General features: G+C 49.4%; 53 protein-coding genes (1 of these 53 only partly in view). 18 read left to right on the top strand and 35 right to left on the bottom strand.

Features of this window, described 5'->3' with window-relative positions; translation table 11 throughout:
* Positions 1 to 210: 210 nt before the first annotated feature.
* Positions 211 to 858: an IS21 family transposase gene (istA, locus tag KF839_RS07440; RefSeq protein WP_292917213.1), complete on the bottom strand. Its 648-nt coding sequence runs from the start codon at positions 856 to 858 to the stop codon at positions 211 to 213.
* A gap of 308 nt (positions 859 to 1,166) precedes the next feature.
* Between istA and KF839_RS07435 the strand changes: the two genes are divergently transcribed.
* Positions 1,167 to 2,807 carry a GGDEF domain-containing protein gene (locus tag KF839_RS07435; protein ID WP_292917212.1) on the top strand — a complete coding sequence of 547 codons (1,641 nt, stop codon included), beginning with the start codon at positions 1,167 to 1,169 and terminating at the stop codon, positions 2,805 to 2,807.
* A gap of 45 nt (positions 2,808 to 2,852) precedes the next feature.
* On the opposite strand, the gene hpnA is transcribed toward KF839_RS07435, so the two are convergent.
* From hpnA to tsaE, 10 genes are all read right to left on the bottom strand, one after another.
* Positions 2,853 to 3,842 (bottom strand): hopanoid-associated sugar epimerase, encoded by a 990-nt coding sequence (gene hpnA, locus KF839_RS07430; protein WP_292917211.1) that lies wholly within the window; start codon positions 3,840 to 3,842, stop codon positions 2,853 to 2,855.
* 58 nt (positions 3,843 to 3,900) lie between these two features.
* A complete protein-coding gene (locus tag KF839_RS07425) occupies positions 3,901 to 4,959 on the bottom strand; it encodes a phytoene/squalene synthase family protein (RefSeq protein WP_292917210.1) in 1,059 nt (352 codons plus the stop codon).
* A gap of 67 nt (positions 4,960 to 5,026) precedes the next feature.
* Positions 5,027 to 6,283: a diaminopimelate decarboxylase gene (gene lysA / locus KF839_RS07420; RefSeq protein WP_292917209.1), complete on the bottom strand. Its 1,257-nt coding sequence runs from the start codon at positions 6,281 to 6,283 to the stop codon at positions 5,027 to 5,029.
* Positions 6,280 to 6,411: an LPS translocon maturation chaperone LptM gene (gene lptM / locus KF839_RS07415; RefSeq protein WP_292917208.1), complete on the bottom strand. Its 132-nt coding sequence runs from the start codon at positions 6,409 to 6,411 to the stop codon at positions 6,280 to 6,282. Before lptM ends, lysA begins: the two co-directional genes overlap by 4 nt.
* A 95-nt stretch (positions 6,412 to 6,506) precedes the next feature.
* On the bottom strand, positions 6,507 to 7,142 hold the full coding sequence (locus KF839_RS07410) for an ABC-type transport auxiliary lipoprotein family protein (RefSeq protein ID WP_292917207.1): 636 nt from the start codon (positions 7,140 to 7,142) through the stop codon (positions 6,507 to 6,509).
* Complete coding sequence (locus KF839_RS07405; RefSeq protein ID WP_292917206.1) at positions 7,139 to 8,038, bottom strand: MlaD family protein; 900 nt, start codon at positions 8,036 to 8,038, stop codon at positions 7,139 to 7,141. Before KF839_RS07405 ends, KF839_RS07410 begins: the two co-directional genes overlap by 4 nt.
* Positions 8,011 to 8,820 carry an ABC transporter ATP-binding protein gene (locus tag KF839_RS07400; RefSeq protein WP_292917205.1) on the bottom strand — a complete coding sequence of 270 codons (810 nt, stop codon included), beginning with the start codon at positions 8,818 to 8,820 and terminating at the stop codon, positions 8,011 to 8,013. The genes KF839_RS07405 and KF839_RS07400 overlap by 28 nt, the downstream gene beginning before the upstream one ends.
* A 4-nt stretch (positions 8,821 to 8,824) precedes the next feature.
* On the bottom strand, positions 8,825 to 9,964 hold the full coding sequence (locus tag KF839_RS07395) for an MlaE family ABC transporter permease (RefSeq protein ID WP_292917204.1): 1,140 nt from the start codon (positions 9,962 to 9,964) through the stop codon (positions 8,825 to 8,827).
* 172 nt (positions 9,965 to 10,136) lie between these two features.
* Positions 10,137 to 11,594 carry an N-acetylmuramoyl-L-alanine amidase gene (locus KF839_RS07390; protein WP_292917203.1) on the bottom strand — a complete coding sequence of 486 codons (1,458 nt, stop codon included), beginning with the start codon at positions 11,592 to 11,594 and terminating at the stop codon, positions 10,137 to 10,139.
* On the bottom strand, positions 11,561 to 12,022 hold the full coding sequence (gene tsaE, locus KF839_RS07385; protein WP_292917202.1) for a tRNA (adenosine(37)-N6)-threonylcarbamoyltransferase complex ATPase subunit type 1 TsaE: 462 nt from the start codon (positions 12,020 to 12,022) through the stop codon (positions 11,561 to 11,563). Before tsaE ends, KF839_RS07390 begins: the two co-directional genes overlap by 34 nt.
* A gap of 36 nt (positions 12,023 to 12,058) precedes the next feature.
* Between tsaE and queG the strand changes: the two genes are divergently transcribed.
* The 5 genes from queG to KF839_RS07360 all read left to right on the top strand — a co-directional run bounded on the left by queG (position 12,059) and on the right by KF839_RS07360 (position 16,664).
* Positions 12,059 to 13,159: a tRNA epoxyqueuosine(34) reductase QueG gene (gene queG, locus KF839_RS07380; protein WP_292917201.1), complete on the top strand. Its 1,101-nt coding sequence runs from the start codon at positions 12,059 to 12,061 to the stop codon at positions 13,157 to 13,159.
* Positions 13,160 to 13,170: 11 nt separating this feature from the next.
* Entirely contained in the window at positions 13,171 to 14,382 is a 1,212-nt protein-coding gene (gene purT, locus KF839_RS07375; RefSeq protein ID WP_292917200.1) for a formate-dependent phosphoribosylglycinamide formyltransferase, read from the top strand.
* Between the two features lie 29 nt (positions 14,383 to 14,411).
* Positions 14,412 to 15,320 (top strand): D-hexose-6-phosphate mutarotase, encoded by a 909-nt coding sequence (locus tag KF839_RS07370; protein ID WP_292917199.1) that lies wholly within the window; start codon positions 14,412 to 14,414, stop codon positions 15,318 to 15,320.
* Positions 15,321 to 15,466: 146 nt separating this feature from the next.
* A complete protein-coding gene (locus KF839_RS07365; RefSeq protein WP_292917198.1) occupies positions 15,467 to 16,015 on the top strand; it encodes a hypothetical protein in 549 nt (182 codons plus the stop codon).
* Positions 16,016 to 16,028: 13 nt separating this feature from the next.
* The gene (locus tag KF839_RS07360) at positions 16,029 to 16,664 is read left to right on the top strand and encodes an HAD family hydrolase (RefSeq protein WP_292917197.1); all 636 of its coding nucleotides are present in this window, start codon (positions 16,029 to 16,031) and stop codon (positions 16,662 to 16,664) included.
* Positions 16,665 to 16,724: 60 nt separating this feature from the next.
* Here the strand turns inward: KF839_RS07360 and KF839_RS07355 are convergent, their stop codons facing one another.
* The 3 genes from KF839_RS07355 to ampD all read right to left on the bottom strand — a co-directional run bounded on the left by KF839_RS07355 (position 16,725) and on the right by ampD (position 17,936).
* Positions 16,725 to 17,009 carry a BrnA antitoxin family protein gene (locus KF839_RS07355; RefSeq protein ID WP_292917196.1) on the bottom strand — a complete coding sequence of 95 codons (285 nt, stop codon included), beginning with the start codon at positions 17,007 to 17,009 and terminating at the stop codon, positions 16,725 to 16,727.
* Complete coding sequence (locus KF839_RS07350; RefSeq protein ID WP_292917240.1) at positions 16,993 to 17,256, bottom strand: BrnT family toxin; 264 nt, start codon at positions 17,254 to 17,256, stop codon at positions 16,993 to 16,995. The genes KF839_RS07355 and KF839_RS07350 overlap by 17 nt, the downstream gene beginning before the upstream one ends.
* A gap of 89 nt (positions 17,257 to 17,345) precedes the next feature.
* The gene (gene ampD / locus KF839_RS07345) at positions 17,346 to 17,936 is read right to left on the bottom strand and encodes a 1,6-anhydro-N-acetylmuramyl-L-alanine amidase AmpD (RefSeq protein WP_292917239.1); all 591 of its coding nucleotides are present in this window, start codon (positions 17,934 to 17,936) and stop codon (positions 17,346 to 17,348) included.
* Positions 17,937 to 18,006: 70 nt separating this feature from the next.
* Between ampD and tmk the strand changes: the two genes are divergently transcribed.
* Entirely contained in the window at positions 18,007 to 18,633 is a 627-nt protein-coding gene (gene tmk, locus KF839_RS07340) for a dTMP kinase (protein WP_292917195.1), read from the top strand.
* Positions 18,626 to 19,666, top strand: a complete 1,041-nt coding sequence (holB, locus tag KF839_RS07335) for a DNA polymerase III subunit delta' (protein WP_292917194.1) — start codon at positions 18,626 to 18,628, stop codon at positions 19,664 to 19,666. The genes tmk and holB overlap by 8 nt, the downstream gene beginning before the upstream one ends.
* Here holB and KF839_RS07330 read toward each other — a convergent pair whose 3' ends face one another.
* Positions 19,667 to 20,188, bottom strand: coding sequence for a GlcG/HbpS family heme-binding protein (locus tag KF839_RS07330; RefSeq protein ID WP_292917193.1), 522 nt, complete (start codon positions 20,186 to 20,188; stop codon positions 19,667 to 19,669).
* A gap of 82 nt (positions 20,189 to 20,270) precedes the next feature.
* On the opposite strand from KF839_RS07330, the gene KF839_RS07325 reads away from it, so the two are divergent.
* On the top strand, positions 20,271 to 20,984 hold the full coding sequence (locus tag KF839_RS07325) for a dienelactone hydrolase family protein (RefSeq protein ID WP_292917192.1): 714 nt from the start codon (positions 20,271 to 20,273) through the stop codon (positions 20,982 to 20,984).
* A 41-nt stretch (positions 20,985 to 21,025) separates the two neighbouring features.
* Here KF839_RS07325 and KF839_RS07320 read toward each other — a convergent pair whose 3' ends face one another.
* From KF839_RS07320 to KF839_RS07310, 3 genes are all read right to left on the bottom strand, one after another.
* Positions 21,026 to 21,760: a PEP-CTERM sorting domain-containing protein gene (locus tag KF839_RS07320; RefSeq protein ID WP_292917191.1), complete on the bottom strand. Its 735-nt coding sequence runs from the start codon at positions 21,758 to 21,760 to the stop codon at positions 21,026 to 21,028.
* Positions 21,761 to 21,997: 237 nt separating this feature from the next.
* Positions 21,998 to 23,449, bottom strand: a complete 1,452-nt coding sequence (locus tag KF839_RS07315; protein WP_292917190.1) for a catalase — start codon at positions 23,447 to 23,449, stop codon at positions 21,998 to 22,000.
* Positions 23,450 to 23,803: 354 nt separating this feature from the next.
* Positions 23,804 to 24,436, bottom strand: coding sequence for an FxDxF family PEP-CTERM protein (locus tag KF839_RS07310; protein ID WP_292917189.1), 633 nt, complete (start codon positions 24,434 to 24,436; stop codon positions 23,804 to 23,806).
* 334 nt (positions 24,437 to 24,770) lie between these two features.
* Here KF839_RS07310 and metH point away from each other — a divergent pair, with 334 nt between their 5' ends.
* A complete protein-coding gene (metH, locus tag KF839_RS07305) occupies positions 24,771 to 28,481 on the top strand; it encodes a methionine synthase (protein WP_292917188.1) in 3,711 nt (1,236 codons plus the stop codon).
* 438 nt (positions 28,482 to 28,919) lie between these two features.
* Positions 28,920 to 29,714 carry an FxDxF family PEP-CTERM protein gene (locus KF839_RS07300; protein ID WP_323802053.1) on the top strand — a complete coding sequence of 265 codons (795 nt, stop codon included), beginning with the start codon at positions 28,920 to 28,922 and terminating at the stop codon, positions 29,712 to 29,714.
* Positions 29,715 to 29,794: 80 nt separating this feature from the next.
* Here KF839_RS07300 and glgA read toward each other — a convergent pair whose 3' ends face one another.
* From glgA to glgC, 5 genes are all read right to left on the bottom strand, one after another.
* Complete coding sequence (gene glgA / locus KF839_RS07295; RefSeq protein WP_292917187.1) at positions 29,795 to 31,261, bottom strand: glycogen synthase GlgA; 1,467 nt, start codon at positions 31,259 to 31,261, stop codon at positions 29,795 to 29,797.
* 8 nt (positions 31,262 to 31,269) lie between these two features.
* Complete coding sequence (gene pgi / locus KF839_RS07290) at positions 31,270 to 32,904, bottom strand: glucose-6-phosphate isomerase (protein WP_292917186.1); 1,635 nt, start codon at positions 32,902 to 32,904, stop codon at positions 31,270 to 31,272.
* Positions 32,905 to 32,958: 54 nt separating this feature from the next.
* Positions 32,959 to 34,974 (bottom strand): alpha-amylase/4-alpha-glucanotransferase domain-containing protein, encoded by a 2,016-nt coding sequence (locus KF839_RS07285; RefSeq protein ID WP_292917185.1) that lies wholly within the window; start codon positions 34,972 to 34,974, stop codon positions 32,959 to 32,961.
* 223 nt (positions 34,975 to 35,197) lie between these two features.
* Complete coding sequence (locus KF839_RS07280; protein ID WP_292917184.1) at positions 35,198 to 36,901, bottom strand: glycoside hydrolase family 57 protein; 1,704 nt, start codon at positions 36,899 to 36,901, stop codon at positions 35,198 to 35,200.
* Between the two features lie 117 nt (positions 36,902 to 37,018).
* A complete protein-coding gene (glgC, locus tag KF839_RS07275; RefSeq protein WP_292917183.1) occupies positions 37,019 to 38,332 on the bottom strand; it encodes a glucose-1-phosphate adenylyltransferase in 1,314 nt (437 codons plus the stop codon).
* A gap of 137 nt (positions 38,333 to 38,469) precedes the next feature.
* Here glgC and glgB point away from each other — a divergent pair, with 137 nt between their 5' ends.
* Genes glgB through KF839_RS07260 form a run of 3 tightly spaced genes read left to right on the top strand, consistent with a single transcriptional unit; the run spans position 38,470 to position 43,147 of the window.
* Positions 38,470 to 40,668, top strand: coding sequence for a 1,4-alpha-glucan branching protein GlgB (gene glgB / locus KF839_RS07270; RefSeq protein ID WP_292917182.1), 2,199 nt, complete (start codon positions 38,470 to 38,472; stop codon positions 40,666 to 40,668).
* Between the two features lie 4 nt (positions 40,669 to 40,672).
* Complete coding sequence (locus KF839_RS07265; RefSeq protein WP_292917181.1) at positions 40,673 to 41,251, top strand: hypothetical protein; 579 nt, start codon at positions 40,673 to 40,675, stop codon at positions 41,249 to 41,251.
* Between the two features lie 9 nt (positions 41,252 to 41,260).
* Entirely contained in the window at positions 41,261 to 43,147 is a 1,887-nt protein-coding gene (locus KF839_RS07260; protein WP_292917180.1) for a tetratricopeptide repeat protein, read from the top strand.
* Positions 43,148 to 43,217: 70 nt separating this feature from the next.
* On the opposite strand, the gene KF839_RS07255 is transcribed toward KF839_RS07260, so the two are convergent.
* The 3 genes from KF839_RS07255 to ahr form a co-directional block, all read right to left on the bottom strand.
* A complete protein-coding gene (locus KF839_RS07255; protein ID WP_292917179.1) occupies positions 43,218 to 44,111 on the bottom strand; it encodes an ROK family protein in 894 nt (297 codons plus the stop codon).
* Between the two features lie 78 nt (positions 44,112 to 44,189).
* The gene (locus KF839_RS07250; RefSeq protein ID WP_292917178.1) at positions 44,190 to 45,590 is read right to left on the bottom strand and encodes an OmpP1/FadL family transporter; all 1,401 of its coding nucleotides are present in this window, start codon (positions 45,588 to 45,590) and stop codon (positions 44,190 to 44,192) included.
* 313 nt (positions 45,591 to 45,903) lie between these two features.
* Positions 45,904 to 46,905, bottom strand: a complete 1,002-nt coding sequence (gene ahr, locus KF839_RS07245; RefSeq protein WP_292917177.1) for an NADPH-dependent aldehyde reductase Ahr — start codon at positions 46,903 to 46,905, stop codon at positions 45,904 to 45,906.
* Positions 46,906 to 47,087: 182 nt separating this feature from the next.
* On the opposite strand from ahr, the gene KF839_RS07240 reads away from it, so the two are divergent.
* A complete protein-coding gene (locus KF839_RS07240; RefSeq protein ID WP_292917176.1) occupies positions 47,088 to 47,360 on the top strand; it encodes a TMEM165/GDT1 family protein in 273 nt (90 codons plus the stop codon).
* Positions 47,361 to 47,401: 41 nt separating this feature from the next.
* On the opposite strand, the gene KF839_RS07235 is transcribed toward KF839_RS07240, so the two are convergent.
* The 9 genes from KF839_RS07235 to rplU all read right to left on the bottom strand — a co-directional run bounded on the left by KF839_RS07235 (position 47,402) and on the right by rplU (position 54,459).
* Positions 47,402 to 48,742 (bottom strand): ATP-binding protein, encoded by a 1,341-nt coding sequence (locus tag KF839_RS07235; protein ID WP_292917237.1) that lies wholly within the window; start codon positions 48,740 to 48,742, stop codon positions 47,402 to 47,404.
* On the bottom strand, positions 48,742 to 49,425 hold the full coding sequence (locus KF839_RS07230) for a response regulator transcription factor (protein ID WP_292917175.1): 684 nt from the start codon (positions 49,423 to 49,425) through the stop codon (positions 48,742 to 48,744). Before KF839_RS07230 ends, KF839_RS07235 begins: the two co-directional genes overlap by 1 nt.
* A 71-nt stretch (positions 49,426 to 49,496) precedes the next feature.
* Complete coding sequence (locus KF839_RS07225) at positions 49,497 to 49,748, bottom strand: PepSY domain-containing protein (RefSeq protein ID WP_292917174.1); 252 nt, start codon at positions 49,746 to 49,748, stop codon at positions 49,497 to 49,499.
* Positions 49,749 to 49,863: 115 nt separating this feature from the next.
* On the bottom strand, positions 49,864 to 50,193 hold the full coding sequence (locus KF839_RS07220; protein ID WP_292917173.1) for a hypothetical protein: 330 nt from the start codon (positions 50,191 to 50,193) through the stop codon (positions 49,864 to 49,866).
* A gap of 279 nt (positions 50,194 to 50,472) precedes the next feature.
* The gene (locus tag KF839_RS07215) at positions 50,473 to 51,585 is read right to left on the bottom strand and encodes an acetyltransferase domain-containing protein (RefSeq protein ID WP_292917172.1); all 1,113 of its coding nucleotides are present in this window, start codon (positions 51,583 to 51,585) and stop codon (positions 50,473 to 50,475) included.
* Positions 51,586 to 51,601: 16 nt separating this feature from the next.
* A complete protein-coding gene (gene proB, locus KF839_RS07210; protein WP_292917171.1) occupies positions 51,602 to 52,711 on the bottom strand; it encodes a glutamate 5-kinase in 1,110 nt (369 codons plus the stop codon).
* Positions 52,705 to 53,778 carry an Obg family GTPase CgtA gene (cgtA, locus tag KF839_RS07205; protein WP_292917170.1) on the bottom strand — a complete coding sequence of 358 codons (1,074 nt, stop codon included), beginning with the start codon at positions 53,776 to 53,778 and terminating at the stop codon, positions 52,705 to 52,707. The genes proB and cgtA overlap by 7 nt, the downstream gene beginning before the upstream one ends.
* Before the next feature lie 100 nt (positions 53,779 to 53,878).
* Entirely contained in the window at positions 53,879 to 54,136 is a 258-nt protein-coding gene (gene rpmA / locus KF839_RS07200) for a 50S ribosomal protein L27 (protein ID WP_292917169.1), read from the bottom strand.
* Positions 54,137 to 54,147: 11 nt separating this feature from the next.
* Complete coding sequence (gene rplU / locus KF839_RS07195; protein WP_292917168.1) at positions 54,148 to 54,459, bottom strand: 50S ribosomal protein L21; 312 nt, start codon at positions 54,457 to 54,459, stop codon at positions 54,148 to 54,150.
* Between the two features lie 144 nt (positions 54,460 to 54,603).
* On the opposite strand from rplU, the gene ispB reads away from it, so the two are divergent.
* The 3 genes from ispB to KF839_RS07180 form a co-directional block, all read left to right on the top strand.
* The gene (gene ispB, locus KF839_RS07190; protein ID WP_292917167.1) at positions 54,604 to 55,572 is read left to right on the top strand and encodes an octaprenyl diphosphate synthase; all 969 of its coding nucleotides are present in this window, start codon (positions 54,604 to 54,606) and stop codon (positions 55,570 to 55,572) included.
* Positions 55,573 to 56,228: 656 nt separating this feature from the next.
* The gene (locus tag KF839_RS07185) at positions 56,229 to 56,456 is read left to right on the top strand and encodes a PP0621 family protein (protein ID WP_292917166.1); all 228 of its coding nucleotides are present in this window, start codon (positions 56,229 to 56,231) and stop codon (positions 56,454 to 56,456) included.
* A gap of 52 nt (positions 56,457 to 56,508) precedes the next feature.
* Positions 56,509 to 57,671: the 5' portion of a sensor histidine kinase gene (locus KF839_RS07180; protein ID WP_292917165.1), read on the top strand. 448 nt of this gene lie beyond the right edge of the window; only the first 1,163 of its 1,611 coding nucleotides appear in the window; it begins with the start codon at positions 56,509 to 56,511; its stop codon lies off the right edge, out of view.

Here is a 57,671-nt window from a genome sequence, read left to right as displayed (position 1 = left end):
GCGATTCAATCTGTTCCGGATGCTTGCGCTGCGACAGTTCCTCGCATCGCAATGCCAGCCATGCATTCAGCTCAGCGAAATCCTTGAAGCGCGGGGTAGGCGTAAACAACCATTCCCTGACATTACCCACCTGGTTTTCAACCTGTCCCTTCTCCCAGCCAGATTCCGGTGTACAGGCTACCGGTTCAAACAGATAGTGACTCGCCAGGGCTAGCGCCGGTTAAACTGACGAGCCTTGCCGGCAAATATCGCATCCACGATCGTCTTCGGATTATCGTACATCATCCGCTTAGGCACGCCACCAAAGTGCTCAAACGCCTTGATATGCGCATCAAATACCATCTCTTGTGTCTCGCGAGGATACGCAGCCAGAAACATCCGCCGACTGTAGGCCAGCCGGAAATGTGCAACCTTGATCGCCTGCAGCACACCGCCCAATATGACGTATTCATGGCTCCAGTCAAACTGGCAGGTTTCACCTGCCGGAAACGCCAAAGGAACAAAAGCCTGGGTTGTCGATGGCCGGTGCGATGCTTGTTGTTTCCAGTCTTGTACAAACCGTTGTACGGGACCATAGGAGCCTTGATAGCCTTCGACCTGCAAACATTCATACAGACGTTGTGCAGTCCTGCGTTGGCGTCTAGGCAGCTTCGCATCAAACTCTAACCAACTGATCAATTGTTGTTTAAAAGAACCCAGCTTCGGTGTCGGCTGAACGTTACGCTGGTAAACGGGTTGTTCCTGACTCTTTAATGCCTTCCGCACCGTCTGCCGGGAAAGATTAAGACGCTTGGCGATCTTGCTGATACTTTCTTTATTTATAAAATAACATCGCCTGATTTCGGCTATTTGCTCCATGTCTATCACTCCAGGGTTCTCCGGATAAATACCGGATTCTTTCATTAACAAGCTGGAAACTTTTCAATGTTGATTCCAGCTCTTCCCTGGTAATTTTTGCATGTTGATTAACACACTCATATAGAGATAATAGTCAATTCTCAAGTAAATCCATAGATGATCCGTAATTATCAATTCACTAAAAATGAAGTATTTCCGGAAAATACAAAAGAAATAATCAGTTTCTGAGAATATTGGTTGATGGTCGGTCAATTCCAATATTATTTTGTCATAGATAAATTATCGGGTTACTTAGGAGGTCTTTTCTTGTGACGCAGAATGATTCATTTGGTTTGCTCTCAACGATCAGTGATTTCCTTGTTTGTATTGATCCACAAGGTATTATTCAACGGGCATCTACGCCTTCGCACACATTTCTACAGGTATCGACGGGATTGTTGCAGGAATCAATTGAAACGTTTGTTCAACCAGAAGATATAGTGCTGCTTACCGAGGCCCGGAGAAATGCTAAACAAAGTGGTGGAAAGCAAGTCTTCGTGTGCCGGTTGTTACGCCAGAGAGCATTGCCGATATGGGTCAATTGTTATCTATTTTATTTGACCGAGGATTCTTTTCTTATTGCTGCTTTTGACGCCATGCATTGGAAAGAAAGTGAAGACCGGTCAATTTATTTATCGATGTATGATGAATTGACGGGGTTGCCTGGAAAGGTACTGTTGGATGATCGCGTTACAATGAATATTGAGGTGGCGCGGCGGGAAAAACAGTTCATGTCGTTAATCGTATTGAGTTTGGATGGCTATAGAAAGATTCATGACTTGCTTGGGGATAGCGTCGGCAGTGAGCTAATCAAGGCTGTTGCTGAACGCTTGCAGACTTGCGTGCGCCGTAGCGATACAGTGGCGCGTGTTGGCGAAGATGAATTTTCGATGATTATGATGGGGGGCGGTCGGGATAATATCGAGATACTCGCTAAAAAAATAATGGCCGCTATGCAGCCGTCATTTCGTATTCAAGAACATACTTTACATACCAGAATTAATCTCGGAATTTCAATTTATCCCGAGCATGGTGAAAATTCGCAACAGTTATTACGCAATGCAGAAACGGCGATGTACCGTTCGAGGTCATTAGGTAAAAATCACTGGAGTATCTATTGCGATCAAGTAAGTGATATCGAGCGAAGTGATTTGTCTCTTGAATCAGCGATGTACGAAGGAATTGAGAAAGGCGAATTCATGCTGCACTATCAGCCGATATTTTGCGCGCAGACCGGTCAATTGAGAGGTGCTGAAGCTTTGATGCGCTGGCTAAGTCCGAAGCAAGGATTCATTTCACCGATGAAGTTCATTCCACTGGCGGAGAGTAGTGGTTTAATAAAAATGCTTGGCGCCTGGGCATTACGAAGTGCGTGTCACCAAGCAAAGCAATGGCAGGATGCAGGTCTTAGAGAATTTTATATTTCCGTGAATGTATCACCGCACCAATTTGTGCAAGATGATTTCCTCGAATTGATAAACAGAACGTTGCATGAATCGGGTTTGTTACCATCGAGCTTGGTTTTAGAGATAACTGAAACTATGCTGATGGATAATCCTCAGAAATCAAGAGATATTTTGTCGAAACTGCATGCAGTGGGAATCAAAATAGCGATTGATGATTTTGGTACAGGTTACTCTTCGTTAGCATACTTAAAAAAATTTCCACTATCAGTTCTGAAAATCGATAAGACATTTGTAGATGACGTAGTCAATAGTTTAGAAGACATGGCAATCATCGGCGCCATTCTTAGCTTGGCCGATGGTTTGAATTTGCAAGTAGTAGCAGAAGGTGTGGAAACTGATGCACAGTTGGGTTTTTTGAAAGGGGAAGGTTGCGATCTGATTCAAGGATATCTGACTGGTAAACCGATCAATGCCGAGGCTTTCAAAGAGCAGCATATTGCATGACTATGGATACCCGGTTAAATTCATATGTTCGCATTCTTTGCGTACTCAATTGCAATAGTCGTTGTCTTTAAACCATTTCACTGCATCTTTGAGTGCTTCGATTGCAGGACGATATCGATAACCCAATTCGCGCTCGGCTTTTTCGCTCGAAAAGAACATCAGTTTCTTTGCCATGCGTATGCTATCCAATGTCGCGCGCGGCTCCGTATGCGTAAGAAGCGCCATTTTCTCCATAAACCAAGCCATTGGGAGCATGACATTGATCGGAATGCTGATGCGGTAATGTTGGGTTCCATTAATTTCATCAATAGCTTGCAGGATTTGTAGTAACGTCATGTTATCGCCTCCCAGAATATAGCGTTCTTGAGGTTTGCCATATTGATAGGCCAATAAATGTCCGTATGCAATGTCATCGACATGTGCAATATTGAGACCTGTATTCACATAGGCCGGCATGCGGCCAGCGATAGTATCCAAAACGATACGTCCGGTCGGAGTCGGTCGGATATCGTTTGGGCCGATTGGTGTTGAAGGGTTGACGATAACCAATGGCAGTTGATGATCGTGGGTTAATTGCCTGACTAATTGCTCAGCCTGATATTTTGAACGCTTGTAATAACCATTGAGGGTTGCTGGATCGCTCGGGGTTTCTTCATCCGCGGAGGTGCCATCTGGGTTTAAGCCCAGCGTGGCGACGCTGCTGGTATACACAATCCGACTCAGGCCGGCTTGATGAGCAGCGATAATGAGTGCGCGAGTGCCGGTGACATTGATTTCATACATGGTTTCTGGATCTGGAACCCACAACCGGTAATCGGCTGCCACATGAAAGAGGTTTTCGCATCCACGAACTGCGCGTTTGAGTGATTCAAAATCGCGCAGATCGCCTTCGGTAATTTCAACCGGATAATTCTCCAGGTTTCGACGGTCACTATCGGGTCTGGCTAAGACGCGAACTTCATGCCCAGCCGTCAACAAACAGCGCATGACGGCAGAACCGAGAAATCCGGTTGCACCGGTAACTAATGATTTCATAGCGCGTTGGAGTTGTAATAAATGATCTGGATACCCGGAATGCGCATTAATCGATTACTTACGGAGTGCCCGAAAGTACTTCACTGTGGTGTTCAGCGGCGGGAAGGTTTCGTGACGTTAATCTGAATAGTAACTCCAATATCCAATCGTTACTGGCAAATAAGCTCGTTAATGCAATGGTCGTTTTGACGTTATTCCGGCTGATTTTTACTTGCGCGCCTTCGGAAAAATCCCGATGTTTATTGATTTTATTCAAAGTCAGGATGGCCATGCCAATCGCCCAAAGACAAAAACGCCGGATACCTTTTTCATGGAGCGGGATCAAGCTGGTATAAATCAACGCATTCTGCAAATGTCCTTTGGCTATTCCCAATAACTCCGCCAAGCCTGCTTGAAACCTCGTATCTTTCATGCCGGGCTGCATGTCAGGGAGATGAAAGCCGTATTTAAGAAAAATATCCTGCGGCAGCCAGCAAGCCCCACGTTTGCGATCATCCCAGATATCTTTGAGAATATTGGTCATTTGTAATCCCTGACCGAAGGAAACAGATAGCTTCATCAGCGCAGGTTTATGCGCATTAATTTCTCCCGAATAGTCACAAAATAATTCGGTCAGCATTTCACCCACAACACCGGCAACGTAATAGCAATATTGATTCATTGCGGGTAAGTCTTTTAGGCCATCGAGCGATTCTGTCTCCTGGTAATCGGCCATGCCTTTGGCCATGATTCGTACACATCGCTCCAAAGCCTTTCGCTGCGCTGCATTGAAACTGTGAGTAACGCGGATGACAGCCGGTGTATTTCTGATTAGATCATGCTCGGCAGGGATGGTATGGTTGGATAAAAGCGGGTAGAGTTTCTGTGCAAATTCTTCCGCAGAGGCGTTTCCACATACGACATCCGCAAACATGTCCGACAGTTGCCTGGTTTGTGCGGATGATAGTGCGCTATCATCCTCAATGGTATCGGTAATGCGGCATAGCAGATATGCGTTACCGATCACGCGGCGCAAAGCTTCCGGTAACTGTGGAATGGTCAGTGCAAAAGTGCGTGAAACCCCTTGCAATACATGGTCCTGATATTGTTCATCTTCGATGCTGGGTTGATCTGTCATTACAAATTCATCATAAAGCAATACCGCATGTTACTATAATTGAGCGTATCTCCAAATGTCATATTATTTATTGCGGCAGCGTTTGCTCGAATGCGATGAGTTGTTCGATGGTTTCACGTTGCCGGATGACGTAAACGCTATCGCGATCAACCATGATTTCGGTAGCCCGTGGCCGGGTGTTGTAATTGGAACTCATACTCATGCCATAAGCACCGGCTGACATGACAGACAGTAAATCGCCGGTTTCCATGGCAAGCTCACGATCATGGCCGAGGAAATCACCGGTTTCGCATACCGGACCGACGACTTCATATCTCTTGGATTCCGTACGATTATTATTTACCGGGAGGATTTCATGATACGCGTCATACAAAGCCGGGCGCATCAGGTCGTTCATCGCCGCATCGACGATGGCAAAATTACGGGCGGATGTGTGCTTGAGGTATTCGACACGGGTTAGCAGAATACCGGCGTTTCCCACTAATGCCCGGCCCGGTTCAATAATTAGGCGCTGCTTGACATGCTGGGTATTCGCGCAAAGCGAAGCGACGTAATCCTTAATGGCCGGTGGTGTTTCATGGGTGTAGCGGATACCCAAGCCACCGCCCAGATCCAGATGTTCGATTTCCAATCCCTGCGATTGTAATGTATTAAGCAATTGAAGCATTTTCTCACTTGCTTGCATGAAGGGTCCAAGCTCCGTCAATTGCGAGCCGATATGGCAGTCAAGGCCTGTAAAACGGATATTTGAATACTTCTGCGCGGATTGATAGATGCTTTCGGCGGTACTGGCCGGGATGCCGAATTTGTTTTCCTTGAGGCCGGTAGATATGTACGGATGTGTCTTGGCATCGACATCCGGGTTAACGCGCAGGCTGACCGGAGCGATTTTGTTCATTTCTTTGGCAACCTGGTTTAACGTGATTAATTCCGCTTCGGATTCCACGTTAAAACATAGGATATTGGCGTTGAGCGCCAATTGCATTTCAGCACTACTTTTTCCGACACCTGAGAAGACGGTTTTTCCGGGATCACCACCTGCTTTAAGCACGCGCTGCAGTTCTCCGCCTGACACAATATCAAAGCCGCTGCCAAGCCTTGCAAAGAGATTCAGGATGGCGATATTCGAATTGGCTTTTACCGCATAACAAATCAAGTGGCCGCGATCTGCAAAAGCTGTTTCAAATTCTTGATAAGCTTTGGTCAGAGCGGTTCGTGAATAAACATAACAAGGTGTTCCGTACGTTTCAGCAATCTTACGCAGCGGAACTAATTCAACAAAAAGTTCGTTGTCACGATAGGTAAACTCAGGAAAACTACTCATTTCTTTTGCATTTCATTGGATATTGCAGGATTTCCCTCATCTGCTTTATTCGGCAGATACAAGGGGCCTTTATGGCCGCAGGCACTCAATAAGTAAGCTGAAAACAGCAAAATAACAAGTAAACGCATTGGAATCCGATTTTTATGGTTAGGGCAGTGAGATACTAGCATAACAAAATACCATATTTTATAAACACGCGATTCTTACGATTGCGACGTGATTATTAGTTGTCAGGTGATACCGCATTCAACCAATCGACCAATTCGTTAAGGAGATGGTTGCTCGCTACGCTCATGGCAAAGACGGCTCCGGCTGCATCCGCCGAAGGTGCTTTTTCCGAAATGCTGAAATCTTTCTGTGCCAACAGCTTGCGTGAATTGCGTTCGATTAAACTGGCGCGTAATCCGAATACAACATGGCTGTCTGTCGCTGTTTCAAACAACTGCACAAGTTCTTTCAATTCAATGTCCAGCATCCGGTCGGATTTAGCGGTGCTGCCGTCTTTAATGACAAGTTCATCCAATTGGGAGGCGACACGGTTGCGTAACTGCTGGGAGAACAAGGCGGCCGGTGTCGCTATCCAACGACTGTTTCTATAAGTGAATGTTTGCGCAGGATTGTGATAGATCAAACGATAATGAATTGCGGTGTTGTCGAGCCATGCGGGCGATGTGACATCGGTTATCAGTAGGCTCTTTTTTTGAAGTTGAAGTTGCGGGGCCTGCGATGCTGCCGGTTCATTATTGAGCGGATAAAGAACACCAAAATCATAAGTGGATGTTGCGGTGGGTGTTTTTTGCAGCGGCGCACAACCTGCGATTAATGAGCAAATCAATAGTAACTGTAAAATTCTGATCATTGTTGGATTCCTTTCGGTGACACGAATCCTTCTTCGCCCGGTCCTGGTTGTGCCGATGGGCGGCCAAAAATCAGGCTTTGCGGATTTTCTTCCAGTTGGTGCAATACCCGATCAAAATTGCTTGAATTTCGTGCAATGTTGTTACTCAATTTTCTCAGCTCCGGAATAGTAATTGCGAGCTCTTGGGCACTTTCCGCCAAGCTGTCAAAAATACCTTCTTTCTGATTGGCTTTATTGACCGCATGATTAATCTCTCCAAGCAGTTGATCAAGCCGTTTTACTAAGAATCCCGATTCGGTGGTTAATTCTGTGAACGATTCCAATACCGGTTGTAAGTGACTGGCGATTCCGTCAAAATTTTGGGTGGCTTTCTCGATATTCTGCAGAATTTGTGCAATATGCGTTTGGTTGTCATCGCTAAGCAAATAGTTCATCTTTGACACCAAGTTATTAACGTTAGTCAACAGGTGCTGACCGGAAACCGTGACTTCATCGAACAGTGAGCGACGCATCGGGATGCGCGCATGGCTTGGCAGTTTTCCAGTACCGATGCCGTCATCATTCAATTGAATATAAGCAAGACCGGTTACCCCTTGATAGCCAAGTTGCGCGTATACGGTATTTTGTAAATTGACGTTCTCATTCACCTCGATATAAACCAGAATTTGCTGTGAATCGTTGGGATCAAATTCTATATCCTCGACCTTGCCGATGAGTACTCCCCGGTAGTGCACGGAAGACTGCGGATTGAGTCCGCTAACAGATTCTTTGGTTACAACGAGATAGGGAATTCGCTGAATATTGTCGCCACTGAACCATGCCGCAACCGAACCGACGGCGATACTGAGAAAAATGACAAATATGCCGGCTACAAGGGCATGGGCGCGGTTTTCCATGAATGCTCCGAGTGTGTGTTTTGTTCAATCTTTTGTCGTATGCTTTTGAAAAAGCTGGCTATAAATGGGTGCTGGAATTGACAAACTTGCTCCAGCGTGTCGGTAACGATCACTTTCTGATCCGCTAGCACGGCGATGCGATCGGACAATGCTACCAGTGTATCTAAATCGTGAGTGACCATGACGATAGTCAGATCCAGCTCGCTGCGCAGCGCTAGAACTAACTCGACAAAGCTTCCGCTTAGTTCGGGATCCAAACCGGCTGTCGGTTCGTCCAGGAACAGCAATTCGGGATCCAGCGCTAATGCGCGCGCTAATGCCACGCGCTTGATCATGCCGCCCGACAATGCAGCCGGCATTTTATCGGCATGCTCGGCCTCGATGGCGACCATGTCCAGTTTGATCATTACCAGCTCACGGATCAAATCTTCACTGAGTATGTGAAGCTCCCGTAGCGGTAAAGCCACATTATCAAAAACGGTCAATGCACTGAAAAGCGCGCCTTGCTGAAAAAGGACACCGGAGCGGTTGCGGATATTACTTTTTAGATGGTTTTGAATCAAGTCATCCCGGGAATTTCCAAAAACCTTAACGCTACCTTGAGATGGTTGTTCCAAGCCCAGCATTTGGCGTAATAAGGTGGTTTTTCCGCTGCCCGAGCCACCGATGAGTGTGAGAATTTCGCCACGGTGAACGCACAAATTAACGTCGCGATGAACCACATGATTACCAAAACGGGTATAGAGCGATTCGATCTCAATAATACATTCGGGATTCGGCATGGTATTAGGAAATTCCTACATCTGAGAACATTACAGCAAAAATTGCATCGATAATGATTACCATTGTGATAGAGGTGACCACGGAAGTGGTGGTGCCTTCTCCCAAGCTTTCGGTGTTAGGTTTGATTTTCAATCCAAAATGGCAAGCGATCAGTGCGATAACCATGCCGCACACAATTCCTTTTCCTAGTCCAAGCCATAAATTTGCAATCGGCACGGCATCCGGTAATGACTGTAAAAAGAAATGATGGCTCAGCCCTAATTGTAACTCAGCCGCGACCATTCCGCCGATTAATGCAATGGCGCTGGTCCACAATACTAATAAGGGCATGGCGATACCGAGGCCCAAGACTTTAGGTAAAACAAGGCGTTGGCTGTGTGAAATACCCATAACTGTTAGCGCATCCAGCTCCTGTGTGACGCGCATTACACCTAATTGCGCCGTCATTGACGAGCCGGACCGGCCGGCAACAAGAATAGCGGCCAGCATGGGTCCTAATTCCCGGATAATGCTGATTCCAAGGATATTGATAATGAAGATGTCGGCACCGAATATCTGTAATTGCTTGGAAGACAGGTAACTCAATACGATACCGATCAGGAAACCGACCAGTGCTGTGATTCCCAGAGCTTGCGCGCCGGTGCGATATAAGTTTGCGGAAATTTCCCGCCAAGGAATCAAGGCCGGGTGCCGTATCAAATAACACACATCCAGCAGTAGCTGACCAATCAACATCACCAATCCCAGTATATTGCTCCACAACAGCAATGCCAATCTGCCAAGAAAAGTGACGGGCCATGCTAAATCCCGATAACGGGTATTTGCCTGAGGAGTCGGAACATGTTCGAGCCGGACAAACATTTTTTCATGCTCCGGGCGCAGTTGCAGATGCTTTGGGCGCTGCCCCTTCCATACTTGCCAGAGTATGGCTGTTCCGGCGGTATCAAGCTGCTGAATGTGGGTTAAGTCCCAGTGAATGTCTTGATTTTCGGCTTGCCGCGCCAGCTCATCGGTTAACGAATCCAAACTATCTCTCAATGCGACCAGCGTGTAATTACCTGTCAGAATAATTTGCGCCGTACCGCCAACGGTGGTGAGTTGGTACCAGGTATTGGGCGATTTGTGTATAAGTTCAGATTGCATTCATCAATGCTCGTTGGAATGTGCTAGAAACCCGGAAATCATGTGATATAACAGACCGGGATTAATATCGCTTGTTCAAAATTATTGAATGTATAACAAAACATATCATTTACAGCTTATGTTAAAACAAGGCGGCGGGGTTAATCGTGGAATTTGTGGAATGGAACGAAGCCTATTTGACTTGAGCCATTTCTGAGCGCGCTAACGCGGGATTATCTGCAAAGTATTTTTTGATGCCTAAAAACATGGCATCCGCCATTTTGTCTTGATACGGTTTGCTGCGTAATTTCACTTCTTCCTTGGGATTGCTGAGGAATGCCGTCTCAACAAGAATTGATGGAATATCAGGCGATTTGAGTACGGCAAAACCCGCTTGCTCAACATTACGCTTGTGAAGATGATTAATGCCACTCAGTTGTTTCAAGACGTATTCCGCCAGTTTGACGCTATCGTTAATCGTCGCGCTAAGCGATAAATCCAATAGCAACTCTTTAATATCTTTTGACTTTGAGGTGATGTCGATGCCCCCCATCAAGTCGCTATCAACACTGTTTTCCTTGTTCGCAAGCCAACTGGCGGTTGTTGAAGTTGCGCCATGTTCCGAAAGCGTGAATACCGAAGAGCCGTGTGCGTGCGATTTTGGATTGGCGTCTGCGTGAATGGAGATAAACAAATCCGCATTGGCGCGACGAGCGTTAATACGCCGTTGCGGCAATGAAAGATAGTAATCTCCGTTACGAGTGAGTATGGCGCGCATATTCGATTCTCTGTCGATTCTTTCTTTCAGTTTTCTGGCAATCGCCAAAGTAACATCTTTCTCATAAGTGCCTTGCTGACCAACCGCTCCGGGATCCTTGCCACCATGCCCTGGATCAATCGCTACGATTAAAATGCGCGGGACTTTAACTTTTGCCGGTTTGCGATTCGGGGCCGCAGCGACGCTGCCGGATTGCTGGGTTGGTGTCAAAGCGGTTGTCAGTTGCGGTTTTGGTCCGTGAGGGAAAATCAATTGCACAGGATTTTCTTTCTTTTCAGTTCCGCTGTGAATCAGTGACGCAACCAGTTCATCCAGCACATCGGTTTCAAAATCCAGAGCGGCATTATCATTTACGCGGAGGGGTGCCGCGATCTTACCGGCTTTATCCGGATGATAAATATCCAATATCAAGCGATGCGCAAAATTGTCCTTGGGTTTTACTACAAAAGCACGAGGCACTACATTCGATTTCAAATCGAAAACCAGCCGGATAACATCCGGTTTAAACTGCCCGATACGGATTTTTTGTACAAATGGATCAATCGCATCGACTTTGTCGGGTAAAGCGGCAAGTGCAGGCGTAATCCCGGTTTGATTGAGATCAATGACGACACGATGAGGGTTGTCCAGCATACTGAGTTCATAATCCAATGGTTGATTGGATTCCAACGTAACGCGTGTGTAGTCGGGCGTGAGTCCCATGCGGGCGGATTTAACCGTTGTATTCGCTGCTGCGATCGCCGGTTGTAGAATCAGGATACAGAGAAATAAAACAATTAGCTGAAAAGCTTGCAGATATCTTCTTACGAACGCACAGTGTGAACTATTGAAGAATGGAATTATCGGCTTGTTGTTTTCCAATGCGCTAAACATTGTTTTCCTGTCCCGGTACAAGCCTGAATTTCGATTTTCCGGCCAGCATCAAGAACGCTAAAAACACATCGCAGATCCGGTTTTTGCAATAAATCGCCTGCTTTTTCAGGCCATTCAACCACGCAAATCGAATCTGAATTAAAATATTCGCGAAAACCCGCTTCTTCCCATTCAAGATAGTCATTGAACCGATAAAAATCAAAGTGATAGAAGTATAACTCAGAGATTTTGTAGATTTCAACTAAATTATACGTCGGACTCTTGACGGCATGCGGGTATCCAAGCCCGCGCAGTATGCCTCTTGTTAAGGTCGTTTTACCGGAACCCAAGTTGCCAAGCAGATGGATTGTTATGCCAGGGTGAATATAAGTAGCTAATTTATTGCCGAATTTTATGGTTGCCGCGTCATCGGCCAAATAATGTGACAAATATTCTGATGATCCGATGTTATTTGATTGAGCGTTATGCAAGTAAATACCTCTAACACGAAAAAAATTTCTGATTTTGCGGTTTTAGCAACAGCGATCAGGACCTGGGGCAAGGAATTGGGTTTTCACGATGTCCGCATTGCCGACGCGCATGCTGATATGTCTGCAATCGAATCCGGTCTGTTCCAATGGTTGAAACAAGGATATCACGGTGCTATGGATTATATGGCGAAACATGGCACCAAGCGTACCCGGCCCGCGGAATTGGAGCCGGGAACACAGCGCATCATTTCGGTATGCATGAATTATGCGCCGCCAGCCGTCAAAAATAGCTGGGAAGTGATTCATGCCGGTGATCGCGCGTTTATTTCGCGCTATGCGTTAGGGCGCGATTACCATAAAGTAATCCGTGCGCGTCTGCAAAAACTGGCCGACAAAATCACCGAAGCAGTGGGACCGTTCAATTACCGGGTATTTTCCGATAGCGCACCGGTGATGGAAGTGGCATGGGCGCAAAAGGCCGGTCTGGGATGGCGCGGCAAGCATACATTATTACTGAATCGCCAAGCGGGATCGATGTTTTTTCTCGGCGAAATGTACGTCGATCTGCCGTTACCGGTGGACGAAGAAACCGCGAGTTATTGCGGCAGTTGCACGCGTTGTATCGACATTTGCCCGACGCAAGCGATCGTCGCGCCGTATCAGGTCGATGCGCGGCGTTGCATTTCCTATTTAACCATTGAATTGAAAGACAGCATCCCGGAACCGCTGCGGCCGCTGATCGGCAACCGCATCTATGGTTGCGACGATTGCCAATTGGTGTGCCCATGGAATAAATACGCTCGAATTACCAACGAAAACGACTTTCATGTGCGTAACGGTCTGGACGATGTATCGTTGATCGAATTGTTCGGTTGGGATCAAGCGACGTTCGAAACTAAATTGGCCGGCAGCGCGATTCGCCGCATTGGCTATCAACAATGGTTGCGCAATATTGCCGTCGGTCTTGGTAATGCGCCGTATTCGTTGGAGATTGTGCAAACATTGCAAGCACGCGCGGACGATCCGTCGGAGATGGTGCGTGAGCATGTACGGTGGGCATTGCAACAACAAGATCAAAAAAGAACCGCTACTTAGGAGGCATCAATATGAAAACAACATCGGTCATCGGTACACCGCTGAGTCCGTCGGCGACCAAAGTCATGCTGCTTGGCAGCGGCGAACTCGGCAAGGAAGTCATCATCGCATTGCAACGTCTGGGTGTCGAAACCATCGCGGTCGATCGCTACGCCAACGCGCCGGGTCATCAAGTCGCGCATCGCACGCATGTAATCAACATGGCTGACGGCCAAGTGTTGCGTGCATTGGTCGAACAGGAACGCCCCGATATCATCGTGCCGGAAATCGAAGCGATTGCGACCGATATGCTGGTGGAGATTGAGAAGATCGGATTGGCAACAGTGATTCCGACCGCGCGCGCCGCCAAACTGACGATGAATCGTGAAGGCATCCGCTGTCTGGCGGCGGAAACGTTGGAGTTGCCGACGTCGCCATATGCCTTCGCCAATAGTTTGGCGGAGCTGCAGTCTGCGATAGATAGCAAAATCGGTTATCCGTGCATCGTCAAACCCGTGATGTCGTCATCCGGTAAAGGGCAATCGCGCGTCGACAATGCCGGGGAAGTGAAAGCCGCTTGGGATTATGCCGCGAGTGGCAGCCGTGTTGATCAAGGGCGGGTGATCGTTGAGGGTGTCATCCATTTCGATTACGAAATCACGCAACTGACCGTGCGGGCATTCGATGCCGGTGGCGGCGTCAAAACCCATTTCTGCGAACCGGTCGGACATGTGCAGGTGCATGGCGATTACGTCGAAAGCTGGCAGCCGCAAGCAATGTCGCCTGCGGCGCTGCAACGCGCGCGCGAAATCGCCAAAATCATCACCGATGACTTGGGCGGGTTGGGCATTTTTGGTGTGGAATTGTTCGTCAAGGGCGATGACGTGTGGTTCAGCGAAGTCAGTCCGCGGCCGCACGATACCGGCATGGTGACGATGTGCAGCCAGAAGCAAAGCGAATTCGATCTGCACGCACGTGCGATTTTGGGGTTGCCGGTGGATACTTCGTTGCTTGCACCGGGTGCCAGCGCGGTGATTTACGGACAACTCGAAGCCAAGGGCATTGCATTTGCAGGTGTTTCAGAAGCGCTCAGCGTGCCGCAAAGCGATTTGCGTCTATTCGGCAAACCTGAATCGTTTACACGTCGCCGCATGGGAGTCGCTCTGGCCAATGGCTCGGATACGGATGAAGCGCGAAGCCGTGCTAAACTGACAGCCAGCCGGGTGATACCGATCCAAGACTAATCTCAACTAATTAATGAAAAAGGAAAAGCATGACAATCGAACAACTCAACACGCAATTTGGAATCGCAGGCCAAGTCGAATTTATCGCGGGTAAAGGCGGCTTGCCGATGATTCAGGTCAAAACCGCCAAAGCCAAAGCGCTGATCTCGATTCACGCCGGGCAGGTATTGTCTTATCAGCTCGCAGGCGAACCGGAAGATGTGATGTTTTTAAGCGAGAAAGCGTATTACCAGGACGGTAAAGCCATCAAAGGCGGTGCACCGGTTTGCTGGCCGTGGTTCGGCGCTGATCCTGAAGGCAAGGGCCGCCCCGGACATGGCTTCGTGCGCAATCGCGGCTGGAATGTGGTGGCGACCGAAGCGTTGGCCAATGGCGACATCAAAGTCACCGTCGGACTCGACGATACGCCGGAAACACAAGCCATTTGGCCGCATGCCTTCAGTCTGCGACAGGAAATCGTCGTTGGTGACACCCTGAACCTGTCGCTGATCACGCGTAATACCGGCAAGGAAAAATTTAACATCACACAGGCATTTCACACGTACTTCAAAGTCGGCGACATCACCCGCGCGAAAGTAGTAGGGCTCGCCGGTTGCGATTACTTCGACAAGGCCGGTGGCGGCAACACGCAAAAACATCAAAGCGGTGATGTCACCATCGGTGCCGAAGTCGATCGTATCTATTTGAACGTCGGCAATACCCTGACCATCGATGACATAGCCCTTAACCGCCGCATCCAAATCACCTCGCAAGGCAGCAAAACCGCCGTGGTTTGGAATCCATGGGAAAAAATCGCCAAGGATATGGCGGATTTGGAGGACGACGATTACAAGCGTTTGCTGTGCGTCGAAACCACCAATGCGGCAGACGATATTCGCGAAGTTGCGCCGGGGGGAGAGTGCCGATTGGTGGCTAGCTATCGGGTGATGCGGGGCTAGCTTGATGATGAAGAGTTAATTAGAGCGCTTACTGAATTGATCTTTTCCTTCATGGTAAAGCGGTCAAAAATGTTCTTTTCAAATTATTGTTCACTACACATACTAAGATGAATAGCCAACTAAAAATTTTCTTATGCTTCGCGTTCGTGTCATTAGGCGCAGCAACGCTGCTTTATTCATTATTCGGTTACATGAATGAAGCTGGTTATACATGGACTGGTAATGAAAAAGTGCAGCTTGCCGGCCCTATCGGCGCTTTTTTCATCGTAATGCTCCTGTGCCCCTATGTATATAATAAAATTGGTAATAGTTTCGAAGACAGGCTTAAAAATATTGTCGGTACTTGGGAAATAGAATCTGAATCCAGTCAACATAAGCGTAGAGCCTGCTCGGAAACAACTATCGAGTTGGTTGATGGAGAGATTCGTGTCAACGGAGGAATATTTTTTGATGTTGATTCGAATGGAATGAAAGGCACCATTATCGGATCATGGAATGCAGAGATGGCTGTGTCGAATGGTCACAAACTAATGTACTTTTATAATTTAACGGATGATCTTAATCACGCAGTGTTTAGAGGGATCGCCGAGCTGGTTCTGCAGAGCGACAAGGATAGCAAAATACTTTCGGGGAGATGGCAGATCATTGGTAGCAATGATGTTCATAACGGACAGATTACAATGAAGAAAAAATAAAAAAATTGCAATCATGGTCAATTTGGTGCTGTTTGATATGGATGGTGTAATCTTCGAGGGGAAAAATTTCTGGCTGGATTTGCACAAAGCGATGGGAACAGAAAAGCAAGCATGGCAGTTGTGGGAGGGGTTAGGAATTCGTGATTACAGAAAGCTGGGCGAGCTGACGGCAAAAAAACTTTGGCGACAAAAGTCTTCTGACAAATTCTGGCGCCTGATTAACGAGCGCAAAACAAGTAACGGTATTGGCGAGGTTTTTAGTTATCTAAGAAAAAATCACATAAAAAGCGCTATTGTCAGTTCCGGTCCTTATCAACTTGCGGAGAAAGCGCAGCGTCTATTTGATATCAGCGAAATTCGAGCAAATAAGCTTGATATTGGGGAAAACGGGCAATTTACTGGTAAAGTGGATATTCAAGTGGATGACAACCACAAAGATATTCCCGCGCAAGAATTGATGGCAAAATTCGGTGCTACGTTCGAGACAACAGCAATGATCGGAGATACCCGAAATGATGTTTTAATTGCCAGGCTTGCGTCTGTTTCAATAGCCTATAATTCCGATGATGACGCTTTATTAAAAGCATGCCACCATAATCTGGAAGCCAATCAGATATGTAACGTTATTGATATACTCCGAAAAAGCTAGAAGCCGCATTGAGGTTTCGTAATACACGCTGATGAACAATTTTTCGTTTCGTTTACCAGATTATGGGCGATGCTCCCGTAGCCACTCCATGAGTGCTTCGTCCATGCGCGTTTGCCAGCCGCTACCAGTAGCGCGAAATGCATCGACCACTTCGCGCGATAAGCGAATGGTGATTCGTTCTTTGGTTACAGCGGCGCGCGGACGGCCTGCGCGCTTCAATTTCGCAAACTCGGTATCGGTTAGCGGTAAAGCATCCTGATCGGACAATGCGACTGCGGTGATGGCAGCATCTTCTTCCGGTGTCGGCAGATACACTTTTTTGCCTGATTTAGTCTTGAGATACATAGCGTTTAACCTCTCTAGCATTTGCCTTACGCAGGCTAATAATGCGGCGATGGCCGCCGCGGTCGGTGAATACCACATAAAATAAGCGTGTTTTGATGAGTGCGAGGGCGATGATGCGTATTTCACCGTATTCTTTGCGCGTATCCAGCCACAATTGAGCGGATTCCCAGTCAAGTTCGGAAGTCAGCGCCATCGATACGCCATGTTTGGCGATATTGACAGCATCTTTGGCGGGATCGAATGTGATTTTTACCTACATAATTGTGCATACAATAATAACCTGGATCAAGTCATTTTTGTATGCACACTTTGCTACTCATGCAACCGAGAAGTGGTTTACGTTTTTTCATGACCAATTGAGACATGCTCAGTCGCACGAAATAAATCGCCGCGATTAACATCGGCGGCGTAGCGCAACCAATCGAAACAAGGCCCCGGATCGGTTTTTCGCCCTGGGGCGATGTCGGAGTGTCCGGCGATGTGTTGAATCGGATACTTTTGGCATAAGCACTGGGTTAGAGCAATTAAAACTTCATATTGCGCATCGGTAAAAGGCGTGGTGTCGCTGCCTTCGAGTTCGATGCCGATCGAGAAATCGTTGCAGCGTTCGTAGCCTTGCCAGTTCGAAACACCGGCGTGCCAGGCGCGCCGGTTGCATGACACGAATTGAATCAAACTGCCGTCGCGGCGGATGAAAAAATGTGCCGAGACTTTCAAACCCTGTAGCGATTGATAGTAAGGATGCGCCTGCGGGTCGATCCGATTGGTGAACAATTCAATGACGCCGTCGCCGCCGAATTCATCCGGCGGGAGACTGATGTTGTGGATCACCAGTAAGCTGATTTCCGTACCCGCCGGGCGTTCATCGCAATTGGGCGAGGCGATGAATTGAGCAGTGTCGAGCAAACCAATCGCATCAAGGTGCATGTTAAAATCGGTAAAATTAAATGATCGCACATAGTAACTGACTGCAACTGCACTTGAAAACCGGAAAAACATGAAACCAGGCAAATTCATCACACTGGAAGGCATCGACGGCGCCGGGAAGTCGACGCAATTGGCGTGGATCGTCGTGCTGTTGCAGCAGGCTGGGTTGCAGCCGGTGGTGACGCGAGAACCGGGTGGCACATTGCTTGGCGAACGCTTGCGGGCATTGTTATTGGATAAAACAGTGACGATGCACGCCGAAACCGAAGCGCTGTTGATGTTTGCGGCGCGGCGTGAGCATCTGGACAAAGTCATTCTACCGGCGCTGGCGCAAGGGCAGTGGGTGATTTCCGACCGTTTCACCGATGCCAGTTTTGCGTATCAAGGCGGGGGCAGGGGATTGGATGCCGGCAAGCTGACTATCCTGGAGCACTGGGTGCAAGGGGGCTTGCAGCCGGATTTGACGCTGTATTTTGATGTGCCAGTCGAAGTCGGGCAGCAGCGTGTTAACCGCATCAAGGACGCCGATCGTTTCGAGCAGGAACAAGCGGTTTTTTTTCAGCGCGTGCGAAACGCTTACCTCGATCGCGCGCGGCAATTTCCCCAGCGTATTCAAATCATCGACAGCAGCCATGATCTGGCAGACGTGAAAGCGGCGGTTGAGCAAACCATTCAACGGTTGTTGCAACATGTCTGACATTTATCCCTGGCAACAAACAATTTGGCAGAAGTTGCAGCAAAGCCGCTCGCTTTGGGGGCATGCGTTGCTGCTCAAAGGTAAAAAAGGTACCGGTAAATACGATTTTACCCGCCAGCTGGCTCAGTCGTTGCTGTGCACCGCACCCACAGCCAACCGGCAAGCGTGCGGTCAGTGCGTTAGCTGCGGCTGGTTCGAACAAAATGGCCATCCGAATTTCCACGCAGTGTTGCCAGAAGCATTGACAGCCGCTGCGGAAGGTAATGCTGCTAAAACCGAAGGCGATGAGGTCTCCACCGATAAGGCAACCAAGAAAAATGCCAGCCAGCAAATCAGTGTCGATCAAATCCGTAAACTGAACGATTTCGTGTATCTGACCGGTCACCAAAGCGGCTACAAGATCATTCTGATTTATCCGGCGGAAGCGATGAATACCGCTGCCGCCAATGCGTTGCTGAAAAAACTTGAAGAACCGCCGCCGAATGTGTTGTTCCTATTGGTCACGCATCAAGCGCAGCATTTGCTGCCGACCATCCGCAGCCGTTGCCAGCAATTAACGATGCCGGCGCCGGATGCAACGGCGTCGCTTGCTTGGCTACGGCAGCAAGGGATTAACGATGCGGAGCAATACCTCGCCGCTGCCGGTTACTCGCCGTTGTTAGCGTTGCAGCTCGCGCAAGGCGGCGACGTGCAATCGTTCGAACACTTCATCCGTCAGGTCGCCGATCCCAAACAGCTCGATCCGCTGCTGCTGGCCGAAGCGTTGCAGCAAAACAGTTTGCCGGTTGTCGTCAACTGGCTGCAGAAATGGTGCTATGACTTGGTCAGTTACCGCGCCACCGGTAAAGTTCGTTATTTTCTGATGCAACTGCCGGCGATTCAGGCGCTGAGCGATCGACTCGATCCGCTCGCGTGTGGTGCATTTTTTCGGGAATTGAACAATAAACAGAAACTGGCGCATCATCCATTGAATCCGCGCCTGTTTCTGGAAGATTTGTTTATCGCTTACGCTGCGCTGGTGCAGCCGCGCTGATTACTTGCGTTCGAACGTATCGTCCGCTTTCAAAACCTTCAGCGCCGCGCTTGCGCACACTTCGTCAAACTCGATGCCCGGCGCACCGCCGACGCCGATGCCGCCGACCACTTCACCGCCGACCTTGATCGGAAAGCCACCGCCCAACAGCAAGATGTTGTCGTTCAGGCGCGTCAGGCTTTGCAACTCCGGCTTTTGCGCGACCAATACCGCGTATTTATGCGTCGAATCGCGCAAGCTGTTGGCGGTATAAGCTTTGCGGCGGCTGCTATCCAACGTGTGCGGTCCGGCGCCGTCGGCTTTCAGTTGCACCTTGAGCAAGCCGGATTGATCGACGATCGCTACGCTGACTTTAAAACCGTCGTCCTGGCATTTTTTGATTGCCGCCATCGCCGCCTGGGTTGATAATTCCAACGGTAATACTTTTTGCGTCGGGAAATCCTGCGCGGAAACGTGGCTGGACAATGCCCATAGCGATAGCGCCGCAACCGCGCTAGTAACTGATTTGCGTGAATTGTTCATGGGTATGACTCCTTTGGTTTCATGAAATCAAAATAATAGCTACAAAGTGAGATTATCACGGCTAACAAAGAAAGGTGACAACATGATGATACAAACGATCGATTATCACGACGGCGGCATGATGCTGGAAGGCTACGTGGCCTATCACGATACCGGCGCGCCGAAGCCTGCGGTACTGGTGTCGCACGACTGGAGCGGCCGGCGCGAACTCGCATGCAAAGGCGCGGAAAGAATCGCGGATATGGGCTACGTCGGTTTTGCGCTGGATATGTACGGCAAAGGCATCTTCGGCGCCGATGGCGACGCCGATCGTAACGGTGCTTTGATGATGCCGTTCGTGCAAGACCGAGTGCTACTGCGCCGCCGTATCAATGCCGCGTTGCACGCCGTGCGGCAATTGCCGCAAGTCGATGCTTCCAAGGTTGCGGCGATGGGTTATTGTTTCGGCGGCCTATGCGTGCTCGAATTAGCGCGTTCCGGCGCGGATGTCAAAGGCGTGATCAGTATTCACGGCATTCTTGCCCCGGGCGATGCGCCCAATGAGACTATCACCGCCAAGGTATTATGCCTGCACGGCCACGACGATCCGATGGTGCCGCCCGAACAAGTACTGGCATTCGAAACCGAAATGGCCAGCAGTAATGTCGACTGGCAAGTGCATGTTTACGGCGGCACCATGCACGCCTTCACCAACCCGAAAGCTAACAACCCAAGCTTCGGTACCGTCTACAAGGAAATCGCAGCAAACCGCGCGTACCGCTCGATTGAGAATTTTTTGGGTGAGGTGTTTAGTTAATGGAACTGCCCGGGAAATCGGGCAGTTTTTGAGTTGAATTATTATGCGGTTTGCTTTTTATTACGTATAGAAAATCCTAGCAATCCCAAGCCGATTAACAACATTGCATAAGTTTCCGGTTCAGGGACCGCACTGGCAAATGTAATATCGACATTGATTCCATCTAATGAGCCGAATGACTGTCCAGCGCTTTTGGTAAATGCAAATACCAGCGTATCGCCGGCGATCACGGATAAATCATTGCCGCTTAAATGCCAGGTATTAGATCTATCGCCATACGATGCGCTTGAAATGGTGGCCGACCCGAGAGAGGATCCGCTTAGTGAAACAGAAGCGTCATTTGAACGATTGACAACGGAATGCGCGTACCAAATATCGCTGGCAAAATCAATGGTTCCTGCTTCCGGTGCGGTCCATACGATGAATAATGGTTCGCCGGCATTAGGGCTATGGATGATCACATCGCCTGCCAGGAAATCCGAGTCGGTTTCTCCGGCGCTACTGCCATTAACCGCCGCTTTAATTACATCGGGCGTATTTGACCATAAATCCGCGCCTGTGCTCCAATAGCCGGGGAGTGCCGCCGGATAAAGCGGATTACCGTTATTCAACGGAACTTGCGATGTCAACAAAGTCGTGCCATACAAAAAAGACCATGCGTCATTTGGATTATTACTGTAACTGAAATCATTTGACAGATTGTAGCTTGTCGCAGCAGATGCAAACATAGGAGCTGCCAGCAACGCACTTGCGAGATATTTATAGATTTTTTTCATTACTGTCTCCAACTGTAAACCTAAGCTCAAAAAAAATATTTATTTGGAACGTTATTGTTCCGCGTGGAATTTTATTCCAAACGAAACTTTGTTCCTATTACTGATTTGTCCTTGTTGACTAGTACATTTGTCCTGTTCTTTCCATGCCCATCGCTAATTGGTTCAGATGGATTTGCACCGGTTCAACATTTTCAATCAGGAAGTTTTATGTTGAGCTTTCCCTGGCATTTATCTTACCTAAACTTCTGACAGCGGTATCCCCAAGGCTTTGGCGATGCCTTCGCCATACGCCGGATCAGCTTTTTGGCAATGGCGGATATGGCGGAGTTGGATCTCGCGCGGCGCGCCGCTGATCGAACTGGCGGTGTTGGCGAATAGCACTTGTTGTTGAGCGGGCGTCATCAAGCGGAACAATGCGCCGGGTTGCGAAAAATAATCGGTGTCTTCGCGGTGATTCCAATGATCGGCAGCGCCTTCGACCGATAATGGCGGTTCACGGAAATCCGGTTGTTCTTGCCATTCGCCGTAGCTGTTGGGTTCATATCCCAGCGTGCCGCCGTGATTACCGTCGACGCGCATTGGGCCGTCGCGGTGGTAACTGTGAAACGGACAGCGCGGCGCATTGACCGAAATCGAGTGGTGGTTGACGCCAAGCCGGTAACGTTGCGCGTCGCCGTAGGAAAACAATCGCGCTTGTAACATTTTGTCCGGTGAGAATCCGATACCGGGCACGACATTGGCGGGATTGAAGGCCGATTGTTCGACTTCGGCAAAGAAATTTTCCGGATTGCGATTGAGTTCCAGCACACCGACATCCAACAACGGATAATCGCTGTGCAGCCAGATTTTGGTCAGATCAAACGGATTGTAGGGTGTTCTGGATGCGTCGGCTTCCGGCATGATTTGCACTTTCAGTATCCATTTCGGGAAATCGCCGCGTTCGATCGCTTCGTATAAGTCGCGCTGATGGCTTTCCCGGTCCTTACCGATAATCGCTTCCGCCTCGGCGTCGGTTAGATTTTTGATACCTTGCTGGCATTTGAAATGAAACTTGACCCAGAAGCGCTCATTGTTGCGATTGATGAAGCTGAACGTATGCGAACCGAATCCGTGCATGGTGCGATAACTTGCCGGAATGCCGCGGTCGGACATGACGATGGTGATTTGATGCAACGCTTCCGGCAGAGAGGTCCAGAAATCCCAGTTGTTTTTGGCGCTGCGCATATTGGTGCGCGGGTCGCGCTTTACCGCATGATTCAGATCCGGAAATTTGAGCGGGTCGCGCAGGAAAAATACCGGCGTGTTGTTGCCGACCATATCCCAATTGCCTTCTTCGGTATAGAACTTGACGGCGAATCCGCGGATGTCGCGTTCCGCGTCGGCGGCGCCGCGTTCACCGGCAACGGTGGTGAAACGCGCGAAGAGTTCGGTTTTTTTGCCGATCTGAGAAAAGATTTTGGCGCGCGTGTACTTTGTGATGTCGTGGGTCACTGTGAAAGTGCCATAAGCGCCGGAACCTTTTGCATGCATGCGGCGTTCCGGAATGACTTCGCGATCAAAGTGAGCGAGTTTTTCCAGCAGCCATACATCTTGCAACAAAACCGGGCCGCGTGGTCCTGCGGTCATGGTGTTCTGATTGTCCGGCACCGGCGCACCGGCGGCTGTCGTCAACTTGTTTTTTTCAGTCATGGCAATCTCCTGTTGAATGATGGTGTTCCGAGCGGAATTCTTAGGAAATGAAATGGGCTTCGTATAACGATGCATGCGTGTTACATGCTAAGTTAAAGACGAATGAAGCAAATCTATAGTACATGATTAAGCATGAAGAAAACAAAAAACGGTGGTTTTTTTAGAATCAATCATGTTCGATTCCGGAAACCTTTTTGTCAGTTCGCAGTATTTAGTAATTCATTGTAAATTAAACGATATATTTACCCGCTGCGAATGCTCTCCGCGGGATGATCGTTTGCTTTTTTGCTATCGCAGTTATGAACTTGCGATTCCCCGTGGTCTTGCCACGGGGTTATTTATTCCGAGTCTAGATTACGCTGCTGATTCGTTTCTGCGACGTACCATGAGACTCAGTAACCCTAAACCTGCTAAAAGCATGGCGTAGGTTTCTGGTTCTGGAACAGGGGTGATGTTGATGTTGTCGACGCCAAATCCGGGTGCGGATAGGAAACTACCTGATTGCGAATCGCGGAACTCGACGCTTACCAGATTAGTGAATGTTCCGGGTAACAGAAAATTCTGCCAAGTTGAGCTAATACTCAAACTAGTCGTAACTGTACCACCACCAAATAAATTGCCGATGATGTCAAGAGTTCCCGTGGCACCGGTCCAGTAAACTGACGCATCAAGGCTAAAGATGCTGAATGTACCGCCAGTCGTAGGAGTCATAAGTGAGCTGGCGTTTTTTCCGTGCTTATCACCGTCGGCAAATAGTGATGTAGTGCCGTTATAGTTAACATTACAGCAAGCACCAGATCCTGGGCCGAACACGCCCCACCCTGAGGCATTGAAATCGAACCTGAATCCGCTGTCAAAGATCGGATTGCTGCCATCAAGCGCGGGGGAGTGTGAATTAAAATCGATCACTGCTGCCTGACTGATTTGGCTTATACCTAAAATAAGTCCGCATGCAGCTAAACCAGCAAGATTCTTAATCTTCGTCATGGTAATTACTCCTCAAATTATAAAAAAACATGTTGCTATTAATTGGCAGTTATTCTTAAACATTGTCGTGATAAAGAGTTATGAAATTTTATCAAGTTAAACTCATTTTTGACAGTTTAACCGAATTATTTTCATTTTTCTTAAAGCGAGCTGGATTCTTACCCATGACTGTTTGCCACAAAGGTTGCGTGCATGTGCTCTTAGTTGTTTATCGTGACATCCTTTTCTCTTACAATTACAAAAAAACTGCCATTCCCGCCGTTTACCCGGTGAATGGAAACAACCGGCTCAGGTATAATGCCAAAATCTTTGTTTTGAAATTATTATCCGATCTATGACGAGAGAATCCCGCACTGCCTTATTGGAAAGCTTATTTCCCCAGCGCATCCTGATTCTGGATGGCGCGATGGGTACGATGATTCAAACATTCAAGTTAACCGAAGCGGATTTTCGCGGACAGCGTTTCGCCGATTTCCCGCATGACCTGAAAGGCAACAACGATTTGCTGACGCTGACGCAGCCGGACATTATCCGTTCGATCCATAACGGCTATCTGGAAGCGGGCGCGGATATTCTCGAAACCAATACGTTCAATTCCAATGCCGCGTCGATGGCGGATTATCACATGCAGGATCTGGTGTATGAGTTGAATGCTGCTTCGGCCAAGTTGGCGCGTGAGGCGGCGCAGGCTTATGAAGTGAAAACACCGGATAAACCGCGTTTTGTCGCTGGCGTGATCGGTCCGACCACCAAAACCGCGTCGATTTCTCCGGATGTCAACGACCCGGGGTTTCGCAATATCACGTTCGATCAACTGGTGGTCGACTATACCGAATCGATTCGTGGGTTGGTCGATGGCGGTGTGGACATTCTCCTGGTGGAAACCATTTTCGATTCGCTGAATTCCAAGGCGGCATTGTTTGCGATCGATCAGTTTTTTGAGGATCACGGCATTCGCTTGCCGATCATGATTTCGGTGACGATTACCGACGCTTCCGGGCGCACGTTGTCCGGGCAAACGCCGGAAGCGTTCTGGAATTCGATCAGCCATACCCGGCCGTTGTCGGTCGGTATCAATTGCGCATTGGGCGCTGAGTTGATGCGGCCGTATATCGAGGAGTTGTCCGGGGTCGCCGATGTCTACATCAGCGTGCATCCCAATGCCGGATTGCCGAATCCGCTATCCGAAACCGGCTACGATGAAACGCCGGAATATACCGCCAGTCAGATCAAAGGTTTTGCCGAAGCGGGGTTTGTCAATGTCGTTGGCGGTTGTTGCGGCACCACACCGGCGCATATCAAAGCGATTGCCGGCGCGGTGAGCGCCATCGCGCCCCGCAAGATTCCGGAAATACCGAAGAAATTACGCTTGTCCGGGCTGGAACCGCTGAATATCGGCGACGATTCGTTGTTCGTGAACGTTGGCGAACGCACCAACGTCACCGGTTCGCGCGCATTCGCCCGGCTGATTCTGAACGACAATTATGCGGAAGCGCTGAGCGTGGCGCGCAGTCAGGTGGAGAACGGTGCGCAGATCATCGACATCAACATGGACGAAGCGATGCTCGATTCGCAAAAAGCCATGGTGACTTTCCTGAATCTGATCGCTGCCGAACCGGATATTTGCCGCGTGCCGATCATGCTCGATTCGAGCAAATGGTCGGTAATCGAAGCCGGTCTGAAATGCATCCAAGGCAAGTCGATCATCAACTCGATCAGCATGAAGGAAGGCGAGGAAGAATTCATTCATCACGCCAAATTGGCGCGCCGTTACGGTGCTGCGGTGATCGTGATGGCGTTTGATGAGCAAGGTCAGGCCGATACGTTGCAGCGCAAAGTGGATATTTGTACGCGCAGCTACCGGATTCTGGTCGATAAGGTCGGTTTCCCGCCGGAAGACATTATTTTCGATCCGAATATTTTCGCCATTGCCACCGGCATCGAAGAACATAACAACTACGGCGTCGACTTTATCGAAGCGACCCGCGTGATCAAGCAAACCTTACCGCACGCCAAAGTGAGCGGCGGGGTATCCAACGTGTCGTTTTCTTTCCGCGGCAACGAGCCGATTCGCGAAGCGATTCACACGGCATTTTTGTATCACGCGATCAAGGCCGGCATGACGATGGGGATCGTGAATGCCGGACAGTTGGGGGTCTATTCCGATATCCCGCCGGAATTGCTGGAGAGGGTCGAAGATGTGTTGTTGAACCGCCGCCCGGATGCCACTGAGCGCTTAGTCGAATTCGCCGAACAGTTTAAAGGGCAGAAGAAAGAGCAAGCCGAGGATTTGGCATGGCGCGAGGAGCCTCTGCAGCAACGGCTGACGCATGCATTGGTCAAGGGTATTTCGGCCTATATCGAGGTGGATACCGAGGAAGCGCGCGCCGAGATCGAGCGGAAAGGCGGGCGTCCGATTCAGGTAATCGAAGGTCCGCTGATGGATGGTATGAGCGTGGTCGGCGATTTGTTCGGCGCCGGTAAAATGTTCTTGCCGCAAGTGGTTAAATCCGCTCGTGTAATGAAGCAAGCAGTGGCTTATCTGTTGCCGTATATCGAAGCGGAAAAGAAATTACTGGGCGATGACAAACCCAAAGGCAAGATCGTCGTCGCTACAGTCAAGGGCGATGTGCACGATATCGGCAAAAACATCGTTGCGGTGGTATTGCAATGCAACAACTATGAAGTGGTCAACATGGGCGTGATGGTGCCCAGTGCGCAAATCCTGGAAACGGCGCGGCAGGGAAACGCCGATATTATCGGTCTGTCCGGGTTGATTACGCCATCGCTGGAAGAAATGGCGCATGTCGCCAAGGAAATGCAGCGCGAAGGATTTACGATTCCTTTGTTGATCGGCGGTGCGACGACGTCGCGCGTGCATACGGCGGTCAAGATTGCGCCGCATTACGACGGGCCGACCGTATGGGTGCCGGATGCCAGCCGCGCGGTGGGAGTGTGCAGTAATTTGCTGTCGGAGGATTTGCGCGATAACTATATGCGCGAAATCAAGGAAGAATACGAAAAAGTCCGCACCCAGCATAAAAATAAAAAGGGGCCGTCGAAGTTACTGACATTGGCGGATGCGCGCGCCAATGCGTTTAAGACCGATTGGGCGAATTATCGTCCGCATCAGCCGGAGTTAACCGGGGTGCGCACGCTGAACAATTATCCGCTGGAAAAAATCGTGCCCTTCATTGATTGGACGCCATTTTTCCAAGCGTGGGAATTGGCCGGACGTTACCCCGATATTCTGACCGACGAGGTGGTCGGCGAAACCGCCAGCCAATTGTTCCGCGATGCGCAAACCATGCTGAAGAAAATCGTCGAGCAAAAATGGCTGAGCGCCAATGCGATCATCGGCCTGTTTCCAGCCAATGCAGTCGGTGACGATATCGAAATCTATACGGATGCGTCGCGCAATAAAATAGCGATGGTTTATCACTGTTTGCGTCAGCAGGATCAAAAACCCTCGGGTAAACCCAATCGCTGTCTGGCCGACTATATTGCACCCAAAGAAATCGGCATCAAGGATACCATCGGTTTGTTTGCGGTCGGTGCCGGATTCGGTATCGACGATCGGATCAAGGCGTTTGAAGCGGCAAACGACGACTACAGCGCGATTGTTTTGAAAGCGCTGGCCGACCGCTTGGCGGAAGCGTTCGCCGAGCACATGCACATGCGCGTGCGGCGTGAATTCTGGGGATACGCCAAGGATGAAAAACTGGCCAACGAGCAATTGATCAATGAAGAATATCTCGGTATCCGCCCTGCGCCGGGTTACCCCGCCTGTCCCGATCACACCGAAAAAGGTCCATTGTTCGCGACTTTGAACGCCACTGAGAATACCGGCATCATTATTACCGAATCATTTGCCATGGTACCAACCGCTGCGGTTTCGGGTTTTTATTTCTCGCATCCGGAGTCGTCTTTCTTCGCGGTCGGCAAGATCGGTAAAGATCAAGTCGAAGATTACGCGAAACGCAAAGGCTGGACGCTGGAGGAAGCGGAACGCTGGCTGGCGCCGGTGTTGGCGTATGAGCGCTAGCTGTCAGGTTTCAAGAAGTATTTGAAAAGCGCTGGATGCATTTCTTAAGGTTGTGTGGAAGAGCGCAGGATGATTGTCCTGGCCCTTTTTTATCATCGATTCTTTCTCCTCCGATTTCAGAAGATCAGAAAAATACTTATTCAATTTCTTAACTGAAAGGTTTAATATCGAAGCGGGTGAATTTAATTATTGTTAAATTGTCACCTTAGGAATACAAGGTAATTTATTGATAATAATAAGTTTGTGCTAAAGAAACGTTAGTTGGTTGACTGTGCGAGAGAATTGCATCGTTGCGCGGTACTCGCTTCCTCGTCTATCGGATTGATATGACTCGGTTACTGCGTTCGTTCCGTGCGCCTCGCATTTCATCACGCTCGTCGAATTAATCAGCGTTAAGCATACCTTGTCGAAATAAAAATTTTATAAAAGAGATACATTATGATGAAAAAAAATTTACGCAACTTGGCAATCGCCGGATTGTTTTCAGTGACACCGCTTGCCGTTCATGCGACACCGGTTGATTTATCCGGATGGACTGCTTTAACACTGAGCTACCCGGGCGGTCAAGGCGCCGGGAACTGGGTGCTGGAGCCCGGTAATACGGCGGTGGAACAAAAACTCAATGCCGATCCGTCGTTTTTTCTGAACAATCAGGATCTGAGCAGCTATACCGTCGACGGCACCTGGCAAGTGAAAACGACCGGTGACGACGATTACATGGGTTTTGCATTCGGCTATCAAAATTCCAGCAATTTCTATTTGTTCGACTGGAAACAATCAGCGCAAGGCTATGCGGGACGCACAGCGGCGGAAGGAATGACCCTGAAGAAATTTGAAGGCGCAACCGGCGACGGTCTCGTGGATTTGTCGTTGGCGGAATTCTGGGAGAACCAGGTGGATTTCGGCGATATGTCGGTGCTCGCCACTAATCATTCCAGCACCAAAGGCTGGGCTGACAATATCGAATATACTTTCCATCTGGAGTACAACCTGACGCCCGGAGACATTCATATTGTGATCAGTCAAGGCGCGACCGAGCTATGGAACGTAACCGTTCACGACACCACGTTCACTTCGGGTCAATTCGGGTTCTATAACAATTCGCAATCCAATGTGAGATATGCCGGATTTGAAATCACCCCGGTTCCGGAACCTGAAACCTACGCCATGCTGTTGGCTGGATTAGGGCTCGTGGGATTTATGGCACGCCGCAGAAAAGCGGCTGCGGTTTAACTGTAGTACTTCCTTCATTAAAAAAAACAGGAGCTTAGGCTCCTGTTTTTTTTAGTTTAATCCTACCCGGTTTAATCGATTCAAAGCAATGACCGGTAGATTTCCAGATAAGCGGATGCGCTGGTTTGCCAGCTAAAATCCTTGGTCATGCCGTTTTTTTGTAAGTGCTGCCAGATTTTTTTGTCGCGATAAGCCGCGGTGGCGCGTTGTATCGCATTCAGCAGGTTATCCGCGGTCATGGTGTCGAACAGGAAGCCGCTGGCACTATTGTTGGCAAGCGTTTCCGGGATGCAATCGACTACGGTATCGACTAAGCCGCCAGTGGCATGCACGATCGGCGGAGTGCCGTAATGCTGGCTGTACATTTGATTCAGGCCGCACGGTTCGAAGCGCGATGGCATCAAAAAGCAATCGGCGCCGGCTTCGATTAAGTGCGATAAAGCTTCGTCATAGCCGATGCGAACGGCAATGCTGTCTGAATGATTGTGCGCCAGCATCACCAGAAGATGCTCAAGTTGTGCCTGATCGCTACCGAGCACGACCAGTTGCGCGGGTATTTTGATCAATTGTGGCGCGATCTGTATCAACAGATCGCTGCCTTTCTGGTAGCTCAAGCGGCTGATCATGCCAAACAGCGGGATATTCGCATCGACAGTTAATCCCATATGCTGCTGCAAAGCGGTTTTATTGATTGCTTTATCGGTAAGTTTTTTGCTGCTGTAGTTTTTTATCAGATGCGGATCGGATGCGGGATCCCATTCCCGGGTATCGATACCGTTGACGATACCGTTCAGTTGATCGCCACGCGCGGCGAGCAGGCCTTGCAGGCCGAATCCCAGGGGTTCCGCTTGGATTTCTTTGGCGTAATTGGGGCTGACCGTGGTGAGATGGTCGGCATAATAAAGGCCGGCTTTAAGAAACGACAAGTTACCGTAATATTCGACGCCGTGAATGTCGAAACTCTCGGGCGGCAAGCCTAATTGCACCACGGTTCCGGGCGGGAAACAGCCTTGAAACGCGAGATTATGGATGGTGATGATCGCCGCTGCTTTCTTGCCGTTGTGGAAATGCAGATAAGCGGGGGCGAGCCCGCTTTGCCAATCGTTGCAATGCGCAATATGCGGGCGCCAGGCGATCGGACTGGCATCGCTGGCCAGAATCGCACCGATTTTCGACAATAAGCCGAAGCGCAACGCATTATCCGGCCAATCGCGGCCGTACTCATCCATGTAAGGCCCGCCGTCACGGCAGTAGAGACCGGGGCAGTCGATCACGAATACCGGGATATGTTCCGCCTTGTTCAATGATAATCGCGCGGATAGCAACGAGGCCGGAGGGAAATGCGATAAGTTTGAAAATTCAGCGATCTTGGATTTGTATTTCACGCCGGCCAGTACTTGCGGATAACCCGGCAACAAAAGTCTGACATCGGTGTGCAGTGCGCGTAATGCCGCAGGCAATGCGGCGCTGACATCCCCCAGACCACCGGTTTTGCACAGTGGATAGACTTCCGGAGTAATGAACAATACGCGAAGTGATGGCGGCATGTGTAAGCTTATTGATTTGCCTTGAAATACTGAATCAAGCCATTGGTGGATGAATCATGCGATGTGACAGGGTTATCATCGGCCAATTCGCTGAGAATCTTTCCGGCCAATTGTTTACCCAGTTCCACACCCCACTGATCGAACGGATTGATGTTCCAGATGACGCTTTGCACAAACACTTTATGTTCGTACAACGCAATCAATGCACCCAGTGTTTGAGGATCAAGCTTTTTGAACAGAATCGACGTGGTTGGGCGGTTGCCTGGGAAAATCTTGTGTGGCAGCAATTGTTCAAGACTGGTACTGCTCATTCCTTGTTTTTGCAGTTCGCTGCGAACTTTCTGTCCGGTTTTTCCGGTCATGAGCGCTTCGGTTTGCGCGAAAAAGTTTGCCAGCAACATGCGATGATGATTGCCGACCGGGTATTGGCTTTGGCACGGCGCCAGAAAATCGGCGGAAACGATTTGCGTGCCTTGATGCAGTAATTGATAAAAGGCATGTTGACCGTTGGTTCCGGGCTCGCCCCAAACCACTGCGCCAGTGGCATAATCGACGACTTCACCGTCGCGCGTGATGCGCTTGCCGTTGCTTTCCATTTCCAGTTGCTGCAAATAAGCGGGAAAACGGTGCAGCGATTGGTCGTATGGCAACACCGCATGACTGGTGATGCCAAAGAAGTTAATGTGCCAGATGCCCAGTAGCCCGAGCATGACCGGCAGATTTTGCTGCAATGGCGTTGTGGCGAAGTGCCGGTCCATATCGCGCGCGCCGGCAAGCAGCGCATAGAAATGATCCATACCGGTAGTGAGTGCGATCGGCAAGCCGATCGCCGACCATAATGAGTAGCGTCCGCCGACCCAATCCCAAAATTCGAACATGTTATCCGGGTCGATGCCGAATTGCGTCACCGCAGTACGGTTGGTCGAGACGGCGGCAAAATGTTGCGCGATTGCTGATTCATTGCCGCCGTTAGCCAGAAACCATTGGCGCGCGGAGTGTGCATTGGTCAGTGTTTCCTGTGTGGTAAAGGTTTTCGAGGCGATAATGATCAATGTCGTTTCGGGATTCAGATGCCGCAACGTATCGGTCAATTGCGCACCATCGATATTGGAAATGAAGTGCGGCCTGATGCCGTTCACCCAATAGGGTTTCAACGCTTCGGTCACCATTACCGGCCCGAGATCCGAACCGCCGATACCGATATTGACGACATCGGTAAAGATCTTGCCGCTATAGCCCCGGCGTGCGCCGCTGTGAATCGCGGTGGTAAAACGCTCCATTTGGTTGAGCACGCGCTTGACATCCGGTAACACATCCACGCCTTCTAAAAAAACCGGTTGATCGCTGCGCAATGCGATATGCAAGGCGGCGCGGTGTTCGGTGGAATTGATTTTGTCGCCGGAAAACATGCGGGTAATCCAGTTCTGCAATTGTTGCTGCTGCGCCAAGGCCAGTAACAAATCAACGGTTTCCGCCGTAATCGGCTGTTTCGAATAATCGATTAAAATGTCTTTGAGATGCAGGGAGAAACTTTCAAAACGGGATGGATCGTCATGGAACAATTGGCGTAAATGCCGTGGCGCCATAACCGAATAATGCGCTTCGAGTGCAAGCCAGGCGGGTGAATGCGTAAGTACTGACATAAAGTATTTGTGTATCTGTGAATCGCGGCGTGTTAAAAATATTGCGGATGAATTTTATGATTTCGTATGTGTATTAATTTCCAGTGTAACGATCAATTCCGGCGCCGAGACCGGCCATTCAAGCAGCAACGTGACCGCTTGCATGATTTTTTCGAAACCGCTTTCCGACTGCGAGACTGAAAAATGCGGATGTGCGCGCAAAGTGACCGGATGGGACGTCATCAATGTGACACTGCCGCCCAAGGTATCGTCGTCGAGCATCAGCTCGGTTACGCCGGTTAGTTTCAGCAACTGGCCAAAACCCCCGGGAATTTTGCCTTGATAAACATACCGTCCCCCCATGCCATCGCAGCTTGGCATCGCCAGGTTGATTTCGGTGCTGAATGCGTGTGAAAACTTGGCGGTGAAACGATAGGTTACTTGTAACCGGTTATCGTCAAGTATGATCATCTTGTGAATCGGATAGGCGGTATTTTCCGATTGAAAGTGATTATTTTCAAGCGCGGAAGCTAATGAGCGATAGGCGACAAACATACCATCCAGACGATCGACAAACAAGCTGCGGGGATGATCGTCGGCACCGATGTCCGCGGCGCTGATCTCATGCTTATAACTGATCCGGTCATGCGCCGAAGCGATGCCGTTACCGCTATGGTTCGCAGCAGGAGGTCCACCGGGCTGGATTTTCTGGTGATAATGTTCCGCCTGGCTGCGCAATGTGTCGCCAAAATTGTGGTTTAACGGATAAAAATCCAATTCACAGATACTGGCGAAGTGATCCAGTTTCAATATCGCTTGCAAGATGCCATTTTGCAGATATGCCTCGTCAAAGCCGTCCAGATCAGTGTCTTCGGTATGATACGACGGGCGCTGGTCACGGTGATCCAGCAAAGCTTCCAGTTCCACGATGGCGTTGTAAACTGCGCGCCGCAGATGCGGCAGGTAGAGACCGCCGAATAAACCGTGCCAATAGGCATCGTTGGCTTGCGCTTCGTAGAGTTTCTGTTGCATTCGATGGGTGCGCTGTTTTTTCGGTAATGCCGCCAAGCGTGCGGAAAGCGCCAGCATGCGCTTATGCATCCAGTTGGATTCGGGGTAGCGGGAAAAGAAATTTTTCCAGATGCCGCCGCGTAAAAATGCTTTTTTGGGTCCATACCAATCACTGGTTTTTGCTTGCTGAACCAGTTCGGCGTAAGTACCGGCGGCATGTGCCGGCAGTGTCCACTCATTCATTTCGATGTACGATACCGTTGGTAAATAGATCACGCCACGGGTTTTTTCAGCGGCGTGATATTCGCTGTAATGCTGCGGTAGAATTTTTGGAGAAGCCAGCACGCCCTGAATGAAATGTTCCAACCAGCCTTTTTCATAGACCCATTGATAGGTTTCCGGCCAGATTCCGAATTTTTCGATATCATCGAAATAAATCGCCGCTACGGCGCCGCCGGCCGGAGATGCGTTTGTCAGTGATTCCAAGTAGGCAATGGTATCTTCAACCGGAGCAAATGGGATTTTATAACGGAGCGCCTCCGAGATCGGGAACAAATCCAGTTTGCGGCCTTCTTCTTCGGTGGTGAAGTAACCGTGCAGCTCATTGGAATCCTTTCCGGCGCACAGGAAGTGATAATCATCGACAATGACATAACGGATGCCGCAATCTGCCAGCGCCGGAACGACCGTCGATTCCCAGACACGTTCGGTTAACCAGGCACCTTGTGGTCGTTGCCCCAATTTTGCCGAAAGCTTCGTGGAAAATGTTTCGATCTGCCCGATGCGATCGCGATTCGGTATGACCGCTAACACCGGTTCGGTATCGCCTGCGCCGAATAATTCGACTTGGCGCCGTGACACCATTTCATGCAGCAGTGCCATGTCATCAGGAAAATTTTGCAGCAGATAATCCAGCAGCCAGCCGGAAAAATGCACCGAAAAACGAAAATCCGGATAGCGGTAAAGCACCTGGAAGAACGGCTTATAACAGCGCAGATGCGCATCCTTCAAGACTTCGGGGAAATTGCCGACCGGCTGGTGCGCGTGCACGCCAAAGAGCAATGAAACAGGTTGTGACATTCAGTAACTCCAGGTAATCATTAAGAAATCTCTGAAAAACTGTGTGCCCGGCCATGCTGCGTTGAAATCAGGCTAAAACGCTCTTTATCTTTCACAAACTGCGCGTTTTCGCTTGATTTTATCTTGCCTGGCATCGCTTATTCCCTTTTTAGAATTTTTCTGCGGGTCCATGCAGCCAAATATCTCGATATACGTGCTGAAATCCGCAATTACAATGCATTGGCTAGGAAGAGCGTCGCATTGCACCGCTGGTGTCGGTTTGTACATTGCCTTTACTGATCGGCTCAAGAATTGCCGGGGGTATTGGCAGTTTCAGCAGGTGATAGAGATTCATCAAATTTTTTCTGAATAATTGATCGAAACTGGCGACCGAATGTGCAGGATTGTAATCTCCAAACCACCAGAACCAATCGGAACTTTCGCACGATGCTAATTGCCGGCTGGCTTGTTTCTTTTTCTCTTCGGTCAACCGGTCGCTTTGCATCACCAGATCATAACTTTGCTTGGCTGCGCAGAGCATATCCCATGCGTTATTTTTTTCCCGGTCGCCAATCCAGGTGGAAAACGTTCCATACACCCAGCTACCCGCTGCCAACGCCGGTAACGTTTTAATATTACGGGTATTGTCGGGATTGGCAAGATAATCACGGTACGTGGTGGTGCGGATATAAGGGTGGTTGTCGAGTAATCCGTAGAGATCTTCGAGAAAGTAAAAGCCGTTGTACGGGTAGGATTCCCAAGCGTTTTCTCCATCCAATATGACGCTGACCACCGGATTTTCATCAGCCGGGGTGTGATGATAGATTCGCTCCAAGGATTGAATGAAATTTTCCGCGGCATCGCGCCCAAACCATTTGGCATATTCAAAACCGATCAAATCCGACAGTTGATCGTCGCGGAAAAAACAAGCCACGGATTCGGTTTCCCCGGCAATCCGGTATGGCCGGTACAAATAATGATCGCGATCCGGTAACGGCGCATCCGGATAAGAAGCGCGCAGGCTATTCGCCAAGACGCCTTCGCCGCTGGCGCTCCATTGGCATTGATGCTCGCACAGAATTTTCAGCAACGCCGTCGAGATCGCACCTTCCGCCGGCCAGACACCGATCGGTTTTTCATTGAAACGCCGGGTATGCGTGGTGATTGCCGACGATATGTGAAATGCTACGCGGCTACGGCCACCGGAATAACATGGATGCTCGGGCAGCTCGATATCAGGCTGGCTATCCCGCGCCGAAGAAAAATCGATCAGCAGTGGCGCCAATGGGTGATAATGCGGCGTGGTGGATAATTCGATTTGTCCGGTTTCCATGAGTTTGCGGTAACGTGGAATCAGATCACTTATAAGCTCACCGATCGACTTGAATAACAATAAGCGATCTTCGTAACTAAACCCCTGGCTTTGCGCCATCAAACGCATCATGAATTCATTATTGCGCCGGACGCTCTCGCCCATCCATGCAAGGTGATACCAAACCAGCAGATCGCCGAGATATTGACCGGAAAAGTAAGCCAACTCGCATTCACCGTGCTTGCTGAACACTTCATAAAGCTCGTGTAAGCGTTTATAAGCCGGATAAGGATTCAGCATCGTTGAGTGATTGCTGAGAAAGCAGCTATCGAATACGTATAATCGATCTTGCATGGTGATTTGATCGAGATCGGGCATCGCCAGCAGACGCAATAGCGGACAACGTATTTCCCCGGTCTGAAACTGTTCGCTGAAATCCTCGAGCTGATCCAGCAGAACGGGCACAAAATTAACAACCGCTTTGGTTTGAGGATGCATTTCCAGGTGATAAGCCATGTCGGTATAGTCTTTGATGGCATGCAGATATACCCACGGCAATACGAATTCGTTGGTGACATAATCCCTGTAATCCGGCTGGTGCATATGCCATAACAGGATGAGATTCAGTTGTTTCATAAAAAAATGACGCTGCCCATTGAAATTTATTATTTTTATCGGATTGATTACGTGATGGGTGACGCCGATTCCTGAATGAATCTTCCCGGAAATTCCGGTCACCCATCATTGCATTTATTAATAAGCCTTATGGATTTCCTGCCCCAGCATCTCCGGCGTAATTAATGTGACACCTTTTCCGGTCACATGGAATCGCTTGCGATCGGTTTCCGGATCGAACCCCGCGACCAAACCTTCCGGGATATTGCATTTTTTCTCAATCACCACCCGCCGCAACTTTGCGTGCCTGCCGATGACGACATCGGGAAGAATGACCGAATCTTCAATGTTACTGTAACTGTTGACTTTGACATTGGAAAACAGCAACGAGCGGCGAATTGTCGCGCCGCTGATAATGCAGCCGCCCGATACCGAGGAATCCAGCGCTTGACCGCGGCGATCGTCGTCATCGAACACGAATTTGGCGGGTGGTAATTGTTCTTGATGCGTCCAGATCGGCCAATCGGCATCGTATAAGTTGAGCTCCGGCGTGACGCTGACCAAGTCGACGTTCGCCTCCCAGTAAGCATCGATGGTGCCGACATCGCGCCAGTAGGGAATCCCGGAGGCCATATTGATGCAACTGTTTTGAAATCGGTGCGCGAACACACGATAACGGGGCACTAGGTAAGGTATGATGTCCTTGCCGAAATCATGAGAAGAGTTCAGGATTTGATGGTCGCGTATCAATTGCTCATAAAGAAAACCGGCGTTAAATACATAAATTCCCATGCTGACCAGCGCTTTATCCGGCTGGCCGGGAATGGCCGCGGGATGCGCCGGTTTCTCGGCGAAAGTCGTAATTTGCCAAGCTTCATTGACACCCATGACACCAAAAGCCTTCGCTTCCTCCAGCGGAACCTCGAGACAGGCAACCGTCATATCCGCGCGTTTTTCTATATGCTCAGCCAGCAGCTTGCTGTAATTCATCTTATAAATGTGATCGCCGCCCAGAATCAACACATAATTCGCGTTATGGCGCTGCATGATGTCGACGTTTTGAAAAACCGCATCGGCCGTGCCTTGGTACCAGGTTTCATCGGCGGTGCGCTGTTGCGCTGGCAGTAATTCGACGAATTCCTTGAAACGGCCGTCGAGGAAACTCCATCCATGCTGGATATGACGGATCAAACTCTGGGCTTTGTATTGCGTAACCACGCCGATGCGGCGCACACCGGAATTGACGCAATTCGATAGCGGAAAATCGATAATACGGAATTTGCCCCCAAATGGCACTGCCGGTTTGGCGCGCCAATCCGTCAGTTGATGCAAGCGGCTGCCGCGACCGCCAGCCAGTATCAATGCCAGCGTATCATGAGCAGCATGGTTATGAGCGCTGACCTTATACTCGGTTTGGGACTCATCGACTGAGGAGCTTTGCTGACTATCCATAGCAATAATACCTGTTCGGACTCACCGTTATATGGTATCGCATTTAGAGCTTCCTCAGCTATCTGTTTTATTTTAATTATCCATTGCGCCGAAACAGTCAGGCTATAATTCCCGATATTTGAACTACATCAAGCATCGTGAAAATCGCGCATAAAACTCATTCGTTACACGCCGCATTGCTGCAAGGGCGGCTTCATGATCCTTTCAGTTACCTGGGGCTGCATCGCGAGCACGGGGTTACGGTGGTTCGTGTATTCCGTCCTTATGACGCTCATGTCTGGATCAAAACAGCGATCGGCTTCGAGCCGATGCATCGCATGGATGCCGAAGGAATTTTTGAATGGTCCGGTGAATTGATGCCGGCTATGCCTTATCGTTTACGCATCGAGCAAGAGAAAGATAAGCCGATCGTCTCTGAAACGTACGATCCATATGCTTTTGCGCCGCAAATATCCGATCATGACTTGTATCTGCTCAACGAAGGCAAGCTATGGCAGGCGTATCGAACGCTCGGAGCGCATCAGGTAATCAATGCCGGTGTGACCGGGATACGTTTCGCGGTGTGGGCGCCCAACGCCGAGCGGGTGAGTGTGGTCGGTGATTTCAACCGCTGGGATGGCCGCGTGCATCCGATGAGGGTGCATCATGCCAGCGGCGTCTGGGAATTGTTTATTCCGGAACTGCCGCCGGATTCGCTGTACAAATTTGAGATTCGTAACCGCAGCAGCGGCAGGATTCTGATTAAAACCGATCCATACGCCCGCCGTTTCGAATTGCGCCCGCAAACAGCGGCGCTGACATCCGCCGATAATACGTATACCTGGCAAGATGCGGCATGGATGACGCAGCGCAATCACTGGGATTGGCTGCATGCGCCGCTGAATATATTCGAACTGCATGCCGGTTCGTGGAAGCGCCATCCCGACGGGCGCTTTTATTCTTACCGGGAACTGGCCGAGCATTTGCTGCCTTACGTTCTCGATATGGGGTACACCCACATCGAATTACTACCGGTTTCCGAACACCCGCTGGACGAATCATGGGGTTACCAGACTACCGGTTATTTTGCCGTGACCAGCCGCTACGGTACCCCCGATGATTTTCGTTTTTTTGTCGATGCCTGCCATCAAACGGGAATCGGCGTGATTCTGGATTGGGTGCCCGCGCATTTTCCGCAAGATCGTTTCGCATTGGCGCGGTTCGACGGCACGGCCTTATACGAACACGAAGATCCGCGTCTCGGTTTTCACCAGGATTGGGGTACGTATATTTTCAACTATGGCCGTAACGAGGTGAAGTCATTCCTGCTTTCCAGCGCGAATTATTGGTTGGCCGAGTTTCATCTGGACGGCTTGCGCGTCGATGCGGTGGCGTCGATGCTGTATCTCGATTATTCGCGCAAGGAAGGCGAATGGCTGCCGAATCAATACGGCGGGCGGGAGAATCTGGCGGCCATTGATTTTCTGCGCGAACTCAATGTGATGATACATGCGGAATTTCCCGGCGCATTGACGCTCGCGGAAGAATCCACCGCCTGGCCGGGTGTGTCGCGGCCAACATATACCGGCGGGCTGGGTTTTTCGATGAAATGGAACATGGGTTGGATGCACGACACCCTGTCGTACCTGCAGCAAGACCCGATTTTCCGCCGCTATCATCACGACCAACTGACGTTCAGCCAGTTATACGCTTATTCCGAAAACTTCGTGCTGCCGTTCTCGCACGACGAAGTGGTGCACGGCAAAGGCTCGCTGCTCAACAAAATGCCGGGCGACGATTGGCAGAAATTCGCCAACGTGCGATTGCTGCTGACGTATCAAATGACCTCGCCGGGGAAGAAACTCAATTTCATGGGCAACGAATTCGCGCAGCAGCGTGAATGGCGCGTCAACGGCGAACTCGACTGGGGATTGCTGCAACAGCCGCTGCATGCCGGCGTGCAAGCGGCGGCGCGCGATTTGAACCATTGCTATAAAAATATCCCGGCGCTGCATCAACTTGACTTCGCCACCGAAGGTTTTCAATGGATCGACTGTCAGGATGTCGAACAATCGGTCATCAGCTACCTGCGGCGCGCCAAAGACGGCTCGTTCGTACTGATCGTGCTCAACTTTACGCCAGTACCACGCATCGGCTATCGCATCGGCGTACCCGGCAGCGGTGCCTATCAGGAAATTTTCAACAGCGATTCGGCATATTACGGCGGCGGCAATCTCGGCAACTTAGGCAGTATCGCCAGCGCCCCCATGCCATGGATGGGATTTTCCGACTCGATCGCGATTACGTTGCCGCCGCTGGCGGGGGTGGTGTTTGCTTTGAAAGATAAAGTTGATTAATGTGATGAAAAAAATAAATATTTTTATGGCGTCATCGAAAGAACTTCTATCCGAGCGAGAATATTTCGAGCGGGAAATCTATCGGAAGTGCAAGGTTTGGTTTGAGCGGGACATATTTTTGCATCTCGATATTTGGGAAGACCTTTCCGCGCGGATGTTAGTGACCGGTTCGCAAAGCCAATATAATCAGTTTGTGCGAGCAGCTGATCTGTTCGTGCTGCTGGCCTACACCAAAGTCGGCATGTATACGGCTGAGGAGTTTGATGCTGCTTTTGGACAATTTCGGTCGATGCAGAAACCATTTATTTTTACATACTTCAAAGCACCCGATGGTGTGATTATGGATCATAGTCTTACCGCATTTCAACAGAAACTCAGCGAGCTGAAGCATTTCTACGGCACTTTTCGAGATCAGAGCGATCTTTGGCTGCAATTCAATAAGGAGTTGGATAGACTGGAAATGGACGGATTTTCGGAATTTAAACGCAATGATGTCAATCGTGGCAGCCGTACAATTACCCAAGGCGAAAAGAGTGTTTATATCGAAAAATCGGTAAACGATGTCAAGATAAAAATTCAGTAAATTTCAACGATGGAAGAAATTAGACGATCGACGGAGCAAGGAAGCAAATCGGTCTATGCCGAACAGGGTGATATCTATGTTACCTATGCGAATGAATGCCGTATCCCGCATGCATTGACTTCGCCTCCCTTTCTACCCGAAGTCTTCCTGGGGCGTCTGGAAGACTTGCGGTGTATCCACGAGAAGCTTTTTTCTCTTAAAGACAATTTATTATTGCTGGTCAATGGCCATGGGGGTATCGGTAAGACTGCCATCGCTGCCAAGTATTATCATACTTATCATCATGAATACACTCATGTGGCGTGGGTATTGAGTGAAAAAAGCATTGCCAGTGCGCTGTTGCTACTTGCTATGCCGCTTGGCCTACAATTTGATGAGCAACAAGATAGTGAACAACGTCTTGACAAGTTATTCGCCGCTCTGATGAATCTGGACAAACCTTGCTTGCTGATTGTCGACAATGCGAACGAACTGACTGATCTAGAGAGCAATTATCAGCGCTTGCGGCGTTGTAGCAATTTTCATCTGTTGCTGACTACGCGTGTCACGCATCTGGAACATGCTGAAATTTTTCCGGTTGGTGCGTTGACAGAGAAAGAATCTCTTACATTGTTTGAAAAATATTACCGCTGTCTTGATGATATCGAACTATCGCTTTTCTTGCGTATCCGTGAAGCAGTTAACGGCAATACGCTGGTGCTTGAATTGCTCGCCAAGAACCTGGCTGCGCATGATAATTTTCTTCGAAAGCAATATAGTCTTATGCAGTTATTGAATGATTTGCAGCAACGGGGATTGTTCAAACTCAGTCATTCGAAAGCGATCGGTACAGACTATCAGAGCAAAGGAGCTATGCGTAAGGAAACGCCGGAAGTCATTCTGGCCGCAATGTACGATCTGAGCGAGCTACCTTTGGAGGAAGTGGCTTTACTTTCTATTTTTGCAGTGCTGCCAGCGGAAAGCATTGGTTTTACGGTGCTTGAATCGCTGCTGCCGAATGCTTCGGCGCTCCCCGATTCTTTGCTTTCGGTCTCCCAGAGAGGCTGGATAGAACACAACGCGAGTAATGGGACTTTTAAATGTAGCCCGGTGGTGCAGGAAGTGGTGCGGGAGAAAAATCTCAACTTATACGCGAACTGTGCATCACTGGTGAACAAACTGATTGAGAAATTGGACTATGAAGGTACGCATATCACGGGTGCGAGCTACTATGATGCGGTTATGTACACTCGCTTTGCCGAAGCGATCGTGGCGATTTTTGAATCGACGCCGGATGCTCGATTGGGCATTCTGTGCGAGCGCATCGGGAGCTACCACAGCATTACCGGTGATTTAGTGCAGAGTTTGATTTTTTTTGAACGCTACACAGCGATTGTTCGGAAACTGTTAAACACGGCGCTGGAGGATTCAGGTTTGAAAAACGGATTGGCGATTTCGTACTCAAAACTGGGTGATACGCACACTGCGCTGGGCAATCTGGAACAGGCGTTGACTTTCTTTGAAGATGAGACCAAATTGTTTGAAGAACTCTACGCGGCGTATCCACAAAATGTGTCGTTCAAAAACGGATTGGCGATTTCGTACGAGAAACTGGGCTCAACGCACACTGCGCTGGGCAATCTGGAACAGGCGTTGACTTTCTTTGAGAAAGATATTGAGTTGTCGAAAGAACTCTACGCGGCGTATCCACAAAATGTGTCGTTCAAAAACGGATTGGCGATTTCATATATTCAACTCGGGTGGCTTTATGAGGAAAAGCTTCAGAGTCAGGATCTCTCAAATGAATTTTATACTCAATCGAAGCAATTGCTGTTGGAACTGGTAAATTGCTATCCTGCCTATGTGGAGTTCAGAAAAAATCTGGATTGGGTGAATCGCAAACTACCAAATGTGTAAGATCGCAGCCTCTGTAAGCTGATACGTAATATTCATAGCTTTTATAGTTTTACAGAAATCTATATTTTCTTCAAATCTCATCACTCCGCCACAACTGCGCTGCACCGCGGACGCCGGAGCTGTCGCCGTGGATGTTTTTCAAGATAGGGGTGGTGAGTTGATCGTTAAACACGTAATGCGCGACCCGGTTGCGGCCCTCGGTGTAGAGTCGCTCGATGTTGGAAAGCCCGCCGCCGAGCACGATGGCATCGGGGTCGAGGATGTTGACCACCATCGCCAGGGCGCGGCCAAAGCGCTCGAAAAAGCGCTGCATCGCAGCTTCAGCCAAGGCATCGCCTTGTACCGCCAGCGTCACGATATCATGGGCTTTGAATGCGCGATTGCCGCCGTGGCGGTGATAATCGGCGGCCAGGCCGGGGCCGGAGATCAGCGTTTCGACGCAGCCTTTTTGACCGCAATAGCAATCCGGTCCGTTCCATTCGAGAATATTGTGACCCCATTCGCCGCCGATATGTTGCCGGCCCGGGTGCAATCGGCCGTTGAGTACGATACCGCCGCCGACGCCGGTGCCCATGATGACGCCGAACACGACATCGTGATCTTTACCCGCGCCATCGAGTGCTTCGCTTAGGGCGAAACAGTTGGCGTCATTGGCGATGCGCAGCGGACGTTGCAGCAAAGCCTGCAAATCTTCCAGCAATGATTGATCGTTCAGGCAAATGGTATTGGAGTTTTTCATCCTGCCGGTTACCGCCGATATGGCGCCCGGTGTTCCGATACCAATCGTGCAACGCCGGCCAGCTTCGGCTTCGAACGATGCCACCAGGCAGGCGATGGTACGCAGGATCGCTGAATAACCTTCGGATTGAGGCGTGTCGACGCGTTTCCGCAGACATTCGGCACCGCAATCATCCAGCACCACGCCTTCTATTTTAGTGCCGCCTAAATCGATACCGATGCGCATGGACGAATTTTAACCAGAGTCATGGAGAAACACTTTGCGGGAATGCGAGTATTTTTGCAAAGCGGGGTGGGGATTATTTCAGAATCGCCAGTCCAATTGCAAACCGATGATATCGGCTTGCTCGGTATATTTACCCGCGAGCAGTTCGCCTGTGGTTCCGCGCCGGTTGATTGTCGGGTTATCGAAAAACAGATGCGCATACGCGCCATGAAGGGTGATGTTTTGGCGGATCGCATAAGTCACGCCGACAGATAGCCAGTAACGATTGCTATCGGGAAGGCGCGCCGAGCGATTTGCCGGATTCGGGATCGGCGTTTCATCATAGGCGAAACCGCTGCGGAATATCCACTTGCCATCTTCGGTGAAATAATTCACGCCGCCGCCGTAGCGCCAGGTGTCACGCCAATTCAGCGGCTGTACGTCGTCGCTTTGATTGGATTTGAAATCGGTCCTGAGCTCGCGGATCAAGCTCCAGTGCGTCCATAAGGCATCCGCGGAAAACGCCCAGCGAGGGTTGATGCGATAGGAAAAACCGAATAAAACGTTGTCGGGTAAGGTAACCGAAGTTTGCGCGCCGGTATCGACGAAAGAATTACTGAGCGTGAGTATCGCGGCGTTTTTGGGTATCGTGAAATTCGCATGATTGTCGATATCATGGACAATCCTGGAACGGTAGCTGGCGCCCAGGTGAATCTTGGAGTTCAGTGTGTAGAACGCGCCGACATTGTATCCAAAGCCGACGCTGTCGCCCTTGAGCGAGATATGGCCATCGGATTGTTGCGGCGACAATCCCAGGGGGGTACAGATCGAAGTCCCCAATCTTCCGACACAGCCTGTGCCGAGATCAATGGCGTTGGTAAATTTGGAAGTCAGGTATTGCACGTTGAATCCGACTCCCAGCGATAGTTTCTCGGTAACTTTTAACGATAGCGACGGGTTGAAATTGTACGTCGTGACTTCGGAATCGATGGCTTGATAGCGGCCTTTCCAGTCAGAGTGGTAGCTATTGCGAGCCGCGAATGGAACATTGAAGCCCATGCCAAATGTAATCCGGTTTGTGAGCGGATGCACATAATAAAAATTCGGGATAAACGAGGGACTTACAAAATCGCCGCCATCACCACCGCGGAGCGGCGCTCCGGACACGGTCGCGGACGATTGATTATGAAATTGCGCAAACGGTACGGAAATATAACCCGCTGAAGTTACCAATCGGCTTTGCACGTGACTCATCGCCGCCGGATTAAAGAACACCATACTGCCGTCACTGATGTTGGTAGGTGCGCCGGAAAATGCTTGCCCTAATTCCTTAACGCTTTGCTCCATGATCGCAATGCCGGCGCTCATCGCTGCCATCGAATATTGCAGCAGAACGAAGCCCAGTAGAAAAATGCCTTGGCGGCGGCATATATCCGCGATTGTTTCAATATTAAATCGCTCAAAAATCTTTTTGCAGTTAAAAATCAAAAATATGGACAATATTTTTGTTCTCCCCGGATAAGCACATGGATTAAATGGCTTTTAATTAATGGGTTTGTGGCGGGTGTTGATAGAAAGCATTAAGTATATTTTAATATAATTTGATACTGCTTGACATAGTAAGCCGAAATATTGTTTTTTCCAACTGTGAATATTTTCGTCAAACTTTCTTGTTGATTGGAAAGGTGATCGACCAATTGATATCTGCGGCGCCTAATTCGTGTTCGAAACAGAAACCAGCTGATGCTAAACCAATTTCCAATGATCGATGCTTATAATTTTAGTCCCGGCAATGTTATGTCTTGAGAGGTTACTAATTATGCAAAACAATACGGTATTTCGCTGAGCCGCTCGCAAGTTTTGCAAACGCATCATTGACTTGATCCATGCGGAAGCTTTCGATAACGGGTTCGATTTTGTGCTGCTGTGCGAATTGCAGCATGGTGGCGATGGTGGCAGGGCTGCCGACGGGTGAACCGGATACGTCGCGTTGATTGGCAATCATCGGAAATACGTTAAGATCGAGTGGTTGCAGCGGTACGCCGAGAAAATGCAACCGGCCTTTAGGGCGTAAAGTGGCAAGATAAGCATTCCAATCCAGTTTTACATTCACGGTTACGAGGATCAAGTCAAAGCGATTAGCGGCGACAGCCAATTCGTCCGGGTTTTTCGTATTCAGCACCGCGTGCGCACCCAGAGACATCGCTTCCTTTTGTTTGTCCGCACTGGAAGTAAAAGCAGTTACGTGGCAGCCCCAGGCACTGGCGAATTGCAATGCGAGATGACCTAAACCACCGATGCCGATGACGGCTACTTTTGCAGTCGATGGAATGTTATATTGCACCAGCGGATTAAAAACGGTGATGCCGCCGCAAAACAATGGTCCTGCGGTTTTAGCATTAAGATTATCCGGTAGTGCCACTACGCTGACCGCCTTGGCGCGTACTTTGTCGGCAAAACCGCCGTGGCGCCCGACGATGGTGGATTCCGATTGTGCACACAAATTGTGATCGCCGGATAGACAACTATGGCATGTCATGCAGTAGCCGGCATGCCAACCTAAACCGACACGTTGACCGACTGATAAATTATGCACATGAGTGCCTTTGGCTGAGATAGTGCCGATGATTTCATGTCCCGGAACGAACGGGTATTGCGTGATTCCCCAGTCGTTATGCAGCATGCTGAGATCGCTATGGCAGATACCGCAATGCTCAACGGCGATTTCCACATCGTGATCGCCAAGTGGCCCCGGGTTGTATTCGAATGGCTGTAATTTGCCACCCGCTTCAAACGCTGCATACGCTTTAATCATGATTGCTCCTCTCGTTCATACCGGTTAAGCTTGAAAGCTGATTTTGAAGAATATCATAACAATTTATTATCTTATCGCTGTTTTTTGGAAATGATGCATGATTTGAACATGATGATCAGAAAGCATGACATGATTCCAATCGGTTAACTTCAATCGTTACAATCAATCTTTAGACTTTTTCCATGGAATATAAAATTTTATTAACTGTTTTTGTCACGGTATTTATCGCGGAACTTGGCGATAAGACACAGCTTGCTACACTACTATTTGCCGCCGATAAGGAAGTCAGCAAACTGACGGTATTTGTCGGTGCATCGCTGGCCCTCATCGCCACGTCGGCCATCGGAGTGCTGGCTGGCAGCTTTATTTCCGAGCATATCAGTGCGAAATATTTGCACTATCTCGCCGGTGTCGGATTTATCGTTATCGGGATTTGGACACTGATTAAAGCTTGATCGGTCAATTCATTAAAGAGAGCGATACCGGTCGCTTTCGTTTATTTGGCTTTCTTTAGGCGCAACGTAATGCAGGCTCCGCCAGCCGGATGATTTTCAATCGATAATTCTCCGCCGTAGACCTGAACGATATCACGCACAATGGCCAGACCGATGCCGTGGCCGGGGGTGGATTGATCGGCGCGCACGCCACGCTCCAGTATTCTGGCGATTTGATTAGGTTGAATACCGGGACCGTCGTCGGTTACCTGAATGACAACTTGATTGTCTTGATAATTGGCGGATAGTTGAATGCGCTGCCGGCACCATTTAAAGGCATTGTCAACCAGATTGCCGAGCAACTCCATCAAGTCACCCTCATCAATGCGCAAACCGATATTACTGTCTATTTGGATTGCTATATCAGGTTGCTTGTTACGATAGGCTTTGGCAACGGTGGCGACGATTCTGTCGGCTAACGGACGCAGGATGATTATACCCATCCCGGGAGAGCTGCCGGCAGTGGCGGCGCGGCGTAGCTGGTATTGAATGATGTTGTCGATGCGGTCGATTTGTTCCTGTATCGCCTGGTGCCGGCTGGTTTCATTGTCGTCGCTGTGAATAGCACCTTGGAGCACGGCTAACGGCGTTTTGAGGCTGTGCGCCAAATCTGCCAAACCGTTACGGTAACGCTTTTGTTGTTTGTGTTCGTGTGCGATTAGCGAGTTAATATTGTCGGCTAATAGCTGCAATTCGCTAGGATAGGCGCTTTTTAAACTTTCCTGCTGCCCGGATTCAATCGCTGCGAGCTCGATGGAAACTTTGCGGAGCGGTTGTAATCCCCAGCGCAGCACCAGCATTTGCGTGGTCAGCAACAACACCACCATGATGCCGAGTAAACCCCATAAATCCTCGCGATACTGCTCGATCTGCGCTTCAAATAACGTCGCATCGGTGATTACATAAAAAGTTAATGGATAATCGCCACTGGGTGTTTCCCAGGCAACGCCGTACCGGTAAACAAAATAGGGCGCATCGTTGATCAGAATTTGCGTAAATTCCTTTTTACCTTTCTCCACTAAGGGAATGTCCGGAACCGGCTTGTTCAGTGATGAGGTGGAGCGCCAGGCAATGCTATTGCCGGGACCGACGATAAAGGCATAAGCATCGGAATTGACGTGACCGAGTTCCGCATCGAGTAAGTTGGTAGGAACGTCCAATTCCCCCGAGTCTTCCACCTCGGCATCGCCCATCAACATCAGTACTTTTGCAAACAACCGGTCTTTGACGCCTAAACGTGCGCTGTCATAAAAAGCCCGATCCAGCATCCAGGCAATTCCCACGATAAAAATCAGTAATACCAATGTAGCGCTGAACAAAACACGCTGATTGAGTGACATCATCACGGTTTATTGCATTCCAAATTAAACCGGTAACCGCGGCCTCGCATGGTTTCAATCGGATTCAGCGTACCGGCTGGGTCCAATTTGCGGCGCAGCCGTCCGACCATGACTTCGAGTACATTGCTGTCGCGATCTTCGTCGTGCGGGTAGAGGTAATCGGATAAGGTATGTTTGGAAAGCACTTCGCCGTGATGACGCGCCAATTCTTCCAGCAAGCGGTATTCGAACGACGTTAATTCAATAGTCTCTCCGTTAACCGTTACCGTTTGTGAAGTAACATCAACCGTAATCGGGCCGCATTTTAATTCTGTTTGCGGAATGCCGGTGGCGCGTCTGAGCAAAGCTTTAACCCGGGCTTGCAATTCTTCCATTTGAAATGGTTTGGTCAGGTAGTCGTCCGCACCCATTTCCAGGCCTTGCACTTTGTCTTGCCAACTGCTGCGCGCGGTCAGAATCAGGATTGGCAATAAACTGCCGCGTTCCCGCAGTGTTTTGATGATTTCCAGACCGGATTTGCCGGGTAAGCCGATATCGATGATGGCTGCATCAATCGGATATTCAGTAGCGAGAAACAGGCCTTCGTCTCCATTGCCGCAGATATCGACCATATAACCCGCTGCCTCCAATTGCTGGCGGATCTGATTTTGTAAACGGAATTCATCCTCAATAACCAGGATGCGCATGTTTATCTCCTGTGATACCTACTATGAAAAAAATTGCGTGTGTTCCAGTAACATGAGATTTTGTGGCAGCGCTAGTGTGCTGAAATCACCGAGCCGTCATGCACGTCGATTAAAACGGTATGAACCGTACCTTGGCTGCTGAGAATTTTTACCCGATAAGTATGATCGATTTGATTAACTGCCAATACGCGGCCTTTAAATTGTTGTTGCGCAATGGTAATTGCTTTTTGCTCGGTAATACCGGCAGCCGGATCGCTAGCTGCTGAGCGTTCGTGAGTAGGATTTAGCGTATCGGCTGTTGCCTGCATGTCCGCGCTTGTCATGATTATTACGATGATTACGAATTTCCATCGTCTATTCATAACCAACCATCCCCGGGTTAAAAGTAGAAATTAGGCTGGCCACAGTTACAGTGCAATCTGCCGCCGGCCTGCAATGTCAGAAGCGTATCATAAAATCCATATTTCCGGTGCCGATCCCCATCATCATTTGTGGAGGAAGAGTATAAATCGGAGCGGGGTAATAGTTGTTGTAATAGTTATAGCGCGGTTGCGGGTAGTAGGGTTGGTAATACCCCGGCGGTTGGCTATACACATAACCGTAACCGCCGCCGTAACCGCCGTGGTGGTGTTTATGATGGTGATGTCCATGGTGATGACCATGACCGCGATGGCCTCTGCCTGCTTCAGCTAAGGAAGGTGTTGCCAATATGAGTGCCAAGCACAGTGTCAACAACAGGCTGGTTAGTTTGCTCGTTCGGGTGTTCATGATATTTCTCCTTTCAGTTGTTTATTCTTGATGGTTACTGATGGCGTCAATCTACGCCGGTCTGAATGAACGAAAACTGAATGAAAAATATTGCTACCGGTTCGCTTGGAAGCGCTGATTAATTGTCTGTACTAGCGATTTACTGCGTTGGGCGGCGTTCAGAAGCCCGCCTATCATATTATTGGTATGTTTCGTTTCTTGCGTTCCATTCGCCTTGCATATTATTTTGCCCGGCGAATTAATCAGCGCTTTCCTGAGATGCAATAATGCGTGTTGAGATTATAAGAAGCGTAATAGGCTCTGCGGATGCCGCCATTTCAAGGTGCGGTAAGCGCGGCAGATCGGATAGAGGATGATCAGCGCCAGCAGCGTGATTGCGTAAGTTTGTTCCAGACCACCGCGTTCAAACAGCGGTTTCAGTGCTGTCAGTACGACGAAGTGGGCGAGGTAAAAAAATAACGCGGTTTGTCCGAATACCAGCACGGGGCCATTGCGATGGATGGTTTTTTTCCATGACTCCAAACGCATCAGCAACGACAGAATGATGGCCATCAAACCCAATTCCAGCAGCGTATAAGCCAAACTGGGCGGATATTTGCTGACGTGCAGCCAGTACGTTAAAGTGTTGCCTTCCAAGTACATAAATAGATTGCCGTAACCGTCGAGGCCGCGAACGATTACGAACAGCGTCAATGCCAACCAGCCGCAAGTTAATAGTAGCCGGCGTGGAGCTTCAGAACCGGGTGGCTTGGTCATGAGCCATTGTCCGAAAACCCAACCGAGCATCATCATTCCGAGCCACGGTAGAGCGGGGTAGAGTACCGTGTAATTGTCGTTGAAGTCCGGTGCAAAGGTGAGTGCCAGCCAAATCGGCGTGTCGCCGCCTGGTTGCCACAGCAGCATTAGCAAAAACTCTCCACCCGCGATAATCAAAATGGCCAGCCACAATACCGCACCGGTGCTGAGGCGTTGCAAATAGACCATTAACATCATGCTGATGCCGATGGCGTACAGCACTTGCAAAATGGGTTTGCCGCCAACCAGTGAGAACACAACTAAATCCAATAACGCGATAAAAGCGCCGCGCAGCAGTAACTCGCGATCGATGTCGGCATCATCCATGATGCCGAGCTGCCGCCGCTGCAGGTTGCTGATCGCGATCGATGCGCCGGCAAGAAAAATAAACGTAGGAGCGCAGATATGCGTGATCCAGCGGGTCAGAAATTGATCGGTGGCTAACTGAATACCTGGTTCATACAGCAATACCGAATCGGTAAATAGCCGTTGTTCGTTGAAAAACCAGGAAGCGTGATCGAGCGCCATCAACATCATGACGATGCCGCGAAGCCAATCGATGGCGGCGATGCGTTGTGCGTTTTTATCGATCGGCATGATTGCGGTGAAATAATTACAACAAAACCAGATTGTTTCTGTGAATGAGTTCCGGTTCATCCACATAACCCAGAATTGCTTCGATTTCGCTACTGGGTTGTTTCAGGATTTTTTGCGTTTCCACTGCACTGTAGTTGATCAATCCGCGTGCGATTTCGCGCCCGTCCGGGTCCAGGCAGGAAACCGTTTCGCCGCGTTCGAATTCGCCGTTGACGGCGACGACACCGATCGGCAGCAAGCTTTTTCCGTCGCCGGTCAGCGCTTTGACCGCGCCCGGATCAAGCGTGACGTAGCCGCGCACTTGCAGATAATCGGCGAGCCATTGCTTGCGCGCCGCCAGAACCGGTAGTTTGGCGATGAAACGGGTGCCGATGATTTCATCCTGACTTAAACGGACCAGTACATTGTGTTCATGGCCGGAAGCGACGATCGTATCCGCGCCGCTGCGCGCCGCGCGTTTGGCCGCGATGACTTTGGTTTGCATGCCGCCGCGGCTGATGGCGCTGCCGACACCGCCGGCCATCTTTTCCAGTGCCGGATCGCCGGCATGCACTTCGTTTAATAATGTTGCGGTTGGATCTTTGCGCGGATCGCTGGTGTATAAGCCGGCTTGATCGGTCAGGATGATCAGCGTATCGGCTTCGACCAGATTCGTGACCAACGCTGCCAGCGTATCGTTGTCGCCAAAGCGGATTTCATCGGTGGCGACGGTATCATTTTCGTTGATGATCGGGATGATATTGAACTTGAGCAGCGCTGTCAGCGTGGAGCGAGCGTTCAGATAGCGCTTCCGGTTTGATAAATCTTCGTGCGTCAATAGCACCTGCGCGGTTTGCAGGCTGTGCTGCGAAAAACACGATGCATAGGCTTGCGCTAGCCCCATTTGGCCGACTGCTGCCGCTGCCTGCAGTTCGTATAAAGCGGTCGGACGGGTTTCCCAACTCAATCGCTGCATGCCCTCGGCAATCGCACCGGAGGAAACGAGAATAATATCCTTGCCGGCTTGTTTGAGCGTGGCAATTTGTGCCGCCCAACCCGCCAAGGCGGCATGATCGAGTCCTTTACCTTGATTGGTGACCAGACTGCTACCTACTTTGATGATGACACGGCGTGCTTGCTTCAGCATGAGTTCAGCAGTTCATTATCGGAATTTTCAGGGTCTTGCGGTTCCGGTTCCGATGGAAGATGGTGTTCCAGGTAATCCATGATGGCGTAGGTGAGCGGTTGACAGCCTTCGCCGGTCAATGCCGAGATGATAAAATACTGCTCTTGCCAGTTCAATTTTTGGATAAATTCCTGGCAGATCCGGTCACGCTGGTCGGCCGGTATCATGTCGGTTTTATTCAATACCAGCCAGCGCGGTTTTTGATGCAGAGACTGATCATATTTTCTTAATTCTTCAACCAGCGCGCACGCTTCATGAACCAGATCGGTTTCCTCATTCAGCGGCGACATATCCACAACATGCAGTAATAACCGGGTTCGCGTCAAATGTTTAAGAAAGCGGTGCCCCAGTCCGACGCCTTCGGCGGCGCCTTCGATGAGTCCGGGAATGTCCGCCATGACAAAGCTGCGGTTATGATCGACGCGCACCACACCGAGGTTGGGTTGCAGCGTGGTGAACGGATAATCGGCGACTTTGGGTCGTGCCGCAGATACAGCGCGGATTAAGGTGGATTTTCCGGCGTTCGGCATACCTAGCAGACCGACATCCGCGAGTATTTTTAGCTCCAGTTTCAATTCGAGCTCTTGTCCTGGTTCACCATAAGTGAATTGGCGAGGGGCGCGATTAGTGCTGGATTTAAAATGCAAATTGCCTAATCCGCCGGTGCCGCCTTTGGCTAAGAGTACTTTCTGTTGATCATGAACTAAATCAGCAATTGTTTCGCCGCTATTGAGATCCTTGATCAACGTGCCGACGGGCATGCGCAGCACGATATCTTCGGCGCTTTTGCCGTAACGGTCGGAACCTTGGCCATTTTCACCATTTCTTGCGCGATGTATGCGCGCAAAGCGATAGTCGACCAGCGTGTTGATGTTGCGGTCCGCAATTGCATAGATGCTGCCACCGCGCCCACCATCGCCACCATTAGGACCGCCTCTCGGGATGTATTTTTCCCGCCGGAAACTTGCGACACCATTGCCACCTTTACCGGCTAATACTTGGATGATCGCTTCGTCAATAAACTTCATAATTCAATGCAACGATTTTCTGGCGATAGGGTGCAGCGTAAACAAAAAAGCCCCATCGTTGGTAGACGGGGCTTTTTTTAGAAAAAGGATATTTAAGATGTTATACAGGTATAACACTGGCAATTTTACGATTGAACGGACCTTTGGTGCTGAAATTGACTTTGCCTGTTACTTTGGCGAATAGTGTATGGTCTTTTCCCATGCCGACATTCTCGCCGGGATGAACTTTTGTACCCCGTTGACGAATAATGATCGAACCTGCCGGGATTAGTTCACCGCCATAGCTTTTAACACCAAGCCGCTTCGAGTGTGAATCACGTCCGTTTCTGGAACTTCCGCCTGCTTTCTTATGTGCCATCTATCAACTCCTTATGCTGAAATACCGGTGATTTGTATTTCAGTGTAATTCTGCCGGTGACCTTGATGTTTCTGGTAGTGTTTGCGGCGACGCATCTTGAAAATGCGAATTTTGTCATGCCGTCCTTGACCCAGAACCGTTGCATTAACTTTTGCACCATTCACGAGCGGTGTTCCCACAGATATTTTGTCGCCATCCGCAACCATCAATACTTGATCGATTACCAGCTCGCTGCCGTTTTCCACATCCAATTGTTCCACTTTCAGTTTTTCACCTACTTGTATTCGATATTGCTTACCGCCGGTTTTTATGACCGCATACATATTTTGACTCCATGCTTCCTTTTCAGAACGGCGAATTATACATAAATAGCCCTTGATTGTGGAGGAAAATTTTGTATTACGTTCTTTGTGCTTGACACGCGGGGGCCGTCATTCCTAACATAGCGTTTTCTTGAAGGTAATATTGTGTCAATCGAATATATTAGAAGTTATATCGCCCGGGATATGGAGATCGTCGATGATGTCATCCGGGAAAAGTTACATTCTCATGTTGCATTAATTCGTCAAGTCAGTGAATACATTATTAATAGCGGAGGTAAGCGGTTACGCCCTGCATTGGTAATTCTATCAGCCGGTGCTTTTGGTTATTCAGGAAAATTTCATCACAATCTCGCGGCCATCGTTGAATTTATTCACACTGCGACACTGTTGCACGACGATGTGGTCGATGAATCCGAACTTCGTCGAAATCGAGAAACTGCCAACGCATTGTTTGGCAATGCCGCCAGCGTGCTGGTCGGCGACTTTTTGTACTCCCGGGCATTTCAAATGATGGTGGAAGTCGACAATATGCGTGTAATGCAAGTGTTGGCCGATGCGACGAATACCATAGCCGAAGGCGAAGTATTACAGTTGTTGAATTGCCGTGATCCGCAAGTGACGGAAGAGAATTACCTACAAGTTATTCGCTTTAAGACCGCCAAGCTGTTTGAAGCTGCCAGCCGGCTAGGCGCCATTTTAGGGAATGCATCGCCGGAGGAGGAAAATGCAATGTCGGTTTATGGCATGCATTTGGGTACCGCGTTCCAACTGATCGATGACATGCTCGACTATACGGGAAATAATCACGATATCGGTAAAAATCTGGGTGACGATCTGGCCGAAGGGAAGCCTACATTGCCTCTTATTTATGCGATGCGCGTTGGGAATCCGGATCAAGCCGGTATTATCCGTAAGGCGATTGAAGACGGCGGCAAAGATGGGTTTCAACCGGTTTTAAATGTCATTCGTGAAACATCGGCTTTGGATTACGCCAGACAATGCGCGCAGGCCGAAGTCGCAACAGCCACCGCGGCGATTGCCGCTTTACCGGAATCAAAGAATAAGGAATGTTTGCTGCAATTGGCACATTTCGCTGTCACGCGTAATTATTAAAGTGGCCGATTGTTCGCTATTGGGGATCACTCCGCTGCGCCAGAGATTTCAATCTAAGTAATTTCTGGGATTGTATCTATATTTCTGATAGTTATAAAAGTATTGTTATCTTTTGTCTGATTCTTTTCAGATATCTTTCTGAAGTCACGTAAATTTGGATTGCCTGTTATTTTGAATTTTAATGATAGGCGCTAAAACCACGGCTATTCCAACTATTGCCTACAAAAAAAATTGCTAAGCTAAATTTAAAGAAACGCTGATTAATTGTCTGCGCAAGCGATTTGCTGTGTCGGATAGTGCTCAGAAACTTGCCTATTCTACTGATATGTCTCGTTCTTTGCGTTCATCCGTTTTGCAACTCATTTTGCCCGATGAATTAATCAGAGCTTTCCCAATATAGCAATGGCAACTCCCGTCAAAAATTTCAATTAAGGCTTGAAAATTGGAGCAATAAGGGAAAATATAATGCCAGAGACTTTTGCACGGTGTCATGAGCGGTACTGGAATAAGGCAAAAATTTGCGGAAAAGCGGAGTTTACACGGGGTAAATGAGCATTTTTTGCGAATTTTTAACGCGATTATCGTGTCGCGTAGTAACCGTGCAAAAGTCTCTGCCAATGTCATTCTATATCATTCTATAAGTTGCAGAAATACAAATGGGAAAAATAATTTTTTACATACTCGTCGCATTACTGATTTATTGGTTCATTAATTATCGTCAACCTAAACGAAAGAAGAACGAATCCTTTACGGAGCTTGCTGAAGATACTGTGATCTGTGCTCATTGCGGTGTTTATTTACCTAAAAAAGAAGCGATTGACAGTCAGAATAAGTTTTTCTGCTGTCAGGAACATTGTGATTTATACGTAAATTCTTCATCTTAATTTCATTATTGTGTCAACCCTTGCTAATTCAACTTCGATCAAGCAGCCACGAGTGAGCCGGCCTGCAGTGGCCATCAGTGATGCCGGAAACGTGGACCAGTATTGGCGTTCACTGACTTACTTTAATATTTACCGCTTGTTGATAGGGGGTGGTCTGCTGATAGTCACACTGAAAGCAGGTTTTGTCGACTTCGGAGTGCATCGATACAATCTGTTTTTGTATGCCTGTTATGGCCATTTCATCAGCAGCGGCATTTCTATGCTGTTGATCAAGTGGCGGATGCCTGCTTTTGATTGGCAACTAACTATCCAAGTGATCAGCGATATCGTCTTTTTCTCTTTGATGCTTTATGCCAGTGGCGGTTTACAGAGCGGTTTGGGCGTCGCGCTCTTGGTGACGCTGGCGGGTGCGGGGTTGATCAGCCGAGGTCGTTTGGCGCTTTTCTTTGCCGCCGTTGCCACTATTAGTCTGCTTTTGCTGGAAACCTATTCCTTGCTGACAATTCAATTTTATCAAGCGCAATACTCGCAGGCGGGGCTGCTGAGTATGGCTTATTTCGCGGTTGCTTGGTTGGCCTTTCGGTTGGCCAAGCACACGCTTGCGAGCGAGCGATTGGCGCAAGAACGCGGTGTCGATCTGGCAAATATGGCGCAAGTGAATCAGTTGGTGATTCAGGATTTGCAAGAGGGGGTTTTGGTCGTTGATAAGAATGGATTCATTCGGCAGCGCAATAGCTATGCTGAAAAATTGCTCGATCTCAAGCCTCTGTCCGGTAATGCGGAACGGCTCAGATTGTCGGATTCGATACCGGAAATTGCCGCTCGGCTGACGAGCTGGCAGGGCAATAGCAGTATTCAGTTTGATTTGTTGCGTTTAACCCATAGCAACGCACTGGTGCGTACACGCTTTCTCCCTATCCAGTCGGATTTTCGCAACGGTGTCGTCATATTCCTCGAAGACATGGGGCGTGTGCAGGTGCAGCTACAGCAGCTCAAACTGGCTGCGTTAGGTCGCCTAACGGTCAATATTGCGCATGAAATTCGCAATCCTCTGTCCGCAATCAATCATGCGGCTGAATTGCTGGAAGAAGAACAGCTCGAAGCGAACTTCGATTCCCGGCTGGCGCGTATTATTTGCGAGAATGCGCAACGGTTAAACAAGATCGTGAATGATGTGTTGCAGTTGAACCGGAGTAATGTGGCGAAGCCGGAGGT

The sequence above is a fragment of the Nitrosomonas sp. genome (genome assembly GCF_019635155.1).
In the GTDB taxonomy this organism is placed as follows: Bacteria; Pseudomonadota; Gammaproteobacteria; order Burkholderiales; family Nitrosomonadaceae; genus Nitrosomonas.
Note: the sequence above shows the minus strand (reverse complement) of the source record. Positions and strands in the feature narration are given on the sequence as shown.

Bases quoted from the DNA above. Each gene is read 5' to 3' on its own strand.
- KF839_RS07255 (WP_292917179.1), bottom strand. From the start codon at position 44,111: ATGCGCATCGGTATCGATTTAGGCGGCACTAAAATAGAAGGCGTGGTG.
- lysA (WP_292917209.1), bottom strand. From the start codon at position 6,283: ATGAGTAGTTTTCCTGAGTTTACCTATCGTGACAACGAACTTTTTGTT.
- cgtA (WP_292917170.1), bottom strand. From the start codon at position 53,778: ATGAAGTTTATTGACGAAGCGATCATCCAAGTATTAGCCGGTAAAGGT.
- KF839_RS07230 (WP_292917175.1), bottom strand. From the start codon at position 49,425: ATGCGCATCCTGGTTATTGAGGATGAATTCCGTTTACAAAATCAGATC.
- purT (WP_292917200.1), top strand. From the start codon at position 13,171: ATGAAAACAACATCGGTCATCGGTACACCGCTGAGTCCGTCGGCGACC.
- istA (WP_292917213.1), bottom strand. From the start codon at position 858: ATGGAGCAAATAGCCGAAATCAGGCGATGTTATTTTATAAATAAAGAA.
- KF839_RS07330 (WP_292917193.1), bottom strand. From the start codon at position 20,188: ATGAACAATTCACGCAAATCAGTTACTAGCGCGGTTGCGGCGCTATCG.
- KF839_RS07285 (WP_292917185.1), bottom strand. From the start codon at position 34,974: ATGTCACAACCTGTTTCATTGCTCTTTGGCGTGCACGCGCACCAGCCG.
- ampD (WP_292917239.1), bottom strand. From the start codon at position 17,936: ATGCACCTTGATGCGATTGGTTTGCTCGACACTGCTCAATTCATCGCC.
- KF839_RS07395 (WP_292917204.1), bottom strand. From the start codon at position 9,964: ATGCAATCTGAACTTATACACAAATCGCCCAATACCTGGTACCAACTC.
- KF839_RS07370 (WP_292917199.1), top strand. From the start codon at position 14,412: ATGACAATCGAACAACTCAACACGCAATTTGGAATCGCAGGCCAAGTC.
- KF839_RS07410 (WP_292917207.1), bottom strand. From the start codon at position 7,142: ATGATCAGAATTTTACAGTTACTATTGATTTGCTCATTAATCGCAGGT.
- glgA (WP_292917187.1), bottom strand. From the start codon at position 31,261: ATGCCGCCATCACTTCGCGTATTGTTCATTACTCCGGAAGTCTATCCA.
- KF839_RS07400 (WP_292917205.1), bottom strand. From the start codon at position 8,820: ATGCCGAATCCCGAATGTATTATTGAGATCGAATCGCTCTATACCCGT.
- ahr (WP_292917177.1), bottom strand. From the start codon at position 46,905: ATGATTAAAGCGTATGCAGCGTTTGAAGCGGGTGGCAAATTACAGCCA.
- KF839_RS07320 (WP_292917191.1), bottom strand. From the start codon at position 21,760: ATGAAAAAAATCTATAAATATCTCGCAAGTGCGTTGCTGGCAGCTCCT.
- KF839_RS07235 (WP_292917237.1), bottom strand. From the start codon at position 48,742: ATGATGTCACTCAATCAGCGTGTTTTGTTCAGCGCTACATTGGTATTA.
- KF839_RS07425 (WP_292917210.1), bottom strand. From the start codon at position 4,959: ATGACAGATCAACCCAGCATCGAAGATGAACAATATCAGGACCATGTA.
- KF839_RS07310 (WP_292917189.1), bottom strand. From the start codon at position 24,436: ATGACGAAGATTAAGAATCTTGCTGGTTTAGCTGCATGCGGACTTATT.
- KF839_RS07260 (WP_292917180.1), top strand. From the start codon at position 41,261: ATGGAAGAAATTAGACGATCGACGGAGCAAGGAAGCAAATCGGTCTAT.
- KF839_RS07280 (WP_292917184.1), bottom strand. From the start codon at position 36,901: ATGAAACAACTGAATCTCATCCTGTTATGGCATATGCACCAGCCGGAT.
- tmk (WP_292917195.1), top strand. From the start codon at position 18,007: ATGAAACCAGGCAAATTCATCACACTGGAAGGCATCGACGGCGCCGGG.
- KF839_RS07325 (WP_292917192.1), top strand. From the start codon at position 20,271: ATGATGATACAAACGATCGATTATCACGACGGCGGCATGATGCTGGAA.
- KF839_RS07360 (WP_292917197.1), top strand. From the start codon at position 16,029: ATGGTCAATTTGGTGCTGTTTGATATGGATGGTGTAATCTTCGAGGGG.
- KF839_RS07300 (WP_323802053.1), top strand. From the start codon at position 28,920: ATGATGAAAAAAAATTTACGCAACTTGGCAATCGCCGGATTGTTTTCA.
- rpmA (WP_292917169.1), bottom strand. From the start codon at position 54,136: ATGGCACATAAGAAAGCAGGCGGAAGTTCCAGAAACGGACGTGATTCA.
- KF839_RS07240 (WP_292917176.1), top strand. From the start codon at position 47,088: ATGGAATATAAAATTTTATTAACTGTTTTTGTCACGGTATTTATCGCG.
- hpnA (WP_292917211.1), bottom strand. From the start codon at position 3,842: ATGAAATCATTAGTTACCGGTGCAACCGGATTTCTCGGTTCTGCCGTC.
- KF839_RS07315 (WP_292917190.1), bottom strand. From the start codon at position 23,449: ATGACTGAAAAAAACAAGTTGACGACAGCCGCCGGTGCGCCGGTGCCG.
- KF839_RS07215 (WP_292917172.1), bottom strand. From the start codon at position 51,585: ATGCCGATCGATAAAAACGCACAACGCATCGCCGCCATCGATTGGCTT.
- lptM (WP_292917208.1), bottom strand. From the start codon at position 6,411: ATGCGTTTACTTGTTATTTTGCTGTTTTCAGCTTACTTATTGAGTGCC.
- glgC (WP_292917183.1), bottom strand. From the start codon at position 38,332: ATGGATAGTCAGCAAAGCTCCTCAGTCGATGAGTCCCAAACCGAGTAT.
- metH (WP_292917188.1), top strand. From the start codon at position 24,771: ATGACGAGAGAATCCCGCACTGCCTTATTGGAAAGCTTATTTCCCCAG.
- rplU (WP_292917168.1), bottom strand. From the start codon at position 54,459: ATGTATGCGGTCATAAAAACCGGCGGTAAGCAATATCGAATACAAGTA.
- pgi (WP_292917186.1), bottom strand. From the start codon at position 32,904: ATGTCAGTACTTACGCATTCACCCGCCTGGCTTGCACTCGAAGCGCAT.
- holB (WP_292917194.1), top strand. From the start codon at position 18,626: ATGTCTGACATTTATCCCTGGCAACAAACAATTTGGCAGAAGTTGCAG.
- KF839_RS07390 (WP_292917203.1), bottom strand. From the start codon at position 11,594: ATGTTTAGCGCATTGGAAAACAACAAGCCGATAATTCCATTCTTCAAT.
- KF839_RS07355 (WP_292917196.1), bottom strand. From the start codon at position 17,009: ATGTATCTCAAGACTAAATCAGGCAAAAAAGTGTATCTGCCGACACCG.
- proB (WP_292917171.1), bottom strand. From the start codon at position 52,711: ATGCTGAAGCAAGCACGCCGTGTCATCATCAAAGTAGGTAGCAGTCTG.
- KF839_RS07220 (WP_292917173.1), bottom strand. From the start codon at position 50,193: ATGAACACCCGAACGAGCAAACTAACCAGCCTGTTGTTGACACTGTGC.
- KF839_RS07265 (WP_292917181.1), top strand. From the start codon at position 40,673: ATGAAAAAAATAAATATTTTTATGGCGTCATCGAAAGAACTTCTATCC.
- queG (WP_292917201.1), top strand. From the start codon at position 12,059: ATGCAAGTAAATACCTCTAACACGAAAAAAATTTCTGATTTTGCGGTT.
- KF839_RS07405 (WP_292917206.1), bottom strand. From the start codon at position 8,038: ATGGAAAACCGCGCCCATGCCCTTGTAGCCGGCATATTTGTCATTTTT.
- KF839_RS07185 (WP_292917166.1), top strand. From the start codon at position 56,229: ATGGGAAAAATAATTTTTTACATACTCGTCGCATTACTGATTTATTGG.
- KF839_RS07225 (WP_292917174.1), bottom strand. From the start codon at position 49,748: ATGACAAGCGCGGACATGCAGGCAACAGCCGATACGCTAAATCCTACT.